Annotated in this window: 38 protein-coding genes, 2 rRNA genes, 1 other RNA gene and 1 riboswitch; of the genes, 22 read left to right on the plus strand and 19 right to left on the minus strand. The window is 44.4% G+C overall.

What is annotated here, in order from left to right:
* Window positions 1-801: 801 nt before the first annotated feature.
* A riboswitch (TPP riboswitch) is annotated at window positions 802-920 on the plus strand.
* Window positions 921-1,018: 98 nt separating this feature from the next.
* The 11 genes from thiS to purE all read left to right on the plus strand — a co-directional run bounded on the left by thiS (window position 1,019) and on the right by purE (window position 11,629).
* Window positions 1,019-1,273 (plus strand): sulfur carrier protein ThiS, encoded by a 255-nt coding sequence (thiS, locus tag BT112_RS20100; RefSeq protein WP_072319262.1) that lies wholly within the window; start codon window positions 1,019-1,021, stop codon window positions 1,271-1,273.
* A 57-nt stretch (window positions 1,274-1,330) separates the two neighbouring features.
* A complete protein-coding gene (gene thiC / locus BT112_RS20105; protein ID WP_072319263.1) occupies window positions 1,331-3,166 on the plus strand; it encodes a phosphomethylpyrimidine synthase ThiC in 1,836 nt (611 codons plus the stop codon).
* Between the two features lie 2 nt (window positions 3,167-3,168).
* Window positions 3,169-3,819, plus strand: a complete 651-nt coding sequence (locus BT112_RS20110) for a thiamine phosphate synthase (RefSeq protein ID WP_083565005.1) — start codon at window positions 3,169-3,171, stop codon at window positions 3,817-3,819.
* A 5-nt stretch (window positions 3,820-3,824) separates the two neighbouring features.
* Window positions 3,825-5,255, plus strand: a complete 1,431-nt coding sequence (locus tag BT112_RS21525) for a thiamine phosphate synthase (protein ID WP_175545832.1) — start codon at window positions 3,825-3,827, stop codon at window positions 5,253-5,255.
* Window positions 5,256-5,257: 2 nt separating this feature from the next.
* The gene (locus BT112_RS20125; RefSeq protein ID WP_072319264.1) at window positions 5,258-6,037 is read left to right on the plus strand and encodes a thiazole synthase; all 780 of its coding nucleotides are present in this window, start codon (window positions 5,258-5,260) and stop codon (window positions 6,035-6,037) included.
* Window positions 6,038-6,059: 22 nt separating this feature from the next.
* Window positions 6,060-7,223, plus strand: coding sequence for a 2-iminoacetate synthase ThiH (gene thiH / locus BT112_RS20130; RefSeq protein WP_175545834.1), 1,164 nt, complete (start codon window positions 6,060-6,062; stop codon window positions 7,221-7,223).
* Between the two features lie 140 nt (window positions 7,224-7,363).
* Window positions 7,364-8,017 (plus strand): hypothetical protein, encoded by a 654-nt coding sequence (locus BT112_RS20135; protein WP_072319265.1) that lies wholly within the window; start codon window positions 7,364-7,366, stop codon window positions 8,015-8,017.
* A 161-nt stretch (window positions 8,018-8,178) separates the two neighbouring features.
* On the plus strand, window positions 8,179-8,589 hold the full coding sequence (locus BT112_RS20140; RefSeq protein WP_072319266.1) for a hypothetical protein: 411 nt from the start codon (window positions 8,179-8,181) through the stop codon (window positions 8,587-8,589).
* A 202-nt stretch (window positions 8,590-8,791) separates the two neighbouring features.
* Entirely contained in the window at window positions 8,792-9,886 is a 1,095-nt protein-coding gene (locus BT112_RS20145; protein ID WP_072319267.1) for a HesA/MoeB/ThiF family protein, read from the plus strand.
* A gap of 44 nt (window positions 9,887-9,930) precedes the next feature.
* Entirely contained in the window at window positions 9,931-11,082 is a 1,152-nt protein-coding gene (locus BT112_RS20150; protein ID WP_072319268.1) for a 5-(carboxyamino)imidazole ribonucleotide synthase, read from the plus strand.
* 61 nt (window positions 11,083-11,143) lie between these two features.
* Window positions 11,144-11,629 (plus strand): 5-(carboxyamino)imidazole ribonucleotide mutase, encoded by a 486-nt coding sequence (purE, locus tag BT112_RS20155; RefSeq protein WP_072319269.1) that lies wholly within the window; start codon window positions 11,144-11,146, stop codon window positions 11,627-11,629.
* Between the two features lie 53 nt (window positions 11,630-11,682).
* Here purE and BT112_RS20160 read toward each other — a convergent pair whose 3' ends face one another.
* The 9 genes from BT112_RS20160 to BT112_RS20190 all read right to left on the minus strand — a co-directional run bounded on the left by BT112_RS20160 (window position 11,683) and on the right by BT112_RS20190 (window position 20,988).
* A complete protein-coding gene (locus BT112_RS20160) occupies window positions 11,683-12,600 on the minus strand; it encodes a thiopeptide-type bacteriocin biosynthesis protein (RefSeq protein WP_072319270.1) in 918 nt (305 codons plus the stop codon).
* The gene (locus BT112_RS20165; RefSeq protein ID WP_072319271.1) at window positions 12,590-14,833 is read right to left on the minus strand and encodes a lantibiotic dehydratase family protein; all 2,244 of its coding nucleotides are present in this window, start codon (window positions 14,831-14,833) and stop codon (window positions 12,590-12,592) included. Before BT112_RS20165 ends, BT112_RS20160 begins: the two co-directional genes overlap by 11 nt.
* A 55-nt stretch (window positions 14,834-14,888) precedes the next feature.
* A complete protein-coding gene (locus BT112_RS20170; RefSeq protein WP_072319272.1) occupies window positions 14,889-16,097 on the minus strand; it encodes a lanthionine synthetase C family protein in 1,209 nt (402 codons plus the stop codon).
* A 157-nt stretch (window positions 16,098-16,254) separates the two neighbouring features.
* Complete coding sequence (locus BT112_RS20175) at window positions 16,255-16,518, minus strand: class I lanthipeptide (RefSeq protein WP_072319273.1); 264 nt, start codon at window positions 16,516-16,518, stop codon at window positions 16,255-16,257.
* 179 nt (window positions 16,519-16,697) lie between these two features.
* Window positions 16,698-16,901: a hypothetical protein gene (locus BT112_RS21700; protein WP_139276323.1), complete on the minus strand. Its 204-nt coding sequence runs from the start codon at window positions 16,899-16,901 to the stop codon at window positions 16,698-16,700.
* Window positions 16,902-16,911: 10 nt separating this feature from the next.
* Window positions 16,912-17,127 carry a class I lanthipeptide gene (locus BT112_RS22250; protein ID WP_072319274.1) on the minus strand — a complete coding sequence of 72 codons (216 nt, stop codon included), beginning with the start codon at window positions 17,125-17,127 and terminating at the stop codon, window positions 16,912-16,914.
* Between the two features lie 93 nt (window positions 17,128-17,220).
* Window positions 17,221-17,376 carry a hypothetical protein gene (locus BT112_RS21935; protein WP_175545833.1) on the minus strand — a complete coding sequence of 52 codons (156 nt, stop codon included), beginning with the start codon at window positions 17,374-17,376 and terminating at the stop codon, window positions 17,221-17,223.
* A 52-nt stretch (window positions 17,377-17,428) separates the two neighbouring features.
* On the minus strand, window positions 17,429-18,748 hold the full coding sequence (locus tag BT112_RS20185; protein ID WP_072319275.1) for an HlyD family secretion protein: 1,320 nt from the start codon (window positions 18,746-18,748) through the stop codon (window positions 17,429-17,431).
* A gap of 38 nt (window positions 18,749-18,786) precedes the next feature.
* A complete protein-coding gene (locus BT112_RS20190; protein ID WP_072319276.1) occupies window positions 18,787-20,988 on the minus strand; it encodes a peptidase domain-containing ABC transporter in 2,202 nt (733 codons plus the stop codon).
* A 664-nt stretch (window positions 20,989-21,652) separates the two neighbouring features.
* On the opposite strand from BT112_RS20190, the gene rlmB reads away from it, so the two are divergent.
* The 4 genes from rlmB (at window position 21,653) to BT112_RS20210 (ending at window position 24,714) form a co-directional block, all read left to right on the plus strand.
* Window positions 21,653-22,390, plus strand: a complete 738-nt coding sequence (gene rlmB / locus BT112_RS20195; RefSeq protein ID WP_072319277.1) for a 23S rRNA (guanosine(2251)-2'-O)-methyltransferase RlmB — start codon at window positions 21,653-21,655, stop codon at window positions 22,388-22,390.
* Between the two features lie 67 nt (window positions 22,391-22,457).
* On the plus strand, window positions 22,458-23,276 hold the full coding sequence (gene kdsA / locus BT112_RS20200; RefSeq protein WP_072319278.1) for a 3-deoxy-8-phosphooctulonate synthase: 819 nt from the start codon (window positions 22,458-22,460) through the stop codon (window positions 23,274-23,276).
* A 167-nt stretch (window positions 23,277-23,443) separates the two neighbouring features.
* Window positions 23,444-23,608 carry a YqaE/Pmp3 family membrane protein gene (locus tag BT112_RS20205; RefSeq protein WP_072319279.1) on the plus strand — a complete coding sequence of 55 codons (165 nt, stop codon included), beginning with the start codon at window positions 23,444-23,446 and terminating at the stop codon, window positions 23,606-23,608.
* Window positions 23,608-24,714 (plus strand): endonuclease/exonuclease/phosphatase family protein, encoded by a 1,107-nt coding sequence (locus BT112_RS20210; protein ID WP_072319280.1) that lies wholly within the window; start codon window positions 23,608-23,610, stop codon window positions 24,712-24,714. The genes BT112_RS20205 and BT112_RS20210 overlap by 1 nt, the downstream gene beginning before the upstream one ends.
* A 13-nt stretch (window positions 24,715-24,727) precedes the next feature.
* Here the strand turns inward: BT112_RS20210 and BT112_RS20215 are convergent, their stop codons facing one another.
* Window positions 24,728-25,930: an NAD(P)-dependent oxidoreductase gene (locus BT112_RS20215; RefSeq protein WP_072319281.1), complete on the minus strand. Its 1,203-nt coding sequence runs from the start codon at window positions 25,928-25,930 to the stop codon at window positions 24,728-24,730.
* A 136-nt stretch (window positions 25,931-26,066) separates the two neighbouring features.
* On the opposite strand from BT112_RS20215, the gene ssrA reads away from it, so the two are divergent.
* Window positions 26,067-26,464, plus strand: a transfer-messenger RNA (tmRNA) gene (gene ssrA / locus BT112_RS20220).
* Window positions 26,465-26,587: 123 nt separating this feature from the next.
* On the opposite strand, the gene BT112_RS20225 is transcribed toward ssrA, so the two are convergent.
* The 4 genes from BT112_RS20225 to BT112_RS20240 form a co-directional block, all read right to left on the minus strand.
* Window positions 26,588-27,736, minus strand: coding sequence for a PepSY-associated TM helix domain-containing protein (locus BT112_RS20225; RefSeq protein ID WP_072319282.1), 1,149 nt, complete (start codon window positions 27,734-27,736; stop codon window positions 26,588-26,590).
* A gap of 16 nt (window positions 27,737-27,752) precedes the next feature.
* Window positions 27,753-30,362: a TonB-dependent receptor gene (locus BT112_RS20230; protein WP_217652449.1), complete on the minus strand. Its 2,610-nt coding sequence runs from the start codon at window positions 30,360-30,362 to the stop codon at window positions 27,753-27,755.
* 144 nt (window positions 30,363-30,506) lie between these two features.
* Window positions 30,507-31,478, minus strand: coding sequence for a FecR family protein (locus tag BT112_RS20235; protein WP_072319283.1), 972 nt, complete (start codon window positions 31,476-31,478; stop codon window positions 30,507-30,509).
* Between the two features lie 122 nt (window positions 31,479-31,600).
* Window positions 31,601-32,158: an RNA polymerase sigma-70 factor gene (locus tag BT112_RS20240; RefSeq protein WP_072319284.1), complete on the minus strand. Its 558-nt coding sequence runs from the start codon at window positions 32,156-32,158 to the stop codon at window positions 31,601-31,603.
* A gap of 117 nt (window positions 32,159-32,275) precedes the next feature.
* On the opposite strand from BT112_RS20240, the gene BT112_RS20245 reads away from it, so the two are divergent.
* From BT112_RS20245 to ygiD, 4 genes are all read left to right on the plus strand, one after another.
* Entirely contained in the window at window positions 32,276-32,860 is a 585-nt protein-coding gene (locus BT112_RS20245; protein ID WP_072319285.1) for a Crp/Fnr family transcriptional regulator, read from the plus strand.
* An 85-nt stretch (window positions 32,861-32,945) separates the two neighbouring features.
* On the plus strand, window positions 32,946-33,614 hold the full coding sequence (locus BT112_RS20250; protein WP_217652450.1) for an NADPH-dependent F420 reductase: 669 nt from the start codon (window positions 32,946-32,948) through the stop codon (window positions 33,612-33,614).
* Window positions 33,615-33,632: 18 nt separating this feature from the next.
* Window positions 33,633-34,214 (plus strand): YceI family protein, encoded by a 582-nt coding sequence (locus tag BT112_RS20255; protein WP_072319286.1) that lies wholly within the window; start codon window positions 33,633-33,635, stop codon window positions 34,212-34,214.
* A 78-nt stretch (window positions 34,215-34,292) separates the two neighbouring features.
* A complete protein-coding gene (gene ygiD / locus BT112_RS20260) occupies window positions 34,293-35,174 on the plus strand; it encodes a 4,5-DOPA-extradiol-dioxygenase (RefSeq protein ID WP_072319287.1) in 882 nt (293 codons plus the stop codon).
* A 9-nt stretch (window positions 35,175-35,183) separates the two neighbouring features.
* On the opposite strand, the gene BT112_RS20265 is transcribed toward ygiD, so the two are convergent.
* Window positions 35,184-36,107 carry an AraC family transcriptional regulator gene (locus tag BT112_RS20265; protein WP_072319288.1) on the minus strand — a complete coding sequence of 308 codons (924 nt, stop codon included), beginning with the start codon at window positions 36,105-36,107 and terminating at the stop codon, window positions 35,184-35,186.
* Between the two features lie 221 nt (window positions 36,108-36,328).
* Between BT112_RS20265 and BT112_RS20270 the strand changes: the two genes are divergently transcribed.
* Together BT112_RS20270 and BT112_RS20275 are read left to right on the plus strand one after the other, a co-directional pair.
* Window positions 36,329-37,828: an aldehyde dehydrogenase family protein gene (locus BT112_RS20270; protein WP_072319289.1), complete on the plus strand. Its 1,500-nt coding sequence runs from the start codon at window positions 36,329-36,331 to the stop codon at window positions 37,826-37,828.
* A 72-nt stretch (window positions 37,829-37,900) separates the two neighbouring features.
* The gene (locus tag BT112_RS20275) at window positions 37,901-38,257 is read left to right on the plus strand and encodes a DUF779 domain-containing protein (RefSeq protein WP_072319290.1); all 357 of its coding nucleotides are present in this window, start codon (window positions 37,901-37,903) and stop codon (window positions 38,255-38,257) included.
* 10 nt (window positions 38,258-38,267) lie between these two features.
* Here the strand turns inward: BT112_RS20275 and BT112_RS20280 are convergent, their stop codons facing one another.
* From BT112_RS20280 to BT112_RS20295, 4 genes are all read right to left on the minus strand, one after another.
* The gene (locus BT112_RS20280; protein WP_072319291.1) at window positions 38,268-39,485 is read right to left on the minus strand and encodes an OprO/OprP family phosphate-selective porin; all 1,218 of its coding nucleotides are present in this window, start codon (window positions 39,483-39,485) and stop codon (window positions 38,268-38,270) included.
* Window positions 39,486-39,731: 246 nt separating this feature from the next.
* Window positions 39,732-41,537, minus strand: a complete 1,806-nt coding sequence (locus BT112_RS20285) for a GNAT family N-acyltransferase (protein WP_072319292.1) — start codon at window positions 41,535-41,537, stop codon at window positions 39,732-39,734.
* A 267-nt stretch (window positions 41,538-41,804) separates the two neighbouring features.
* Window positions 41,805-41,912: ribosomal RNA gene (rrf, locus tag BT112_RS20290) — 5S ribosomal RNA — on the minus strand.
* 75 nt (window positions 41,913-41,987) lie between these two features.
* Window positions 41,988-42,106, minus strand: a 23S ribosomal RNA gene (locus BT112_RS20295); the annotation flags it as partial.

A 42,106-nucleotide genomic window follows, 5' to 3' on the forward strand; every position in this document is an offset into this window, starting at 1 on the left:
ACTATACTCAAAATAACCTTGCTTAAATCTTCCTAATTCGTAGCGAACAAATCGCTACTGTTAGTGCTGTCAACAATATATCAAGGAACTCCTTAGTCAATCTTTATCCACTTACTGTTTTTGTAAGCGGCTGCAAAAGTAAAAACCTTTTTTATTCTGACCAAACTTTTGCTTAACTTTTTTCAAAAAACTTTCCCGCTATCACTCTCCTAATCTCCCTCGCAAAGCGGCTGCAAAACTAATACCTTTATTCGTTCTGACAAACTTTTTGAAACATTTTTTTAAAGAACTTTTTCGCTTCCTTCTTCATCAATCATTCTCCTCCAAAGCGGGTGCAAATATATAATCTCTTCACAATCCCAACCAAATAATTTATGCCTTTTTTTTAATGTTTTTTACCAACACCTAAAGATGAATTACTTACACGAAAAAAGATTTTAGTCAAGACTTCCTTCGCTTCATCAAAACTGTACTTTCAGATGTGTTTGCAGAAAGAAATCAGTATAAAACAGACATACATAAAGCCCATATATACGGTTTGAAACTCATCCGCTTCCCGGTTTCCAGGTATTATTTCCGTCCATATTCCCAAAATTGCAATAAACTTTACACCACAAACCTGCTGTTCCCGCTTCCTAAAGGGCGATAACCATAGTAATATCTGCCCGAAAGAATACTCCCTCTTCCCGACACAGCCTCTGCAGACCTTAGTTTTTATACTATATATAGACCATAATGATATCCTGAACCTTATGTTTTTACATTCCTTTTTTATCCCCGGATTTTTTATATACCTTTGTATATGAACTTTAGGGGTGCTTTACCTCCTGTTCCGGAAAGGACACAGGAAATAAGGCTGAGAAATACCCTCTGAACCTGATCCGGGTAATACCGGCGAAGGGAAAAGGCGAATATTGTATTTTCTGACACGAAATCCGTTGCCCGGATTTTCTGTATTCACGTATTCTTACCCGCCACAGGCATTCCTATTGTTCCAGACCCTTAAAAAACAAGACGTATGGAAACAATAACGGTACGCGTTAACGACAAATCTGTCTCTTTAGCAGGACAAAGCACTATTACAGACCTCATCAGGCATATCAATATCCCTCCGAAAGGCATCGCCATTGCGTTGAACCTGCCTCCCGATGACAACGTTGCTTTTATCGAACAGCAACATTCCCGCGAAGTCATCCCGCAAAAACAATGGGATACGTATACGCTTGCCGACCAACAGGACATCCTTATTATCAGAGCTACGCAAGGGGGATAACCAGACATTCCCGTTTTTCACTTACACCGTATTACCTCATAAATCAAAAACTTTCTCATGAAAAAAGACAAAACACCGGGCAAACAGATTATCACAAGAGCCCCCTTACCCAATTCCAGAAAAGTATATGTCCAGGGAGCTATATATCCGGATATCAAGGTCCCGATGCGCGAAATCGCCCTGAGCGATTCCAAACATGCCCTTACCGGGGCTACGGAGACTAACCCTCCGGTCACCGTATATGATACAAGTGGTCCCTTTACAGATCCTTCGGTTGATATCAACGTAGAAAAAGGCATACCTCCGGTACGGAGTCAATGGATCGCTTCGCGAAACGATGTGGAGCAACTGTCTGAATTCAGTTCGGCATATTGTAACAAAAGATTACAGAATACCGAGCTGGACAAACTCCGGTTTCAGCATATACGGAAACCGTTACGTGCCAGAAGCGGACAGAACGTAACACAGATGCATTATGCAAAACAAGGAATCATCACTCCCGAAATGGAATTCATAGCCATCCGTGAAAATCAGAAATTACAGGACATAAAACAACTTACCCGTCAGCATCCCGGAAATAACTGGGGAGCTTCTATCCCCGAAGTGATCACTCCGGAATTCGTAAGAGACGAAGTAGCCAGAGGAAGAGCTGTAATTCCGAATAATATCAATCACCCGGAGAGCGAACCTATGATCATCGGGCGGAATTTCCTGGTTAAAATTAATGCCAACATCGGTAACTCTGCAGTGACCTCCAATATCGAAGAAGAAGTTGAAAAAGCCGTCTGGGCCTGTCGCTGGGGTGCAGATACCATTATGGACCTCTCTACCGGCAAAAATATACACGAAACCCGCGAATGGATACTGCGGAACAGCCCGGTACCTATAGGAACAGTACCTATATACCAGGCCCTTGAAAAAGTCAATGGTATTGCTGAAGACCTGACCTGGGAAATATTCAGGGATACTCTTATCGAGCAGGCAGAGCAGGGTGTGGATTACTTTACGATTCATGCCGGGGTACTTCTCCGTTATATTCCTATGACTGCCAAAAGGGTAACAGGTATCGTATCCCGTGGCGGATCTATCATGGCCAAATGGTGCCTTGCCCATCATAAGGAAAGCTTTCTCTATACACACTTCGAAGATATATGCGAGATTATGAAAGCCTACGATGTATCGTTCTCGCTCGGGGACGGATTACGTCCGGGAAGCCTTGCAGATGCCAATGATGAAGCTCAATTTGCCGAGCTCGAAACGCTTGGCGAACTCACAAAGATTGCGTGGAAACACGATGTACAGACTATTATAGAAGGTCCAGGGCATGTGCCCATGCATATGATCAAGGAAAATATGGACAAGCAGTTAATTGAATGCGGGGAAGCCCCTTTTTACACACTGGGCCCATTAACCACCGACATCGCACCGGGCTACGACCATATTACTTCGGGTATCGGAGCGGCCATGATCGGATGGTACGGCACGGCCATGCTGTGCTACGTCACCCCAAAAGAGCACCTCGGTCTGCCTAACAAGGAAGATGTAAAGACCGGAGTTATCACGTATAAAATAGCCGCCCATGCTGCCGACCTGGCCAAAGGTCACCCCGGAGCGCAGTACAGGGATGATGCCCTGAGCAAAGCACGGTTCGAATTCCGTTGGGAAGACCAGTTCAACCTCTCGCTCGATCCGGATACTGCCCGGGAATTCCACGACGAGACACTTCCTGCCGACGGAGCCAAAGTAGCTCATTTCTGCTCCATGTGCGGACCGAAGTTCTGTTCGATGAAAATATCACAGGAAATCCGTGATCTCGAAGACAAGGACATCAAGGAAGGTATGGAAGAAAAAGCCAGGGAATTTACAGAGAAAGGCAGTGAAATATATCTGTAAAAATGAAAAACAGTAAACGCAGCACAAATATACCGGAACTTGTCGTCATCACCTGCCCGGGAATCTCACCTGATGAGATTCCCGCTATTATCGGCATGTTTGAGGAAGGGTTGCAAACCCTTCACCTCCGGAAGCCCGGAATGAACCGGGCAGAGACCATACGTTTCCTCGATCAGATCCCGGAAACGTATCACCCGGGGATTGCGCTGCATCAGCATTACGACATTACGGACGACTATACTCTAAAAGGTATTCACCTTCCGGAAAAAGCCAGGAAAAAAAAGGACGCAGGAACTCTTATCGATATTTACCGAAAAAAAGAACTGTCGGTAAGTACCTCCTTTCACGCTACCGAAGCGCTCCTTTCCTGTAAGGCTGATACCTTTGACTATGCTTTTCTCAGCCCCGTTTTTGACAGTATTTCCAAAACAGGGTACGGGGGACATTCCTTTGACCTTTCCGGACAAGAACTTCCTTTCCCCGTTCTGGCACTGGGAGGTGTAACTCCGGAGCATATTCCGACGGCACTACAAAACGGCTTTTCAGGGATAGCTGTCCTCGGGTATATATGGAACGCTTCTTCTCCTGTTGAAGCTTTTCGATATCTCCTGGAACAATACAATAAAAAATCCGAACTACTCCGATCAAAATGAAAATCATGACTACATCGTATGTGCTGACCATCGCGGGACATGACCCATGCAGCGGTGCAGGTATGACCGCAGATCTCAGTACCATCAATGCTCTGGGAGGTACAGGACTTAGCGTATGCACGGCTTTGACAGTTCAGAACGACCTGACCTTCGAGCAATGCTACTGGACGGATCCCGGCATTATACTGGACCAACTTCAGCTGCTTCTTAACAGTTATCCGGTAAGGGTAGCCAAAATCGGCATTATAGAAAATCCGGATATCCTCCGCCAAATCATCAGGATGATACACGAGGTCAGCCCGGAGACCGATATTATATGGGACCCGGTACTGAAATCAGGAAGCGGATATACATTTCACCGAAACCTGTCGGTCGGAGGATTGTCTGACATCTTTGAAATGTGTTCGCTGGTCACCCCAAATTACGATGAACTCCGGGCCATTGCCGAAAACGGAAATATAAAGAAGGCCATATCCGACATTTCTTCGCGCTGTCCCCTCTTACTCAAAGGCGGACACCGGAGTGATGCGCAGAAAGGAACCGACATCCTGTACTTTAAAGATGCGATTTCTGCAACGCTCCTTCCACGGAATATTCTGGATGTAAACCGACACGGAAGCGGTTGTGTGCTCTCTGCCGGTATAGCTTCCTATCTCGCTCGCGGATACGACCTGTTACAGTCCTGCATCCTGGCTAAAGAATACACCTACCGCTTTCTGCTTGCCGATCCGGCCAAAAGGAAAGCGGAGCATATCGCCCTGCAATACATTTCCACCGGCAAAAGCCCGGAAGAGCATCTGCAACATATACAGGAAGTCTGTATTTCCGGAGGGAAGTGGATACAGCTCCGCATGAAAGACCATACCGAAAGGGAAATATTTGACACTGCAGGAAAGGCCCGGGATATCTGTACCCGTTACGGAGCTGTACTCATTATAGACGATGGTGTTTCCGTGGCCCGGGCCATCGGAGCCGATGGGGTACATCTCGGAAATAACGACCTTCCCCCTGCCGAAGCCCGAAACATCCTCGGGCCCGAAGCAATCATAGGCGGAACAGCCAATACTCTCGAAGATATAGATCGACTTCAGCGCGAAGGAGTAGACTATATAGGACTGGGACCTTTCCGTTTTACTACAACCAAAAAGAACCTTGCGCCGGTTCTCGGTCTGGACGGTTATTCGCAAATAATGGAAACCTTGCAGCAACTGAAAACAAATATACCGGTCATTGCCATAGGAGGAATTACCCTACGGGATATCGGGCCCATCCTGGAAACAGGAATCTCAGGAATAGCCGTATCGGGTCTGCTCACCCCCAAACAACGTGTAACGACACCAGGCAGCACCAAAGACATGATCAGAATGATCGGGGAACTTATCCGGCATGCTGCCGGTCCGAGTAAACAAACAACCGAAATTGTAAAACATCAGTAAACATGAAAACCAACGATACATTAATTATTGCAGATAAAACATTCTCGTCCCGCCTTTTTATCGGAACGGGAAAATTCAGTGCTGCCAGCCAGATGAAGGCTGCCGTCCGAGCTTCGGAAAGCGAACTCGCCACGGTTGCCCTGAAAAGAGTTAATCCGGAGGAAAAGTCAGAAGACATTCACGCTTCGTTGCTGGATACAGGGATCAGCCTTTTACCTAATACCTCCGGCGTAAGAACAGCCACAGAAGCCGTGTTTGCGGCTCAACTGGCCCGGGAAGCCCTGGAAACCAACTGGATTAAACTGGAAATACATCCCGATCCCAGGTACCTGCTTCCCGACCCTATAGAAACACTGCTCGCTGCGGAAGAACTGGTGAAACAAGGATTTGTCGTCATGCCTTATATCCATGCCGACCCCGTTTTGTGCAAACGCCTCGAAGAAGTCGGCACCCAGTGTGTTATGCCTCTGGGAGCACCTATCGGCAGCAATAAGGGATTAAAAACACTGGATTTCCTGAATATTATTATCGAACAAAGCAACATCCCGGTTATCGTAGACGCCGGTATCGGCAGCCCTTCACATGCGGCGGCGGCCATGGAAGCCGGAGCAGATGCCGTACTGGTAAATACGGCTATCGCCGTGGCGGGAGATCCCATAGCTATGGCTCACGCTTTTAAACTTGCCGTCGAAGCCGGAAGAACTGCGTACCGTTCCAGACTGGCTCCGGCCCGGTCAGAGGCAGAAGCCAGCAGTCCGTTAACTTCATTTCTCACGGAATAACCACACGACAAAAAATATGGCTATGACACTTCAGAACAACTCACATTCCGAAATTTCCTTAACGTCAACAGAAAATCGGGATTTTTATGAGATCTTCAGTACCTATGACTGGCAGCACACAGAGAAAGACATCTATGCCAAAACCGTTGAAGATGTGCAAAAGGCGCTGCGCTCCGAGCGGAAAACCCTGGAAGACTTTAAGGCCCTGATTTCTCCGGCGGCACGTCCTTTTCTGGAAAAAATGGCTTCGGAAAGCATGAAGATCACCCGTAGACGGTTCGGTAAGGTGATACAGATGTATGCCCCGATGTACTTGTCGAACGAGTGCCAGAATATCTGCACGTACTGCGGATTCAGCCTTACCAATAAAATTCCGCGAAGGACACTTACCGACGAAGAAATTCTGAAAGAAGCGGTTTTCCTGAAGAAAAAAGGATACGATCATATTCTGCTGGTCACCGGAGAAGCTAACAGAACCGTCGGGGTCGATTATCTGAAAAATGCCATCCGGCTGATCCGTCCTTACTTTTCCAACATCAGTATAGAAGTTCAGCCTCTGGACACCAACGAATATGAAGCCCTCATAGCCGAAGGCCTGTACGCCGTACTGGTTTACCAAGAAACATACCATGAATCCTGCTATAAAATTCATCACCCGAAAGGTAAAAAATCGAATTTTCGTTACCGGCTTCATACCCCGGACCGATTGGGAAAAGCCGGGATTCACAAAACCGGACTCGGAGCTTTATTCGGGTTGGAAGACTGGAGAACAGATAGTTTTTTCACCGCGCTTCACCTCAGGTACCTGCAGAAACAGTACTGGAAAACACGGTATTCTATCTCCTTTCCCCGCCTTCGACCTCATTCGGGAGGACTTGAGCCCAAAGTAGTCATGACCGATACGGACCTCGCTCAACTGATCTTTGCCTACCGGATATTCGACGAAGATGTGGAACTTTCCCTGTCTACACGGGAAAGTATGAATTTTAGGAACCATATCATTCAGCTTGGTGTTAATTCCATGAGTGCGGAATCCAAAACCAATCCCGGCGGTTATACGGTAGACCCTCAATCGCTGGAACAATTTGAGATCTCCGATGAGCGAAGTACGGAAGCTATTGCAGCCATGATCAGAAATAAAGGGTATGAAGTGGTTTGGAAAGACTGGGAGAAGGGGTATAAATAAGAAGGATAATATTATGGTTTCCCTTTTCAACATTTTTAGTATGTTTGACAAATTTTACAAATCATAGCCAAAAGGTAATCCCTCCCCCAACCTGTCTGTAACATTAGACATCACTATCCTGCTGGTTTAAAAATTAACTTATGCAAAAAAAACTACTTGTCCTTTTTGTCACAATGCTTTGTGCCCGTTCTTATGCTCAGATTTCTTTTGAAAAAGGATATTTCATTGATGAGTCCGAACGAAAAACGGAATGCCTGATTAAAAATATCGATTGGAAAAATAACCCTTCGGAGTTCGAATACAAGCTTTCACAAGATGGTGTATCCAAAGTCAAAACAATTAAAACAACCAAAGAGTTTGGTATTACGGGATATTCTAAATTTATAAGGGCCCATGTCAATATAGATCGGTCTAACGATGAAAGGATCAGTTCCCTGAGCACTACCAGGGCTCCCGATTTCCACAAAGAAGAACTCTTCCTCAAAGTCCTGATCGAAGGTAAAGCCAGTCTTTATTACTACGAAGGCGGAAATACCAAGCGCTATTTTTTCAAGCGTGAAGACCAAAGCGAAATACAACCACTGATCTTTAAGAAGTATATCACTCAAAACAACAAGATAGGAACCAATGTAGGCTATAAACAGCAACTCTGGGATGCCTTGAAATGTGAGGAAATTAGCAGGAGCACCATAGAGAGGCTCGATTACACGCAAAGTTCTCTGGCTAAAATCTTTATTAAATATAATTCGTGTACCTCATCTGAATATATCAGTTATAAAAAAGGACAAAACTAAAGCTTCATTTAGCTCTGCGCCCGGGAGTCAAGTTTTCTTCCCTGGATCTACAAATAGCTTCCAAAAACAGACCACAGGTAGAATTTGGCAATAAGACAGGATTTCGACTGGGAATAGAAGGGGAATTTATTCTTCCCTTTAACAACAATAAATGGGCAATATTGGTAGAACCCACCTATCAGTATTATAAAGCCGAAGAAACTGTAAACGTCAATGATGTTTCGGGTCGAAAGATTATTTCCCGAATAGATTATAAATCTATAGAGCTTCCGATTTCTGTCAGGCATTATTTTTACCTGAACGATACATCCAAATTATATATCAATGCCGCAATCGTTTTGGATTTTGACCAGGATTCTTCGTTGAGAATTACCCGTGCGGATGGCAGTAGTCTTTATCCCAGGATTGACCTCGATTCTTATACCCATTTGGCATTAGGAGCCGGCTATACCATAAATGACAAATATAGCCTGGAGTTGAGATATCAATCGAGACAAATAGTACGCTACGGTGGGCAATGGGACTCAGACTACAGGAGCTTATCTGTTATCTTAGGGTACAGACTATTTTAGTTTTTCACCTATATCGGCTGCCTGTGTTTTAACGGAAGAACCATTTTATAAGCAGGTAAATAGCTTACCTGAGGTTTAAAAAAGAGAGGCTATCTATCATAAGACGGTACTATTTGTTATTTTTGAAATTCAGCAGTGTATCTCAGTAATCATTTTACGAATACGCTACATAGATTATTTTGGTATTTAAATTAAGACATCCATGTTTTCCAAAGGTGAACAACAACATTATCACAGGCAGCTTATCCTGGATGAGATCGGAGAAAGCGGGCAAGCCCGTTTGAAAGATGCAAAAGTGCTGGTTATAGGTGCAGGCGGACTGGGATCGGCTATATTGCCGTATCTCGCGGCGGCTGGTGTCGGGCATGTCGGAATTATAGACCATGATACTGTTGCCACGTCGAACCTCCACCGGCAGGTGATGTTCGGCATGGACGATGTCGGAAAAAACAAAGCTGTAACTGCCGCCGGTAAGTTATCACAACTCAATCCGCACATCGGTATCACCTCCTATCCGGAAGCACTGACCTCCGGAAATGCCGGGATGTTGTTTTCCGGATATGATATTATCGTGGACGGTTCGGACAATTTCCCTACACGTTATCTTGTCAATGATGCTGCTGTAATGTGTGGTAAGCCTGTTGTTTTCGGTTCTATTTTTAAGTTCGAAGGACAGATTTCCGTTTTCAACTACCTGGATGGCCCTACCTATCGTTGTCTTTTTCCGGAGCCTCCGCTTCCGGGAACCTCCCCTAATTGTTCTGAAATCGGGGTGCTGGGTGTTTTACCGGGAATCATAGGAACCCTCCAGGCCAATGAAGTCATTAAAATAATCTGCGGCATAGGAGAAGTACTGCGCGGAAAGCTCTTTACCATAGACTGTCTGTCGCTGCAGACCCAGGTTTTACGGTTTAAAAAAACAGTCTTCGAAATTCCCGAAACACTTCAGGATACCGGTTATGACTGCAACTTTGCCCCGGAAGATCTCGAGATCACACCGGAACAGTTGTCCAAAAGCCTTCCGGAAGAATCTGTCCTGATCGATGTAAGAACACATACCGAAAGAGAAAAATACACTATAAGTTCCGTGATAAACGGTCCGGATGACATACATATTCCCCTTGACGAACTCATGTCGCGTGACCAGGACATTCCTGAAAACAAACATCTTATCTTCTATTGCCAAAGCGGAATACGTAGCTTACAGGCGGTACGGACATATCTTCAGAAATATCCTCTTGCCAAAGTTTCGAGTGTAAAGGGCGGACTAAATGCCGTGCTTAATTCCGTAAACTGAAACAAATAACTATTTTTGCGGAGGAAAATACAAACACAGCATAGATGAACTACTTTTCTTCCGATTTTAAACTGGGCATTCTGGGTGGCGGACAACTGGGTAAAATGTTGCTATACGAGACCCGCAAGTACGATATATATACTTGTGTCATGGACCCGGCAGAAGATGCCCCCTGCCGTATAGCATGTAATGAGTTTCTAACCGGTGACCTTATGGATTTTGACGCGGTTTATGAATTCGGAAAAAAAGTGGACGTGCTGACCTTCGAAATAGAGAATGTCAATGTAGCTGCCCTGGATAAACTGGAAAAAGAAGGGATTAAGGTTTATCCTTCTCCAGCCACCTTAAAAACCATCCAGAACAAAGCCAAACAGAAATTATTTTACGTGGATCACGAGATCTCTACGGCCCCCTTTACACGTTTTGCCTATACGAGCGAGATTGGTACCGCACTGAAAAACGAAAGCATTCGTTTCCCTTTTGTATGGAAAAGTGCACAATTCGGTTATGACGGTCGCGGTGTCAAGGTCATCCGTACCCATTCCGATCTCGAAGGCCTTCCCAATGTAGAATGTATCACGGAAGAGATGATCCCCTTTAAAAACGAACTGGCTGTTATTGTAGCCCGGAACAGTAAAGGTGAGGTCGCTACGTATCCGGTTGTGGAAATGGAATTTCATCCTACGGCAAACCAGGTCGAATATGTGATATGCCCGGCCCGGATAGATGCCGCCGTTGCCGAAAAAGCCCGGCATATTGCACTCCGCGTTTCGGAAGCTTACCGGCACGTAGGGCTTCTGGCCGTAGAAATGTTCCAGACCCAAAACGATAATATCCTCGTCAATGAGGTAGCTCCCAGGCCGCACAATAGCGGACATTACAGCATTGAAGCCAGCTATACCAACCAGTTCGAGCAACACCTCAGGGCCATTCTCGGACTACCACTCGGAAATACCGATAGCAAGGTAGGTGGCATTATGGTGAACCTCACCGGGGAAGAAGGATATACCGGAAAGGTAAACTATCAGAATATCGAAGACATTATGAAAATGGACGGAGTAACCCCGCATATTTACGGGAAGAAAGAAACCCGGCCTTTCCGTAAAATGGGACACGTCACCATTGTCAATAAAGATATTGCCAAAGCGAGAGAAATCGCCGAAAAGGTAAAAAACACGATTAAAGTCGTAAGTTGAATCTCTTGCCGAATCCTAACGGGACAAACGTCAAGAAGAAGATTTAAATAAAAATTAAAGGATGAGTAAAGTAGCCGTAATTATGGGAAGTACCAGCGATCTGCCCGTCATGCAGGAAGCAGTGGACATATTAAAAGGTTTTGACATTGAGGTCGAAGTGGATATTGTGTCTGCTCACCGCACTCCGGAGAAAATGTTCGAGTTCGGAAAAAAAGCACATGAGCGGGGTATTGCCGTGATCATAGCTGGTGCCGGAGGTGCCGCGCACCTCCCCGGTATGGTCGCCTCCCTGTCTCCCTTACCCGTAATAGGTGTACCCGTAAAAAGTAGTAATTCCATCGATGGCTGGGATTCGGTACTATCAATTCTGCAAATGCCCGGCGGAGTTCCTGTAGCTACCGTTGCACTCAACGGTGCGAAAAACGCGGGTATCCTTGCTGCACAGATCATAGGAAGCAGTGACAAATGCGTTCTTGATAAAGTTATTGCATACAAAGAGGGCCTGAAGATAAAGGTTATCGAAGGCGCTAAAAGCATAAACTCATAAATAAAATCGCATCGAAGGGGACCTCTCATAGGTCCCTTTCATTATAAAAAGCGTTACACCGCCTTTTCAGAAACCTGCTTCTTCTTTTTCTTTTTGGCTATCGAAGACCTGTAATAGCGATACAAAAAGTCGTAGCATACCATTTCATGCATCCGGTTTTTGGACTTGAACAAGCGGTTCATCAGCATGTGAATATAACTTGCCATCAGATCATTTACCGGAACTTCCAGGGTCTCTTTGTTCTTACGGGCAATCATTTCCTCTGCAACAGGGGCTATACCGGTTTTCTTCTGCGCCAGAATTTCCAGTATAGGCTCATAATCCGGATCGGAACCGGCATCAAAAACCATGAAACGATCTATTTTTTCCCGGTGCAGACGATACTTTCCGTCCAGCTGTTTTTTTAAAGGTCTGCCCATACCAAATTCTTCTCCGAAACCTGTTTTTAAGCGCTCCATAAGCTGCAGTTTCTCATCTTCGGAATACCCGAAACTATCCAGATGTTCATCCATGGCCCGTAACGCGAACAGCCATCGCAGTTCTTCTCCTTCGTCTCCTTCGATCATATCCAGGAAATTCACAATCATCTCACTGTCGTGATAAAACAGGGATTCCGCGAGTTCCATCGTCTTTCTTCCGTAACGTTCGAGCTCTCTCTTATACGTATCGGTTTGTATCTGCCAGACCAGGTCCTTGTCCATGAAGTCTTTTAGTCCCGGGAGCAGGCTATTGATAACGGCTGCTATGGCTTCGGGATGATTATAGTGAAATCTCACCCTCAGATGGTGACCGGAATCGGAGTAACGTATAAAAAACCACTTGTCGATAACTCCGCGGTCAATAAGCTGCCGGGCCACGGGACGAATGATCTGGGTAAGAATCACGTCTGAAGTTTTGGGTCCGGTATATATTTTATAGAACAACCAGCTATCGCCGAGAATGAAATTGCGTTGTATAGGTTTATTGTTCATTTTTCTGTTTTTTACTATTGTAAAAGGAGAGTACGATCTGGTTGGTATAATGCTGTCCCCTATCGTCCCTGATCTTACTCCCTTTGGCAAACAAAAATTCCGTGAGCTTAAAGCCGGACCTCTTCTTTACCGTATCCAGAAGCATTCTTACCGAAGTAAGATTTCCGAAATTGATCAGTAACTCATTATCTCCGTCCGTAAGCATGGTATACTGCGGGATTTTTCGTTTATCACAAAAATCCCGGATGCTCTTGCGGAGTTTTTCATCATCCTTTTGCTCCTTTTTTAACGGTTCTACATCCTCCTTCTTCAGGTTCCATGTGGCTTCGGAAAGTATGATATTTTCGTATTCCACACGGGGAATAAACTCGTATTCTCCGGCAAAAGGCCCGAGATTAAACCCCACTCCCGACCGCAATCCCTGAGTTTGCATATCGCACAAAAACTGATAGATAGGCAGCGCATTAGAACTGTAATTATGGGCATTTGTCAGGTGAGGGACAACTTCTTTGTTCAGTTTACGGGAGCGCAACAATACATTCCTTCCGTACTTTACGGAAATGTGCAGATCGTCAAGAGGCAACTGTTCATCTTCATTCAACACAGATTTTGCCAGGTAGGGAATTTCATAATTCCGGAATGCCGGACGCATTAATATATTTCCTACCCTCGACTCGGGCAGATGTACGATCTCGGCCAGGATTTTATCGTTCTTAGCGTGTTTTTCGGAGTCGATAATTTGTTGCGTGTACAGGTTCAGAGCTTCATCTCCGTGACAAAACCTTCCCAAAAGATTGGCAGCGCTTGATCCGCCAGCCCCTCCAAAACGATATTTTTGTACACCTTCTTCCTCTACCAGCTCAATCATAGCCGAAAGGGTATCGGGCAAGTCATTCCAGTCCGCTTCGAAATTTGCGAAATCCTCGTCTGTAACTGTTATAAGGTATGCTCCCGTGCCTATGGCATAGGTTAGTTTTTTCTGTATGATATTCTGTACCGCACTCCAACGGATTTCAGAAACCTCGTGCTTTGCCCTTTTACCCGGAATAATAAGATCATCCACCAGCGGATTGACATCTCCCGATCCCTGATCCTGTTTATATCCTATCCCCATTTCTACATCAAGGGCTTTTGCCAAAGGTACTTCGCGTTCTTCAAAACGTTCGTAAAACGCTTTTTTAAACTGGTCGAGTAATGTACTTTTTGGAGGCAGTGTTATTTTATTGAGGAAAGTGATTCCTTTTTTCAGCGTTTCCACCACAGCTGTATCGAGCGTATTTTTTTCGGTATTCAGAATCATATCGGTCTGAAACAGGTATTTCAGTTCAAAACCGGTCCCCAATTGTTTCAGGTATTCACTGAGTTCAAGATATTTCCCGGGAGCGTTGCCGATATGATTATCCAGTTCCGCAAGACGAATATCTATGTCGTCCAGTATTTGCAGTAAGGGCACTGTACCTTCCAGTTTGCGCAAGACCTTTTTGATCTGCTCCAGAAATTCGGGTCCGGATACGGAAGGCTCCAGTTCGCTCGTCAGAAGCTGGCTTTCTACAAGCTCTTCGACAAAACCTTCTGCCTCTTCGTACGTAATCTCCTCATCGACCAGACTGTTTGCCAGATCCTCCAGCAAGGCACCCCGACCGGCTTTCTCCAGCACCCCGGTAAGATATTCGGAATTGTCTACAGCTACAATATGATGATGGCGTTTGCTGTTTACATATTTATATTCTATGTATCGCAATTGATCGCCCGCCGGATATATACTGGTATTGGGATAAAACAACAATTGTTTCCTGATATTTCCGTTTTTAACCAGGTCCTGCGAAAGGGCCACCAGGTAATTCATATCCAGTCGGGTATGTCTCCGGTTTTTCTGCGCTCCGCCGAGTTGTATTTCGGTCTGCGCTCCCAATACTCCTATACTACACCCTGCAAAAAGTCCGAAAGGTGTGCAACGGGAAGACATTCTGGACAGGTATTTGAGTAAGGCATAACGCAGTTTATCGGTCTTTTTTTTATCTGTGACCGTTCCGGCTTCCCAACGGGTCAGTTCTTCATAAAGCGGCGGAGAAGCCAGGAACACGGCTTCCCGGATGAGTGTATCCTTGAATAATGCTTTTAATTTTTCTTCCGGAATACGATCTCCCCCTGTAAGGTCTTTGTAAAACTCAAGAGGGAAAAGTGGTGTTCGCAATACAAAACCGGGAAAATTTTGATATGAGTTATCGTTCATTCGTCAGATTTGGTTATGGGTATTTCAATACATTTTATCGCGGGAAAATTTCTGCTCAACCTATCATCAGGCACTCATCCCACGAATGGTCTCCGGACAAATGACTAATGATACTCAATCCTATTCCCGCTATTCCTTCGAGGAGGTTTAACTCTTCTTTCCATTCACTCTCCCGGCCCTTCCACTGTTTATAACCGGAATAGCCATCGGGGTGCACCGCTTTTTCGAGTCCGTCTCTGATCCAGAAATCTGCTGCTTCCCTGAAGATTTGCTCTCCTGTTTCGGAATACATCCGATTAAACATCTGGGCATTGCCATACGAGCCGTGACAAACGCCGGCATCCCGGACCATATGACTTTCCGGCGAGGTTCTGCCTGCGGCATGCCGGAGAATATCCAGGGCTTCTGCATGGAGTTCCTCATCCTTTAAATGCCTGGAGGCCTGCCACAGGGATATACCTATACCGAGATCGCCGTAGCACCAGGCCAGACGACTTACACTATCTCCTTCTTCTCCGGCTTTCACCCAGCTCGGAAACAACGAAATCCCATTCTGGTCTTTGTTACGGCAGTTACGTATAAAGGCTATTCCTCCTTTCAGCATTTCCCCGACCTGGTCTCTGAACGTTTCATACGCGTACAGCCTGGACAAAAAGTTAACGATACTCGACATTCCGTGAGACAAACTCAGGTTATACCCGGTCTCGCCGGTCTCCGGTACGAGTGTGGAAAGCCATTTTACGGTATTCCCTTCCGTCTCTGCCAAATCCAGTAAAAGGACAACGAGCTCCCCAAGGTAATTTTCATATATCTGCCTTCGCTCCTCTGAGACCGTATTCCGGTAACGCTTAAAAAAATAAAAACCATAGCCCAGGGCACCGTGAAGAAAATCATAATTTCCGTTTTTCATGTCAGAACGCATCACACGGTACAGATAAGGGTCGAGTTCCCCGAGCAGTTCATCACTTTCGGCATCCATAAAACCCTGCTGTTCCAGATGGTCCAGCACCCAGCCGGTACCGGCCAGTCCGGAGCAATAGGTAGGAAAGCCGAATCCTTCATTGATTCGGTCTATACTACTGCTGAGTACCTCAACTCCTGTATCGGCAAACGCATCCGTATCCGTATATTTGGCGTAATAAAAATGAAACAGAGCAATTCCCGATATCCCCGCAAGTACCCCGGTCTGATCATTTTCCGAATATTTTTCCTTGAGAATAGCGTGTATTTCGCTGAGCTTTTGGTGCAAAAGTTCCTTTTCCATGCATAAAGATAATGTAGGTTCTGGTCATATTATGTGATGTCCTGTACCAGATAAACAGATCCGTAAAATTCCTGAAAAACTAATTTTAAAATACAAGCAAAGCTATATCCCAGTATTTTGAATATAGCTTTGGTTAAATACCTTAAGTTTAATGAAATTACATGCAGGGTCCGCATGTTCTGCAATGAATGGGATCGGAAACAGGATGTACATCGGTGGTACAATTGTATTCGGTAACACATCCGCCCGTTCCGCAATTACCGGTTCCGCAGCCATTGGTTCCACAATCATTCGTAGCACAGGTAGCATACTCATCGGTATTACAGCCTATGGCTGTCTCCCATCCTCCCTTGATTTCATCCAGATTAGATACTTTTTCTTTTTTGAGAATGAGTTTTCGTGTAAGCTTCTTTTTTTTCATAATGAGGTCTGTTTTTGGTTAGGACTCTTCTAATTTATAAAAATTAGCTTAGAACTACCTGTGATTTTCCTTTTTTAACGTTAAAAAGAAAAGCCACCCCAGGATTTTACCCCCCGGGGCAGCCAATACTCAACATTTATATTTCAAAAACAATTTTCTTTACCGAAAACAGGTGCTCTTTACGGGCACCCTCCCGTAGTTCCTCCACAATTACCGTCGCCGGTAGCCGGATCACAATTTTTTTGGGTTGGCGGATCACAAACCGGCCACCAACTATTTCCGCAGCCATAACTTATCCAGTCTCCTCCGCGTACGGTACCTGAATGAAGTGCAGAGACCGTCTGCTTGTTTAGTTTCAGACTATTCAAACTTTTTTTCTTCATGATCGACATTTTAATTGTTACATACTGTCGGGCACTCTCCTTTTATGGATTGTGTCGGTCCGGGACAACTCTGACAGGTAAGCCCGGTAACCCCACCACGGATATGATCTGTATTTTGAGGATCAAGTTGACTGATAATTATTTTATTCAGGTTCAGATTTTTAAGCTTCTTTTTTTTCATAAGTAAGGAATTTAAGTGCCAGATAGATTCTCCATATTTTCTCATCCGGACCTGTCCGGGGAGAAAACGGACAACATGGTTTTCTAAACATATCAGTAGAATACTCCCCTTGAACAAGGGGAGTCTGATGTCAGGATATTATCCTATACAAGGTCTTACCGCCGAACATGCCGGTGGCCAGGAATCTCCACAGCCATAGGTTGGCCAGTCTTCCCCTCCTTTTATGTTTTCAGGGGTGAAATTGGAAATTGTCTTCTTGTTCAGCTTTAACGATTTAAGGCTTCTTTTTTTCACGGTTGTAATGTTTAAGATTCGGACTTTCAATATAGGAAAAAATCTACGAATCTTAAGTGTTACGGGAAAATATTTTTGTAAGCTGATAAAATATACGTTGTAAAATGCTGAGTTCTTCCGTAATGATCTCTGCATTTCCCTGCATTTCCTGGCGGAATTCCAATTTCTTTTCAAAAGATGTTTCCAGGCTACCGACATTGACATAAATAGAGTACATAGCTTCCCCTTTTTTTGGCACAGCAGATATATCGACAATTTCTCCACGTAAGCTGCCCCATTCTTCGTAAGGATAATTATCCAGTTTTATAAGTACTTCCTGTCCTACCTTAACCTTACCGGAGTTTTGCACCGGCATAGTCACCTGTCCAATAAGAGAATCGGTTTCTTCCGGCACCACCGTAAATACGATATCTCCTGCTTTGACATTCTGGTATTTGTGCCTGATATCAAACATAGAAACTTTTCCTTTCATAGGACTTTTCAGTACATAAGCCAGTTCCCAGTTATGGATCTCGTTTTTAAGGATTTCCAACCCGCCTTCCAGTTCCTGCCTGTAGCTATAGGTCAGTTCTTTACCTGTAATTGTAGATTGGGTTTTGTTTCCGCTCAGGGAAGCAATGGATATCCTTGTATTGGATATGGCGCTTTTCAGGTTTTCATACCGCTGTTTATCAGCGAGATAACTCCGGGACACCGCATCAAATTCCGATTTGGAGATTACCCCTTTGTCAAGCAGCGCCTTGTTTCTGGCATATTCCGATTCGGAAAGGGCCAGTTCCTGGGCAAATAATTCCAGCTGATTTTGTTGTTTTTTCAGAAGGTCATACTGTTCTTCAATTTGTTGTGTTGCGGCAAAAATCTCTTTCTTATTGGGTTCCAGGAGGTGAAAGAGTACATACTTCTGATATTGCGAGGCAAAATTGGAATACGCCTGCCGGATACTTCCCAGCTGAAGGTGCGGAGGAAAAATCCCGGGTATCGAATCCGGAGGGACCAACTCGGGCGTAAAATCCGAAAGCTTCCTTTTCAGCCAATACACATCCTGCAGATTTGCAGTATTCTCTATTTCGGCAAGGATTTCGTTTTCTACCACCGGCTGATCTGCTGCTACGTACAAATTGGTCAGTTTCCCATTGCTGTTCGCCTGTATATATGCCGGGGGAATTTTGGTTGTTATGGTGATACGTGCGGTGATCATGTCATCATAGCTGATGAGCGCACTTCCTATAATAAGGAGGATTACAATAATAAATACCACGGTAGTTCCCCACCGGATCATCCAGTGTGGTGCCTCCCCGAGAATTTCCTGTACCTGGTCAGAGCGTTCGTCCAGGAAATCTATTTTTTTCTTTTTGTCTTTAGCTTTACTCATAGGTTTTCCGAAAAGAATTTAAAGGGCTTGTATACTCATTATTCTCCAAGTTCGAGCTGGTTCTTTACCAGGGTAAAATACGCTCCTTTTTTCTTTGCCAGTTCTTTGTGCGTTCCCTGTTCTATGATCTTTCCTTTTTCCAGCACGATGATCTGATCGGCATTTTTTACTGTACTCAGGCGGTGAGCTACGATAACCACGGTCTTGCCCTTATAGAATTCCTCCAGGTTTTCCATAATAACTTTTTCATTGTTCGCATCAAGTGCACTGGTAGCTTCATCAAAAAAGATATATTTAGGGTCTTTATATACCGATCGGGCTATAAGGATCCGCTGTCGTTGTCCCCCACTGATATTTACACCACTCGATCCTATTTTGGTATTATAACCGGAAGGTTGTTCTTCTATAAATTCCTCGATATTCGCTACATTGACGGCATGGATAAGCCTTTCCTTACTGATAATCCCTTCCGAATCGGACTCCGTAATATTGCGGGCTATGGTATCACCGAAGAGAAATCCGTCCTGCATGACCGATCCGCATGCTTTTCGCCATACCGTGGTATTCATGTTTTTTAATCTCACATTACCTACCTGTATGGTCCCCTCCGTAGGATCGTAAAACTTGAGAAGGAGTTTTACAAGCGTTGTCTTTCCGCTTCCGCTCGCCCCTACTACCGCAGTGACCTTTCCTTCTGGAATTTCAAAAGTAAGGTCATCCAGGACAAGTGGTGAAGAATTTCCCCCGTACCTGAAGCTGACATGCTGAAATTTGACTGTTTTATCTTGCGGAAGATCAATGATATCGTCGTCAAAAGGGTTTTCTTCATCATCCTTGGCGTGAATTTCGGATAACCGCTCCAAACTTATCTTAGCATCCTGTCCGGCCTGAATAAAGGTGATAAAATTGTTGATAGGGAGGTTGAGCTGACCTATAATATATTGTACCGAAAGCATCATACCCAATGTCAGATCTCCCTCTATGACCGATTTGGCAGCTATAAAGGTGATCAATATGTTTTTCAGTTCATTGAGAAATTTCCCTCCTGTATTCTGTGTCTGGGAAAGCGACAATCCCTTTATGGATATTTTGAAGAGCCTTACCTGTATGGCTTCCCACTCCCATCGCCGCCGGCGTTCGGACCCGTTGAGTTTTATTTCCTGCATTCCGGATATCAACTGATATAAGCTGCTCTGATTGTCGGATGACTGATCGAAACGTTTATAATCCAGTTCGGCCCGCTTCTTCATAAACAAGAGGGTCCAGCCGATATAGAGTATCGAACCGAATAGGAATACCAAAAAGATCCCCATATTGTAATACGCCAGTACAACCCCGAAAATTATCACATTAAAAGCGGAAAACAAGGTATTTAATGTCGTGGTCGACAGAAAGCTCTGTATCCGGTTATGATCGTATATCCGCTGGATGATATCGCCCGTATTTTTGGAATCGAAAAAGGCAATAGGTAACCGCATCAGTTTGATGAGGAAGTCAGATATCAGGTTGATGTTTACCCGACTGGTCACATGCAGTAAGATCCACCCTCTTATCAGTTCTACCGTAGTCTGGGAAATAAAAAGGGTAAGCTGTGCCACCAGTACGAGATAAACAAAGTTGAGATTCTGATAATTTATACCATAATCCACCACAGCCTGGGTGAGAAAGGGAAAAATAAGCTGCAAAAGACTCCCGACAATCAACCCGAGGAACAATTGGGTAAGGTGTTTTTTATACGGTTTGAAATACCAGAACAGGAATCTGAAACCGTATTCGACCTTGGTATCTCTCCCGGTTTCGTAAAAATTCGGTGTCGGTTCGAGCAAGAGCAGATAACCCTCATCGTCCATATCGGCACTTTTACCTATCCAGCCGGCAACAAACTCTTCCCTACTGTACTTGACCAATCCATGTGCAGGGTCGGCAACAAATACCGTTCCTTTTTTTATCGCATAAATAACAACAAAATGCCTTTGTCGCCAATGAGCAATGCAAGGCAGTGGTACTTCCTCCTCAAGGGTCTTGAAATCGATACTTACGGCAAGAGAATGAAAGCCGATACTTTCGGCAGCTTCGGCTATCCCCCCGAGAGAAACACCTTCTCTGGTAATGTTGGCCTTACGGCGCAAAAAATCGGTAGCGTAAGATCTCCCGTAATACTTAGCTATCATCCGGAGACAGGTAGGACCGCAATCCATTTGATCCAACTGTCTGTAAAACGGAAATTTCTTCAGGTTCATAAATAGGTTTTATCAAGCAGAACTCCTTTTTTGTTAGGGGCAAGGAATTTCGTTTGGTTTACTAAAATAAAAAAAAGTAGAGACGTTGAGACTTAAAGCGGAGAAGGAAACGATTTTCATGCTCCCTCCGGGCGAAAACATACTGACTAACAGTTTTTTACAAAAAAAATGTAGTATATCGATATTATGCCTGCTATAATTCCCCCGTTTTCATTCTGTCAATATAGGATTTTTTGGCAAAATGAGGAAGATAAAACAACATTCTCCTTCACGGCCTTCACTTCCTTTTTAACAGGATATGCTGATGCGTTACTATCAAAAAATTAATAAAAACGCATTTAAATTACTTTTTCACCTTAAAAACAACACTGTAGCAGATTGAACGAACATTAGTGATCATGAAATCTGCCTCCTTGATTTTTACGGTCTCCTATTCACATTAAAAAAAATCAGAACACACTTATGCAAACTGCCTGTACCATGTTCGAGGATGTAAGCATACACGGGCAAGCTTTCCCGACGAAAGTAAAGAGTAACAGGACTTCCCATCTCCCCTCAAAGAGCACATAGTCTGTTTCGGGTGTTGCAAACCGGTAAATGCCGCTGCTATCTGCCTTTCTTTATACGCCGATAAAGCAAGACTTCTTTTTCGTACCTTTGCAAGATGCAAAAAGACTATCAGATATTCGGTATACGTGCAGTAATAGAAGCTATACATGCCGGAAAAGCCATCGATAAAGTGTTTATCCAGAAAGGATTGAAAGGCGCCTTGTTTTCCGAACTTGAAACCTTGCTTCGGAAGGAACAGATCAACGTATCTCATGTTCCCCTGGAAAAACTCGACAGGCTCAGCAAAAAAAATCATCAGGGCGTTATTGCCCATATATCTCCCGTAGAATTTCATTCGCTCGAAACCCTGGTCATCAACACCGTAGAATCGGGAGAAACTCCTTTCTTCCTGTTACTCGACCAGCTTTCTGACGTCCGCAATTTCGGGGCTATCATCCGTACAGCCGAATGTACCGGTGTTCATGGCATTATTGTGCAGAACAAAGGCGGAGCTCCTGTAACAGCAGACACCGTTAAAACTTCTGCCGGGGCCGTTTTTAACGTCCCGATCTGTAAAGTCGATCACATTAAGGATGCTGTTTTCTACATGCAGGCGTCGGGCATTCAGGTGGTAGCTGCCACAGAAAAAACCGAAGATATGATTTACGATGTGCCCCTGGACGTCCCCCTGGCTATTGTTATGGGGGCAGAAGACAAGGGTATTTCGCCCTCGGTCATGAAATCGGCAGACCACAGGGCTAAACTCCCTATGTACGGTAATATCGGTTCGCTCAATGTATCCGTGGCCTGTGGTGTTTTTCTGTATGAAGTCATCCGTCAACGAAAAAAATAACAACAATTTTACATCGATATCCCATTGCCTGTGCGAACGGGAAACTTTATAACACAATTCAGCACTTATGAAAATAGAAGCTATTCCACAGATAAAACATACGGATGCCGACAACTTCTTTCTCCTGGCCGGTCCCTGTGCCATAGAAGGAGAAGATATGGCCATGCGTATTGCGGAAAAGGTGGTCGGTATTACCGATAAATTACAGATCCCTTATATCTTCAAAGGTAGTTTTAAGAAAGCTAATCGCAGTCGTATTGACAGTTTCACCGGAATCGGGGACGAAAAAGCATTGAAAATACTCCGCAAAGTATCTGAAACCTTTCACATCCCGACGGTTACGGATATTCATGAAATAGACGATGCCGAAAAAGCTGCTGCGTACGTAGATATTCTACAGATTCCGGCTTTCCTTGTCCGCCAGACCGATCTTGTTGTGGCTGCAGCCAAAACCGGAAAAACCATAAATCTCAAAAAAGGACAATTTATGAGTCCGGAAAGTATGAAACATGCCGTACAGAAAGTGCTGGACAGCGGTAATGAGCAGGCCGTGATTACAGACCGGGGCACCATGTTCGGCTATCAGGACCTCATCGTGGATTTCAGAGGAATCCCAACGATGCGCAAATATGCTCCGGTAGTACTCGATATCACACATTCCCTGCAGCAACCCAATCAGACCAGTGGCGTCACCGGGGGAAGACCGGAGATGATAGAGACTATAGCCAGGGCCGGTGTAGTAAACGGTGTCGATGGTTTGTTTATCGAAACCCATTTTGATCCCGCCAACGCTAAGAGTGACGGTGCCAATATGCTCCACCTGGATCATCTGGAAAAGCTGATGACCAATCTCGTGGCCATCCGAAAAACAATAAACACGTTATAATCCCACAGCATCCCGGAGCAAACCATAAGCACGGACAATCAAAACACTACAATAAATATTAACGTATATTAAACTTAATATTAAGGAAAATTTACATAGGGTTTGATTGTCTCTGATAAAGGAAAAGACTATCTTAGTGTAAGAATCTTTTTAAAACCATACATATTATGAGTATACTGAGATTAATATGCGCCATTCTTTTACCGCCATTAGGAGTGTTCCTGACCGTAGGTCTTAAAGGAGCCTTCTGGTTGAACATTCTTTTAACCTTACTTGGATTCCTCCCGGGAATTATTCATGCTATCTGGGTTATTGCCAAACACGATAACTAATGCAAATACCGGAAATAACAGCCTTTGTGCTTTCTTCCGTCTTTATGATATCCACACTCGCCCCACTAATCCGGTGGGACGATTGGTGGATTCGTATCTTCGACTTTCCAAGACTTCAATTATGGCTGATAGGATTGACAGGGTTCATCCTATGTCTTTGCTTTTTCCATTTTTCCGGTCCTTTCCATTATATTTTTGCAGCAGCCCTCCTGGCCTGCCTGATTTTTCAGACTTCAAAAATACTCCCCTATACCAGGCTTTACCACCAGGAAGTCATTCGGTTTAAGGGAAAGCAGGATGCCGAGAACCGGGTTTCGGTATTAGTGAGTAATGTACTGACTCCCAACAGAAATTCGGATAAACTCATTGAGATTATCCGAAAAAAGAAACCGAACATGTTCCTGACCCTCGAAACCGATTTATGGTGGGAGGATAAACTGGACGAATTGGAGAAGGATTATCCCTATACCGTAAAGATCCCGCTGGATAATTTGTACGGAATGCATCTCTACTCCAACCTGGAGCTCGAAAATGCCAAAACAAAATTTCTGATCAAGGATGATATCCCCTCCATCGAAGCCTATGTAAAACTTCCCTCAGGGAAAAAAGTAAAAATTTACTGTCTGCATCCCATGCCTCCGAGCCCTACGGAAAGTGATACTTCTACGGACAGGGATGCCGAACTGCTGCTCGTAGGGAAGAAAGTGAAAAAAGCAGATGAGACCACATTGGTATTCGGCGACCTCAACGATGTAGCCTGGTCTTACACCACCATACTTTTCCGAAAGATCAGCGGGTTACTCGATCCGAGGATCGGCCGGGGGATGTTCAGTACATTTCACGCCAATTACTTTTTCCTGCGCTGGCCCCTGGATCATGTTTTTCACTCCAAAGATTTTATGCTCAATGAAATCAGGAGATTGCCGAGTATAGGGTCGGATCACTTTCCTATCTATGCCAGTCTGCAGTTTCGTCCGGTAGCCGAAAAGGTACAGGAAGAACCAGAAGCAGATGCAGAAGATGAAGACCTGGCCCGGGAAAAAATAGATAAAGCAGACCCTATCGTTAAAACAGAGAAAACCCAGTACAAAGCATTTTCGCTCTGATTGGCACGACTGCTTATTTTCCGGCTACATAATCCCGAAGATAAGCAAAACGTTCGGTCAACTTACCTCCGAAAGTCATACGCGCCCTTTCCAGAACGCCATCCTGGTCACCGTTGAAAAATGCAGGAATGACATAGGTCATAAACATATCTCCGAAACCTTCACTGGCATCTCTGGGCAATTCGCAAGGCAGATTATCAACGGCCATAACTGCTATAGCCCCTTCTTTCCTGTAATCTGTTTCCTCCCCTGTTACACGATCGTAACCGTATACCGGATCGGCGATCGTCGAAGCCCTGATAGTCGAAGCTACGGGCCCGTCGATGTCACAACTTATATCGGCCACAACACTGATCTTAAAACCGGAAGTAGCCGCATCTTGGCGTGTAAATAAATAAGGTGCCCCCTGCCCGTAAAAATGTCCGGCCATATAAAGATCGGTAACCCGGGCAAATCGCATGAAATCCGATTCGTAGGCTTCCGGATGTTTATAGAAATCCTCCGCAGAAGCTTTCGCACCGTCCTTCCGCTTGTTATAATCCAGCACATCGATCTGGCAATACACCGGCTCGGCGAAGTTGTCGGTCAGGTACTCATCAGGAAGCACTTCCCGAACTCCCATACCATCCAGCATTTCTTTGGCTCCTCCTCCTACTCTTCCTTTCCCGGTAAGCAGGATTTTAACAGCAGGCAATTCGGTTTTCCGCAGCACAGCGATAAGCTCCTGCTGGTCTGCAAGGGTCTCCGCCTTAGGAATGGTAAACAGACCGGTCTTTAATCCATAAGCACGGATGCCGTTGTATGCCCCCACAATGCCGGCATATCGGCCAAATGCCACAAGTCTTTGCCCATTGGGCGCTGTAATAACTTCATGGTCGTACAGCTCGATATTTCTATCGAGAATAGCCTCTAATAATTTTCGGTTATAAGGTTGCTTTTTTATCGTATGTGAAAAGAAAAAGTACTTTTTATCAGGTATAAGAGCCTCCGTAGGAACTTCCTTAACGCCAAGGAGAACATCGCAATGTGAAACATCACCGGTCAGCGTTACCCCGGCGTCTTCATAGTCCTTATCGGGAAATACCCTGATATCCGACGGTTCCACAAACAACTCGACATCAGGAAACTGCTGCTTCACTTTACGGCAGGCCACAGGTGAAAGTACCACGCGCTTGTCCGGGGGATTTTTGCGTTCCTTGACAATTCCTATTTTCATATAATGAGACGTTTTTAATCCTTTGGCATACTCTTTGAACCAAATGTAACCGTTGTTATGATGACCTACAAGGTTTTCGATGAATAATTTTTCGTACCTTTGTCCTCAAATTAAAAGACAACGTTCTTTACATACTGGGGTCGACTGGTTTTGACAGCGGGTCGAATTGAAATGTAAGCATGCAGAGCGCCGGGACACAGCTCTTAAATCTCATGTTTCACACCTTTTAAATGGCGAGAATAACTACGCTCTTGCTGCGTAATCTGAATTATAGTAGGATTTAGCCAAGTTTCCGCAAGGCGGAAAAGCAGGATGTCTCCGGATAGCCCTTGTTGACGGCGGTCCGCAAGGAGGCACCATAAAAGTCAACATAGAAACACTGTAGCTTCGTCAGTGTTTTAAACCTTAAGAAGCTAAGCATAGGATAGGCGGTTTTCGGTCAGCCCTATGTCGAAAAACAAACGAAAACTAAGCACGTAGAAAGCATTTTGATTGCCTGTTTGGACGAGAGTTCGATTCTCTCCGACTCCACTTTAAAATCCCTTGCAAACAAGTTGTTTGCAAGGGATTTTTTTTGAAGCAGTAATACATCTCATTACACCCGGCTGTATTCTATCTGTTTAGGAAACCTTCATCGCCAGGCAAACAGCATTGTTGTCAAGCCTTCCCCGGCTTCTTTTTTTTCCATGTCCTGTTATACCATATCAAAAAACCGGTAACAGGTAATGAGGCACAAATCAGCGATACGACAAACATCAGTATCTTACTCCCCAACCCCATAAAAGAACCTACGTGAAGATCGAAATTCATGGCCCTGACTTTCTGGGCCGTATTGAGGTCAGCCGTATCATAACTCCATAAAAAATCTCCAGTGCCCCGGTCGTAATAGCTCCAGTCGAAGTGATAGGTCCTTCCCTTTTCTTTTCTGACCTGAAAATCGTAAGGCGCGGTCTCCGAACTCCTAAACCTTATGGAAACCATATCTGCGCCGGGAAACCTGTCAAGTACATCGATCAGTGCCCGGTCCAGAGTATGCAGGGAATCATCCTTCGCAGGGTGGGACACAGGAATATGCTTTTCCGGTTTTTCCCCTCCACCGCTGAATGTAACGTATAAGGTATTCTCCACCCATGAAAACGTATAAACCAGTCCGGTAACAGCAAGCACCAGTGCCGGGATGAGTATGTAAAATCCCCATACGTTATGCAGATCATAGTTCAGGCGTTTAAAACGGGCATTCCATTTTACCTTTAAACTTTGCTTCAGTGTCCTTAGGTTCCATTTTCTGGGCCACCATAGTACAAGTCCGCTAAGCAAAAGAAAAACGAATATAAGCACGGAATACCCGACTACATAATGACCGGCTTTCTTTCCGAGTAGCAGATTCATGTGCAGACTGAGTATAAGCTGAAAAAATTCGTTCCGGGTATCCTCTACACGGATGACCTCTGCGGTGTAGGGGTTGACATAGACACGGTAGTAATACCGGAAATAATTCCAATGCCCTATACCATCAGGATCGACATCCATAGCTCTGAAAACCCAGCTCCTATCCGGTGCGGGAAAGAGATCGCAACGGCTTATTTCGTATTCGGGACCCAGGGCTGCACCGGCATTATCCAACATTTCCGACAAAGGTTTCCTCCCGTCCTCAGCAGGTGTAACAAAGAGACGATCTTCATAAACCACAGCCTTGATCTCATCGACAAATACATACACACAACCGGTGAGACTTACTACCAACACAACGATTCCGGTGATAAGTCCCAGCCAGAGATGAAGCCATGCATTTAATTTCGAAAACATAAACCGTGGTCTTTAATTAAAACGAATAGGTAAAGTTAAGACTCGCCCGCGTTCCGTATCCCATATAGTAACGGTCGTTGTGTGCACTGTACTGACTGTAAAAAGGATAATAGGAATTATTAAAAAGGTTTTCAACACCCAGGCTGCATTTAAAGGCTTCCGTAATTTTGAAGGTACTATTCAGGTTAAAAAGGTTCACCGAATGCACCGGTCCTTCTCCCGTACGGTACATCCCGTTTTCCTGTGGTGCAAAACGATCTCGATGCCCGGTATACACCCAGAACAATTGTATCTTAAAACGGTCTGACGGCTTATACTGTACGTTTGCCGTAGCCTTGGGCGGTGCTATACGGGAGTACCCCAGGAACACTCTACTCCCGTCTTCCTGCTCGGCCTTACCTTCTACATAAGCATAGGTAGCCCCGAGAGACCATTGCGGGTTGATATGGGCATCGGCTGTGAACTCAAAACCGTGTATACGCTCCGGAGCTCTTTTGGGAATGAGCGTTCCGTATTCGTTGGCCACAAGATTGGCGCCGAGTTTTGAAGTGCTCACATAAAAAGCCCCCGTAAGATGAAATACGGAAAAACGGCTGTCTGCTCCAACCTCATAATTATTGGTAATAATGGCATCTGTTTTAAGGTCGGACAGCGTACTTTCTTCGGCGGCACGCACTACTCTCCCCAGTTCGTTCAGACCGAAGGCCTGGGAAAAACTCACAAACGGATTGAAATAATCAAACCTGGTGTATCGCAGCCCGGCATTGAACATCGTAGCCTTGTAATTTATGGTTCCACCGGTTACGCCAATACTGCCTTCCCCGTCGGGCCCCTTAGGGAGCGTCTGAAAATCTTTGACCTTTACACTAGCATTTTCATAACGCAAACCACCTTTAAATACAAAATCATCCCATAGTGTAGCCTTTACCTGCAGATACGGGGCAACATTGGTCATATCCATATCCGGAACATACACCCGGCCGTCGAGCAGGGGCTGGCTGGTAACGTCCCCCAGAATATCCGCTCCATAAACTACGTTCCCGGTAACCTTTTGGCCAAACTGCCACGGGGTATGCAGGTTCAGGCGCAATCCCTTTTTGATGGAACTGATCTGCGACTGTCCCGGTCCGTACCAGCCGGAGGCACTTTCTATATAGCGGTTGGTAGAAAGAAAGCGGTTATAGTAGGCCGAAAATTCCATAGAAGTATCCCCGAAAAGATCGTCATGCCTGTAACTGAGATATACATTATGATTCTGAGGAGTTCCTGAAGGTGCCCCGGGGTTTTCTCCTTTTACACCGTATGCAGGACGCTCCGGATACGTACCGGGCTGGTTGATATAATCGGTATCCTGCATACTCCTGAAGTAATTATAAGCTACCGTCAGTTTGGCCGAGGGTGTAAAGTCGTATGCTGCCTTCGCATATACATTGGCAGAGTACGATTCGGAAAGTCCGTCGTCATAAGCCAGAACGTTACCATCACCATCCCTGAATATACCTATGGAATTATACGTTCCGCTGACTACATAAGAAAATTTATCCAGCTTTCCGTTGAATAGCTGAGATACACGATATCCCAGTGAGTTCGAAGGGTGAAAAACATGCCCGGACGCTCCGACCAGGGTTTGCCCGCTTATTTTCTTATCGGATTCCGGATTTTTAGTAATATAATTGATAATACCTCCTCCGGAACCGTTACCGTAGATAGATGTAGCTCCTTTTATAACTTCCACCCTACGGATCACCATAGGGTCAAGCGAACGGATGTCCCGGTTTCCATTGAGTAAAGGAGTCGACTGCGGAATACCGTCAATCAGTACCAATACACTCCTTCCCCGTAGCGTCTGTCCTGAATTTGTTGCCTTATTGCTGGTAGGCCCCAGACCCGGTATGGTAAAACTTAGAATATCACTGATCGACGTATTGATGTTCATCTGATCTTCGATATCCCCGGCTCCCAGAATCGTCACGGAAGAAGGTACTTCATCAATACTCTCTTTTACCCTTCCGGCAGTAACCACCACTTCCGAAAGATGGTTGTTCTGGGTAAGCATAACATCGAGAGTCACTGTCTGTCCGCTAAAAACATCGACCTGGGCAGACGCTTTGTTAAATCCTACGGCACTGATGTTTACCTTCCTGTTTCCGGCTTCCACATCATGCATGACATATACCCCTTCCTCGTCTGTATGGGCCGAATTGGTATTCGATATACTTACAAAAGCATAAGGCACAGGCAACCCGTCATCTCCCCGTACCACACCTCGTATCGTCCCGAATCCTCTCCGGGGTTGCAGACGTATCTGGCGCCCGTCCACCCGGATTCCCCCGGCCTGTGTACCGAGGATATCCCGGAGCACTTGTTGCAACCGGACACCCTGATAGGATACCGTTACTCTTTTTTCGAGATCGATCATATCCGGGCTGTAACTGAATTCGTATCCTGTTTGTTCTTCTATAGCATCCAGTACCTGTTTTACAGTCACTTCTTCCATACGCAGATCGAGGTTTTTATCGAGAATTTTCTCCTGGGCACTTGCAGAGGTCAGCGCCATAAAGTACAATAGTACAATGACGGGTAACTGATAGTTCAATGTAAAAAGTCGTATTAAAAAAGAATTCATATTTTTGATTACTTGCGATTATTTTATGTGTCTTGCATAATGGTTGCGATAAGCCCGGTAACGGCGTTTGGCGACAAGTTACCGGGTGTTTTTATAGCTGGAGCAGCCGGTTATTCTATGAGGTATTGTACATTTTGGTATATTTTATAAATAAACAAAGACTTCTTTTTGCCGGATATCATAACTGACATTCAGCAAGTAGGACAGGTTATCCATAAAAGCATGGAGCGTCTGCTTCGGAAAGCGTCCTTTGATCCTGACCTTCTCCAATTCGGGATTTTTTACAGTCATTCTTATTCCGTACCAACGTTCTATGACGGGAATCGCTTCTTCAAGCAACAGGTTATCGAACTTCAGGACCCCATCCATCCATTCCGTTACATCGTTATCTTTTACCTTTTCCTCGTACAGGGTGTCATTGCCCAGGAGAACAGCGCGATCATACTTTTCCAGAAAAAGAACCTGTGTCGTGTCTATCCCAGAAAAGGCGACCTTACCATGGTTTACGGTAATCTCACTGTTTTTTTCTTCTTCAAAATCCCGAAGATTAAATTCCGTGCCTAAAACCTTGGTCCGGGTACGGGAAGTCCTTACCAGGAAAGGATGTTCCGGGTCTTTGGCGACACGAAAAAAACCTTCCCCATGAAGTTCTACCATACGCTCTTTTTCCATGAAACGTTCCGGAAAACGGAAAGTACTCCCGGAATTCAGATGAACCGTAGTACTGTCTGAAAGAATAAGGGTTATTTTTTGTCCGTAAGGCACTGATACTTCCCGATAGACAGGTTGTTCCGTCTCTTCCGCAAAGAAGTTTGAATATTCAGGAGCCACATAATAACAGCACAAAAATATTATGACCACCGCGGCAGCCATAAGTGCTTTCACCGAAGACGATAAACGATTTTTTTTTCTGATGGAACTCTGTGTACTCTCCTGTATTTTTTCAAACAGTGCTTTACGCATCCGTTTTTCTTCGGTTTCCCTGTCTATATAATCCGGGAGCTTATATTCCTCCGAAGGTGCTCCCTGCTTCAGCCACTGCTCTACTTTTTCGACCTCTGTTACGGAACATTTTCCCTCGCTGTAGCGCCGTAGTATTTCGGAATCCAACTCCATAGTTTTGCGGTTTACTATACCAATAGTTCCACAAGCCGCAAAAAACCCTTAGTCCCTTCGGGAAAAATTAAAGTGTATACGGAAAAAGCGTGCTTTGGGTGAATAAATACCGGAAAAAGGAACTAAAATCCGAGCTGTCGTATCCTGCCCTTCAGAAATTTCAACGCCTTGGAGAGGTGCGCTTCTACGGTTTTCTCGGAAAGGTCCAGTTTCAGGGCAATCTCCCTGATCTTCAAACCTTCGTTCCTACTCATTACATAGACCTGGCGGCTGCGATTCGGAAGTTCTGCTGTGATCAGCCGTAACTGCCATTGAAGGTCCTTATACAGGATATATTCCTGTGTGTTGCAGGTTTCGTTACGGACACCTTGCCCTACATCGGATATCTTTTTTTCAGCATAGGCTTTATCCCTGTAATATTTCGCGATTTTCAACCGGGCGCCGCTAAAGAGATAATGTCCGATATTGGTTTTGATCTCTACTTTTTTCCGGCGTTCCCAAAGCGATAAAAAAAGATCCTGAACCATTTCTCTCGATCCTTCATCATCGTTCGTGTGAGATAGACAAAAAGCAAACAGCTTTTCCCAATATCGGCCGAATAATTCGTTGAACAATCCTTCGTTCAGCCAATTCTTGGTACTGTTATTCTGAAAATATAATCTGTCCGCTTTGTTTTTCATGGTTACGAATGCAAATATATATTTTTAAAAAGACTTATTCTAAATAAAGTTTTTTATCATTGGTATCACACCTACTTTCAGCTTTCAGAATATCAATAATTTATTTATCTTGTAGACATGTATAGAGTATATTTTGAGAATTTCCGACAAAAAGTTGCGCTGACCGAGGAAGAGCAGGAACTTATTCAGGCGCATCTCATGACCAGGAAAATCCGGAAAAAGCTATATATTCTTCGGGAAAAGGATATATGTAAATTTGTTGTTTTTGTCGAAAAAGGACTTTTAAAATCATATTCTACCGGAGAAAACGGAGCCGAACACATCATACAATTTGCTCCTGAAAACCAGTTTATCCTGGACATCTACAGCTTTCTTACCGGTGAGCAGGCCACTTATAACATCCAGGCTGTAGAAGATTCGGAACTTATTATTATCTCGAAATCTTCTCATGAAACCCTGCTGAAGAAAAGTCACAAATATGAAACTTTCGTACGAATACTTGTTACCGATGCCTATATAGAGCTGCAACAAAGACTTAACGCCAATATTTCCCTGCACCCTGATGAACTTTATATTGCTTTTATGCACAAGTATGCCCATATCGCCCAACGGGTACCCCAACACATGATAGCATCCTATCTCGGGCTTGCCCCGGAAACACTGAGCCGGATCCGGAGAAAGATTGCCGGAAGGAATTCGTGATCGTCCCGAAAAATATTATTTCTTGACGAGAGTCATTGGTACACGTAAGGATCTTGCAGAGTTTTGTCAAACGGAAACCCAAATTATGAGAACGAAACAACATATAGCTATCATAGGGGCTACGGGAAGCATGGGCTCTGCTATATCCAAAAGCCTTTGCAGGGGCAATTACAGATTGTTACTCTGCGGACAGGACACTAAAAAAACAGAAAAACTGCTCGCCGAGATCAGGAGAGACTACCACAACGCCGATGTTACTATCGCTCCTTGTATTAAAGAAGCCTCTTGGGAAGCAGAAATTATAATTCTCGCAGTACCTTGTTGTACGGAAAAGGAAATAGCGGAAAGAATACGGAAAGTGGTAAATCAGAAAATTATAATCAGCCTGACCAATCCGGTTCACAAAGACCTGAAAAGCATGGTTACCGATGTCAATAGCAGTGCTACCGAAGCACTGCAACAGCTATTACCCTATGCGAAAGTCATCAAGGCATTCTGTACGACTTTTGCTGCGGATTTCGAAACTCCCGTCATCGATGGCAACCGATTTGATGCCTTCATTGCAGGCAACGATACCGAAGCGCTTGAGAATGTATCCGAACTGATAAGCTGCTCGGGATTCAACCCTGTCATTGTCGGTGACCTTTCTGCCAGCCAGACCTTAGAAAGAATGCAGTTCCTCCTTATCCAGCTCGATCTGAAAATGATTATGGCCGAAAAGCAGGCTGGAAAATCTTACATCATTAATTCTTAACCTTTAAATTTTAACCTTATGAAAAAGTTAGTTGTCATTGCTATCGCTTTTCTCACTTTAAGCGCATTTACTACTATAGGTAACACTTGGAAAAGCGACCCGCCACATACCCAGCTCGGATTTACCGTTACCCATCTTGGCATTAACGATATCTCCGGAGCATTTGAAGATGTATCTATCACCCTCAATGCCAAGGGAGAAGACCTTAGAGATGCTGCGTTTAGCCTGGTTGCTCAAACGGTATCTGTAGACACCAGGGTAGACGCCAGAAACAATCACCTGAAAAGTACCGATTTCTTTAATGCGGAAAAATATCCTGAAATGAGCTTTACAAGTACGGAGATAAAAAAGGAAGGAAACAACAGGTATTCCCTCACCGGAGAGCTCAGTCTTCACGGTATTACCAAAACCGTACATCTCAATGTTCTCGACAGGGGTCTGGTAACAAACCCGATGAGCAATAAGGAAACCCGGGGAATCCAGGTTAGCGGTACTATAAAACGTTCTGACTTCGGGATAGGAGAAAAATTTCCGGAAGCCGTGATCAGCGATGAAGTACGTATTATTGCGAATGCCGAATTCCTTCAGGACGAAAATTAAAAAAAACCACGAAAGAATATCAAACCCGGTATGCCATTCCGGGTTTTGAATTTTGTGTCCCCATAACCTGATCATAATATGGATCGAAAAAACTTTATCAAATCCGTAATGGCGGGAGCTGCCGGAGAGTCTTCCCTCTCTTCCTTCCATACCCTGACCTCGGGGCTCAAAGAGAACGGAAAAGTGATGCCTGTACTTTTTATAGGCCACGGTTCGCCTATGAATGGCATAGAAAATAACGAGTTTTCAAACGGCTGGAAAAAAACAGCTGAAGCACTCCCTACCCCAACGGCGATTCTCGTGATCTCCGCACACTGGTATACGAAAGGAACCCGGGTTACCACCATGGATTTTCCTGAGACCATTCACGATTTCGGGGGATTTCCCGAAGCGCTTTACGACGTACAATATCCGGCTCCAGGAAGTCCGGAACTGGCTAAAGAAACTTCTGAACTCATCCGGTCCGCATCTGTCATTCCCGACCACGAATGGGGACTCGATCACGGGGCCTGGGTCATTACCAGGCACATGTATCCGGATGCCGACATCCCCATAGTACAGCTTAGTATCGATTATTCCAAGCCACCCGAATATCACTACAGCCTCGGAAAAGAACTTTATAAACTGCGTAAAAAAGGAGTATTGATCCTCGGCAGTGGAAACATGGTGCACAACCTAAGAATGATAGCATGGGATAAAATGGAAGGTACGTACGGTTACGACTGGGCACTGGAACTCAACGAGACCTTTAAAAACCGGATCGCTACAAAAGATCACCGTTCGCTCATAGCTTACGACACCCTGGGAGAAGCTGCAAAAATAGCCATCCCTACACCGGAACACTATCTCCCCCTGCTATACACTCTGGGGTTACAGGACAGTAAAGACGAAACCTCGTTCTTTAACGATAAGGCCGTGGCCGGATCGCTTACCATGACTTCTGTGAAGATCGGACGTTAAAACAACGATTCAACCCGGTACTATCGAAGCCTTGAATTGCTGGGGTGTCATCAATTCCATTTTTTTGAACTGCCTGTTAAAATAACTGGTATTATTAAAACCAGACTTGAAGGCGATCTCCGATATGCGGAGTTCTTTTGATTCTTTGATCAGCTTTTTTGAAAATCTGATTTTCTCCGAATTGATGTAATCGATCGGTGAGACCCCCAGTGTGCTTTTAAATTTCTTGTGGAAGTGTGATACACTCATACAGGCTTTCCTGGCCAGTATATCTACGGAAATTTCCTTATCGGTGAGATTTTGCTTGATATACTTGATCACCATTCCAATTCGGGTATCATTAAAAACATCATCGTCCGTATTTTTCAGTAAAAAGGCTTTCGCTTTGGTTTGCAATAGCCTTACGATCAGCTCCTGTATCATCAGGTCCAGTAATATGTCCTTGGAGACCTCATTTTTGGTAAAGGTGTAAACCAGGCGTTTCACCAGGTAATCCACTTCGATATTGTGTAAGAGATGAGAAGCGGTACTGTCGAGTGCCCAGTTATGACTTTCCTTCTCCACGGCTATATCGGCGTTGAACCGCTCTACGACCTCCGTGATCTTTTCGGTATCTATTCCGAGGGTGAGACATTGCGTCGGATTATTTTTCCGTGCAAGCGGAAAATCGATCACCATTTCCTTTCCCGCCGGCATCACTACCGATTCGCCCGGAAAAAAATCAAAAGAAGACATGCCCTCAATATGCATTACTTTCTTACCGGTGAGCATACTCGCAATAACAGGAAAGTCGAACCGCAATGCGATCTTCTCGGCATACTCGTGCGTCTCGTAAATATTCAGTTCTGCATAATCCGCACTGTACGTAGTTTTATTCTCTACCAATGTAGTAAGTTTTCTACTGCTTTTATGATGCTTTAGTAAATGGTTCATACATATTAAGACTAAAATTAATAAAGGCGGTGAGGAATGATAGATTCGTACAACAATTTAATAAATATGTTCAAGAATATCACAATATCATAATATAAATTTATGATAATTAAAAATGTCGCAATCCGGACCTAAAAACAGAGGTTGTGTATTTCAAGAAAATTACCCTTAAAAAACAAGTAAAACAATCATTAAAGTCTAATAGATTTAATTGAAAAAAGATGAGTTATTCCAAGCCAAAGTTTAAGAAGACCTACGGAAATTTTATCAACGGAAAGTTTGTAGATCCCGTAGGAGGTGAATATTTTGAGAACCGGTCGCCGATAGACAACAGTCTAATTGCCAAATATCCCCGTTCGCAAAAGGAAGATGTAGAAATGGCACTTGACGCGGCCAATGCGGCTAAAGAAAGCTGGGGCAATACCCCGGCTGCAGAACGTGCCGCCCTGTTGTACAAGGTAGCGGACATTATCGAAGAAAACCTCGAAGAATTTGCACTTGTGGAGACCTGCGACAACGGGAAAGCCATACGTGAGACCCTCAATGCCGACGTACCTTTATCGGTAGACCACTGGCGTTATTTTGCAGCCTGCATACGGGCCGAAGAAGGAACGGCAACAGAACTTGATGCCAATACACTCTCTATGAATATCAAGGAACCACTCGGGGTGGTCGGGCAGATTATTCCGTGGAATTTCCCCTTACTCATGCTCTCCTGGAAACTTCCGCCTGCACTGGCCACCGGAAACTGTGTCGTTCTGAAGCCTGCTGAGCAGACACCTGCATCGGCAACGCTGCTCATGGAAAAAATAGCCGATGTTTTCCCTCCCGGAGTGGTCAACGTAATTCACGGATTTGGTCCTGAAGCCGGAAAACCCCTCGCATCGAGTTCGAAATTATCAAAAGTTGCATTTACAGGAGAAACCACTACAGGGCAACTTATTATGCAATATGCATCGAAGAACCTGAACCCGGTAACCATGGAACTCGGAGGGAAATCGCCCAACATATTCTTTAACAGTGTGATGGATGCGGACGACGATTATCTGGACAAAGCAATAGAAGGTGCCGTACTGTTTGCCTTTAATCAGGGAGAGGTATGTACCTGTCCTTCGCGCATGCTGGTACAGGAGAAAATTTATGACAAGTTCATGGAACGCGTTGTCAGGCGCACCAAAGCCATCGTACAGGACAACCCTTATGATACCAAAACCATGATGGGAGCCCAGGCCTCCAATGATCAGTATGAAAAGATAAAATCATACCTGGACATCGGTAAAGAAGAAGGTGCAAAAGTATTGTGCGGCGGAGAAGCCAATAAACTCGATGGTGATCTGGCCAATGGTTTCTACATCAAACCCACCATACTCGAAGGGCATAACAAGATGCGGGTTTTCCAGGAAGAGATCTTCGGCCCGGTGGTTTGTGTAACCAAATTCAAAGATGAAAAAGAAGCTATCGAAATAGCCAATGATACTTTGTATGGTCTCGGAGCCGGGGTATGGACCAGGGACGCCCACCAGTTATACCAGATTCCCAGGGCAATCAAAGCAGGCCGCGTATGGGTAAACTGCTATCATGCCTATCCGGCACACGCTCCTTTCGGCGGTTATAAAAAATCGGGCTTCGGAAGAGAAAATCACCTGATGATGCTCAATTACTACCGTCAGACCAAAAATATGCTGATCTCATACGACAAGAAGAAACTCGGTTTTTTCTAAAAAAACATGAAGTAGAATCTGAAAGGCTGAATCGTTTACGGGTTCAGCCTTTTATATGATAATTATACAAATATGCAACGAATAGCTATAACAGACCTTGCAGCAAAGACCGTACGTGAACTCAAAACGAAACATGGTGTACTGATCTTCCATCAGAGTGGTGGATGCTGTGACGGCTCCTCTCCGATGCTCCTGGAAAAAGATGATATCTATCTCGATGAAAGCGACGTATTATTGGGTCGTATAGAAGGTATCGATTTTTATATGAATAAAGATCAGTACGAATACTGGAAACACACACACCTCACTATCGATATCACCGAAGGACGGGGAGCGAGTTTTTCTTTGGAAATACCTTTAGGCAAACGCTTTATCACCCGTTCGAGATTACTGACCGAAGAAGAACGGAAATTTTTCGGGGACAACTGACTTCGGGCACTCAGAAGGATATGTCCCACTGCACTCTGAAACGGAATTTATCGTCTATACCATTATTTCCTACTTCGTAATCGAAATGACTGACCTCTACGGTGAGCTTGTTTTTATGCCGTTTAAAGAACCAGTTGAACCCAAGGGTAGCCTCCTCCTGAAAATCGCCCCTGATCTCCGTATCGGGTGTAAAGCGTGCATATCGCGCTGCAATTTCCAAGGGCCTGGGCCACCAGGCTATCAAAGCGTTGGCAAGATATCCTCCCTGCACATAAAATCCTTCCATCCTGGTTGTAGCATTGGTTTCGGTTAGACGATCGACAACCTGTTTGTGATGCCACTCCGATTGCCAGCTAAATCCGTTGTAGACCAGAGCGGTTTCCAGGTTGTACTGGTTCACCCGGTATTGCCCGGCAACACCGTCTTCAAAACCATTTAAAAATCCTCCTCCGGATTGCGAAAAACGAGTGTACGGACTTCTGTTTGTAACGCCTGCCAGGGCGATAATAGCTGCAGGTCTGGAATGAAATTCAAAATCGGTACTCTTGAAACCGATGTCTTCTCCCAGAAAATTCCATTGCAACCTTCCGAAGTACATCAGGTGTTTGTCGTCATTACTATCGGTTCCTCTTCCGGTTCCGGTAAACATACCGGCCCAGTAACTAAAATCGAGTATCCCGTTATTTTTTAATCTGCCGTATAGTTCTATGCCCTGCTGTCTGTCTACAGTAAAAGGGCGGTTTATAATGGATCGGTCCATAAGTCCCTGCTCTCCGCTACTTATCCTTCTTTCCCTCGAATATTCTACTTTCCATTGTCCGACCTTCAGTTTTAACCATTCCCACTTTTCTACCATTACACGAAAATCCAAAAGATTGGAACGCTGTAATTCGTATTCCCAATAGTACTTTAACCAGGGTTCATATACATTTCCTCCTACTTTCAGCCGTGCCCGGTTAACTTCAAACTGCCCATTGTTCTGACTGTTATAATCATCGAAAGTCACAGGGTCCTGGTCATCCGGAGTAGCAAAACGGAACTGCACTCTTCCCTGGATCTGAAGTAAATAACGCCGGTCCGAGGATTTGATTTCAAAGCCCCTGCTGCCGTAATCGATCTTCCATTCCGGGATCGAGTCTACAGATACTTGCTGAGCAAAACCAAGGGAACTAAAGAAAAGGTAGAAAAAAGAGAATACGAATAATACGGGATAAATACGGTTGGTCATTATGTACACTTCACTTTAAGCTATAATATAAACTGTCCCCATCCGAAATATGGTGAAATACAGATAATAAAAAAGTGCTTGACGTTCATAAAAACATTGACAAACAACGTTTTGAAGAACCGTAAACACCCTTAAAATAAAATGCAAAATTAGGAAATTCTTTGGTAATATGAACAGGGTTTTACCCGAAAGTTAATTTTGTATAAAGAACAACTTATAACACGCTCGGAACATCGCAGGCTCTGCTTATTTATCATTATTCATAAACTTTCGTTCCAGTTCCTCCTGAAATTCTTCCATAACTGGTTTTACAGTACTTTCCGGAAGATCCGCGATACGGATATACATAAGGCCGTCTACGGAGTTATTAAATAAAGGATCAACATTGAATGCCACTACCTTGGCATTCTGTTTTATATATTTTTTGATAAGTACCGGTAAACGCAGGTTCCCAGGTTCCACTTCATCGATGATACGATCAAATCTGTTGAGATCCGCCTCGGTCTCATCAAAGACAAAATCCTTATCGGCATCCTTGAGCTTTACCTTAAACTCTTTTTTGGGTTTTATATACTGGGCCACATAAGGATCGTAATAATTGGATTTCATAAATTCGATCATCAGTGACTTGGAAAAATTCGAAAACTGATTACTGATACTTACCCCCCCGATAAGGTATTTATGCTCGGGGTACCTAAGCGTTGTGTGTACAATACCTTTCCACAACAGGAACAACGGCATTGGTTTTTGCTGATATTCCTTGATGATAAACGCGCGTCCCATCTCAATAGATTCGCTCATCATTTTGTACAACTCGGGTTCGAACCGGAAAAGATCCTGCAGGTAAAAACCGTCGATCCCGTATGCCGAAAATATTTCCGACCCCAATCCCATACGATAAGCTCCTACGATACGTTTTTCTGCATTGTCCCACAAGAACATATGGTGGTAATAGGTATCAAAGTGATCCAGGTCCACAGCCTGATTTGTCCCCTCTCCGACTTCACGGAAAGTAATTTCCCTTAACCTTCCGATTTCCTGCAGAACATGGGGAATGCGCCCGGAAGGTGCCAGAAAGACCTCATAGTCTTTACTCTTCAGCAAACGGCAGTCATCTTCCCTGAGCTTACAGATCTCCGCGTCCATCAGTTCCGGTTCTACGGGAGTAATAATTTTCTTAGGAACCTTAGGTAATTTTAAAGAAGTAGGCACTTTGGTCAGCAAACTCTCCTTCTCGTACGGATTGGCCAGCATGTAAGTCTTTTTCCTCAGAAATTCGGTAAATGTTTCCAGGGTTTCGAATTCCCTTTGCGTCTCTACCGATATCGGACGGCCAATACGCACTTTAATTACCCTGTTCTTCTGTGTGAGCAGTTCGGAAGGCAATTTGGCCGTTCGCAAGGTATCGTTCATTTTGGCAAGCCTGTAAAACAAACGACTGTTCTTTGCATGAAAATATACCGGGATTACAGGCACTTCTGCTTTTTTTATAAGCTTCATCGCAGCTTCTTCCCAGGGTTTATCCACGATCAATTTACCATCTCTATAGGTAGAAACCTCACCTGCAGGAAATATCCCGAGCGGATGACCTTCCTTTAAATGCCGCAAAGACTGCTTGAACCCTGATATGCTCGACTTGGCATCCTTATGATCTTCAAAAGGATTGACAGGCATAATATAAGGTTCCAGGGGTTTTATACGATGTAAGAGAAAATTGGCTATGATTTTATAGTCCGGCCGTTCTTCGAGAAGCAGCTTGAGCAAGAGAATACCATCAATACCACCGAGAGGATGATTGGATATGGTGATATAGCTACCCTCTTTGGGCAATCGCTTCAGGTCTTCTTCCGGGATTTCGAAACGAATCTGAAATTCATCAAGTATGCCGTTGAGAAATTCGATATCACTGAGATGCTTGTTTCTGTTATATATTTTATTCAGTGTAGATATTTTAAGTAACTTCATCAGAAGCCAACCTATAAAGGTTCCGAAAACACCATACTTGTCAACATGAATTGCCTTTGCAACTTCTTTAGCCGTTACTAATCCCATTCGTTAATTGTTATGCGAACTACAAATTTAAACAAAATAGTTTCACTGTTTATTCTTACAAAGTAACTTAAATCCCGGACACTTCTTAACAGCTTGAGGATTAGACAGATTTATAGACAGATAAGCTGTTTTAATGCCCAACATTTCCGGGATCATCCGAATATCTGAAGAGTGCAGAATATCGACGGGTACCGATAAAAGATATTCCTATGATTTACTAACCTTACATCAAAAAAAAAACCCTTCACGTCTTGTGAAGGGTTTCGAAGAAGGCGGCGACATACTCTCCCGCTCTCGCAGTACCATCTGCGCTCATGGGCTTAACTACTCTGTTCGGTATGGTAAGAGGTGAGCCCCATGGCTATAACCACCTTAAATCTATGGCACAAAGGCCGATATCGTAACATATTGAGATAAAACAACACCATAAATACTAAAGTAAACAAGCGGTATTATAAGTTTACGGGTAATTAGTACTACTCGGCTAACACATTACTGCCTATACACCTGTAGCCTATCAACGTGGTCATCTCCCACGACCCTTTAAAGAAATCTCATCTTGTGGCGGG

It is taken from the genome of Sinomicrobium oceani (genome assembly GCF_900119185.1).
In the GTDB taxonomy this organism is placed as follows: domain Bacteria; phylum Bacteroidota; class Bacteroidia; order Flavobacteriales; family Flavobacteriaceae; genus Sinomicrobium; species Sinomicrobium oceani.

Bases quoted from the DNA above. Each gene is read 5' to 3' on its own strand.
- BT112_RS20175 (WP_072319273.1), bottom strand. From the start codon at position 16,518: ATGAAAAAAAAGAAGCTTACACGAAAACTCATTCTCAAAAAAGAAAAA.
- BT112_RS22250 (WP_072319274.1), bottom strand. From the start codon at position 17,127: ATGAGAAAATATGGAGAATCTATCTGGCACTTAAATTCCTTACTTATG.
- BT112_RS20250 (WP_217652450.1), top strand. From the start codon at position 32,946: ATGAGAACGAAACAACATATAGCTATCATAGGGGCTACGGGAAGCATG.
- BT112_RS20190 (WP_072319276.1), bottom strand. From the start codon at position 20,988: ATGAACCTGAAGAAATTTCCGTTTTACAGACAGTTGGATCAAATGGAT.
- BT112_RS20285 (WP_072319292.1), bottom strand. From the start codon at position 41,537: ATGGGATTAGTAACGGCTAAAGAAGTTGCAAAGGCAATTCATGTTGAC.
- BT112_RS20210 (WP_072319280.1), top strand. From the start codon at position 23,608: ATGCAAATACCGGAAATAACAGCCTTTGTGCTTTCTTCCGTCTTTATG.
- BT112_RS20110 (WP_083565005.1), top strand. From the start codon at position 3,169: ATGAAAAACAGTAAACGCAGCACAAATATACCGGAACTTGTCGTCATC.
- BT112_RS20255 (WP_072319286.1), top strand. From the start codon at position 33,633: ATGAAAAAGTTAGTTGTCATTGCTATCGCTTTTCTCACTTTAAGCGCA.
- BT112_RS20265 (WP_072319288.1), bottom strand. From the start codon at position 36,107: ATGAACCATTTACTAAAGCATCATAAAAGCAGTAGAAAACTTACTACA.
- thiH (WP_175545834.1), top strand. From the start codon at position 6,060: ATGACACTTCAGAACAACTCACATTCCGAAATTTCCTTAACGTCAACA.
- BT112_RS20215 (WP_072319281.1), bottom strand. From the start codon at position 25,930: ATGAAAATAGGAATTGTCAAGGAACGCAAAAATCCCCCGGACAAGCGC.
- kdsA (WP_072319278.1), top strand. From the start codon at position 22,458: ATGAAAATAGAAGCTATTCCACAGATAAAACATACGGATGCCGACAAC.
- BT112_RS20235 (WP_072319283.1), bottom strand. From the start codon at position 31,478: ATGGAGTTGGATTCCGAAATACTACGGCGCTACAGCGAGGGAAAATGT.
- purE (WP_072319269.1), top strand. From the start codon at position 11,144: ATGAGTAAAGTAGCCGTAATTATGGGAAGTACCAGCGATCTGCCCGTC.
- BT112_RS20170 (WP_072319272.1), bottom strand. From the start codon at position 16,097: ATGGAAAAGGAACTTTTGCACCAAAAGCTCAGCGAAATACACGCTATT.
- BT112_RS20275 (WP_072319290.1), top strand. From the start codon at position 37,901: ATGCAACGAATAGCTATAACAGACCTTGCAGCAAAGACCGTACGTGAA.
- BT112_RS20240 (WP_072319284.1), bottom strand. From the start codon at position 32,158: ATGAAAAACAAAGCGGACAGATTATATTTTCAGAATAACAGTACCAAG.
- thiS (WP_072319262.1), top strand. From the start codon at position 1,019: ATGGAAACAATAACGGTACGCGTTAACGACAAATCTGTCTCTTTAGCA.
- BT112_RS20125 (WP_072319264.1), top strand. From the start codon at position 5,258: ATGAAAACCAACGATACATTAATTATTGCAGATAAAACATTCTCGTCC.
- BT112_RS21700 (WP_139276323.1), bottom strand. From the start codon at position 16,901: ATGAAGAAAAAAAGTTTGAATAGTCTGAAACTAAACAAGCAGACGGTC.
- BT112_RS20135 (WP_072319265.1), top strand. From the start codon at position 7,364: ATGCAAAAAAAACTACTTGTCCTTTTTGTCACAATGCTTTGTGCCCGT.
- BT112_RS20185 (WP_072319275.1), bottom strand. From the start codon at position 18,748: ATGAGTAAAGCTAAAGACAAAAAGAAAAAAATAGATTTCCTGGACGAA.
- BT112_RS20225 (WP_072319282.1), bottom strand. From the start codon at position 27,736: ATGTTTTCGAAATTAAATGCATGGCTTCATCTCTGGCTGGGACTTATC.
- rlmB (WP_072319277.1), top strand. From the start codon at position 21,653: ATGCAAAAAGACTATCAGATATTCGGTATACGTGCAGTAATAGAAGCT.
- BT112_RS20280 (WP_072319291.1), bottom strand. From the start codon at position 39,485: ATGACCAACCGTATTTATCCCGTATTATTCGTATTCTCTTTTTTCTAC.
- BT112_RS21525 (WP_175545832.1), top strand. From the start codon at position 3,825: ATGACTACATCGTATGTGCTGACCATCGCGGGACATGACCCATGCAGC.
- BT112_RS20230 (WP_217652449.1), bottom strand. From the start codon at position 30,362: ATGAATTCTTTTTTAATACGACTTTTTACATTGAACTATCAGTTACCC.
- ygiD (WP_072319287.1), top strand. From the start codon at position 34,293: ATGGATCGAAAAAACTTTATCAAATCCGTAATGGCGGGAGCTGCCGGA.
- BT112_RS20150 (WP_072319268.1), top strand. From the start codon at position 9,931: ATGAACTACTTTTCTTCCGATTTTAAACTGGGCATTCTGGGTGGCGGA.
- BT112_RS20270 (WP_072319289.1), top strand. From the start codon at position 36,329: ATGAGTTATTCCAAGCCAAAGTTTAAGAAGACCTACGGAAATTTTATC.
- thiC (WP_072319263.1), top strand. From the start codon at position 1,331: ATGAAAAAAGACAAAACACCGGGCAAACAGATTATCACAAGAGCCCCC.
- BT112_RS20160 (WP_072319270.1), bottom strand. From the start codon at position 12,600: ATGAACAATAAACCTATACAACGCAATTTCATTCTCGGCGATAGCTGG.
- BT112_RS20205 (WP_072319279.1), top strand. From the start codon at position 23,444: ATGAGTATACTGAGATTAATATGCGCCATTCTTTTACCGCCATTAGGA.
- BT112_RS20145 (WP_072319267.1), top strand. From the start codon at position 8,792: ATGTTTTCCAAAGGTGAACAACAACATTATCACAGGCAGCTTATCCTG.
- BT112_RS20245 (WP_072319285.1), top strand. From the start codon at position 32,276: ATGTATAGAGTATATTTTGAGAATTTCCGACAAAAAGTTGCGCTGACC.
- BT112_RS20165 (WP_072319271.1), bottom strand. From the start codon at position 14,833: ATGAACGATAACTCATATCAAAATTTTCCCGGTTTTGTATTGCGAACA.